Raw genomic sequence first — 56,895 nt, 5'->3', positions numbered from 1 at the left:
AGCCGGTTAAACGTGTCGGCGACGCTGGTTCCCAAAACCAGCACGCCGTGGTTGCCCATGATCATCACTTTGTCTTTCGGGTCCGAGAGCATTGCCGCGCACCGCTCGCCTTCGTCTTCAAAAGCAAGGCCGCCGAACTGGTTGTCGATGACCGTGCGGTTGAAAAACATGGCGGAGTTTTGATCAATGGGCGGCAGCGTGCTGTCAGCCAGCGACGCCAGTACCGTTGCAAAGATAGAATGGGCATGCATCACGCAGCGGGCGTGGGGGCAGTGACGATGAACCGATCCGTGCAATCCCCACGCGGTTGGGTCAGGTGCATCTGGCCGGTCCATCGCGGCGGGATCATTCGCGTCCAGCAGCAGTTCAGAGGCACGCACCCGCGAGAAATGCACCTGATTGGCGTTCATCAGAAACTGCGTCCCGTCTTCGTTGACAGCAAGGCTGAAGTGGTTGGCCACAGCCTCGTGCATGTTCAAACGTGCGGTCCAACGAAACGCTGCGGCCAATTCGGTGCGTTCATGCCAGTGGGCCATATTGGGCCGAGTTTCATCCAAGGTCACGGTGCTTTCCTTTCGCTATGTCATCGGGCTGCGACCGGGCGCGTGGTCCCGGTTGGAACAACTTCATAACCGGGCTCTTCTGGCTCTTCGTCAAGCATTTCAGGTGGAAAGCCAGGCGCTCGCACCGTCAGGCCTGTGGCGTCTTCAAGGCGGCGAATAATATTCGGTGATAGCTCGCGGGGGCCATAGCGGTCCTGACCGTCGCGAAAGATCTCGTTCAGCAATGGCGATACTTCAAGCGGCACACCTGTCCTGTCTGCGATGCCTTGAAATAGACCGATGTCTTTGGACACAAGATCCATCGTAAATGAAATATCGCGCGAGCCGTTCAGGATCACCTGGCTTTCCGTTTCGTGCACAAACGATGTGCCAGAGGAAATTCTGATAGCCTCATAAGCGGTGTTCAGGTCCATACCGGCGGCTTTGGCGGTCACCAGCGCTTCGCAGATCGAAACGAGGTTCGCGGTGGCAAGGTAGTTGGTGATCACCTTCAGGATCGATGCGGACCCGGCCGGGCCGGTATGAAGTACCCGGCGCCCCAGGGTCTTCAGCAGCGGTAGAACGCGGTCAAAGGTCGCGCGATCACATCCAGCGAAAATGGAAATGTTGCCGGTGTCAGCGCGGTGGCAGCCGCCCGAAACGGGGCAATCGACCGCCGCACCGCCCTGCGCGCCGACCAAGGTGGCAAGTCGGCGGATTTCTTCGTCGTTTGTGGTGGACATTTCCAGCCATATCTTGCCCTGCGTAACCTCGGGCAACATCTCTTCCACAACAGCGGCGGACGCGGCGGGCGAGGGCAGGCAGGTAATCACCACATCACAGGCGCACATCAACTCTGCTGCCGATGTGCCGCCTTTTGCGCCGCGGCGAATGAAGTCGGTTACCAAGTCGACTTTCTGGTCGAAAACCGTGACATCAAAGCCGTTGCGCAGCAGGCTTCCCCCCAATTTGCCGCCGACGTTTCCAAGGCCGATAAACCCGACTTTCATGACAATGCTCCGACGCTTTGTTTCGTTGTCATGGATGCTCGCAGAAACCGGCGAATGCGAGAAACGATGCTATTTAACGCTTAGGGGCAACTGGGATTGAAGCACGCTCGATTGGGGTTGTCTGTGTGGGGCGGTTGCCGGGAACGAAGGCACACGAAAACACCGCCCGAAGGCGGTGCCAGATCTTTCAAAACTGGGGCACGTGCAGCACACGAAGCCTGCACAAACTCAGGAAGACGCGTTGACTCTTTGGGTCTGAACGCCAAGGCCATCGATCCCGAGCCGGATCACTTCGCCGCCCGCCAGATACCGCTGCGGGTTTTGACCCATCCCAACACCCGGCGGAGTCCCGGTGGAAATCACGTCGCCTGGTTGCAGGCTCATGAACTGCGAACAGTACGAGATCAGGTGCGGAACCTTGTAGACCATCGTTGACGTGTTGCCGTCCTGATAACGTGTGCCGTCGACTTCGAGCCAAATACCCAAGGCGTCATGGTTGGCGATTTCATCGGGGGTGACCAGCCAAGGACCTGTTGGCCCGAACGTGTCACAGCCTTTGCCTTTGTCCCATGTGCCGGCGCGCTCAAGTTGGTATTCACGTTCAGACACGTCGTTGATGACGCAAAAACCTGCGACATGGTCCAACGCGTCAGCTTCGTCGATATATGATCCGCCAGCGCCGATCACGACGCCCAGTTCAACTTCCCAATCGGTTTTCTTCGAACCACGTGGAATGACGATGTCGTCATCAGGGCCGATAACCGCCGATGTCCATTTGTTGAAGATTACGGGCTCTGGTGGCACGTCCAACCCGCTTTCGGCAGCATGGTCCGCATAGTTCAGACCAATGCAGATGAATTTGCCAATTTGGCCCACGCAGGCGCCAAGGCGCAGATCGTCTTGTGGCGTCCCGTCAACAACGGGCAGGCTGCTCGGATCGAGCGTCTTGAGACGTGCAATGGTGGCGGGCAAAAGTGCGTCGCCTGCAATGTCGCTGACATGTTCAGAAAGATCGCGCACGCGCCCATCTTGATCTAAACAACCGGGCTTTTCGTGCCCAACAGGGCCGTAACGCAAAAGTTTCATGTCGTCCTCAAAGGTCAGGGATGGGTTGCAGCCCGACAAGTCTGTGGGCTGCAACGTGTTGCGGATCAGTCGTACAGTACGGCCTGAATTTCTGGGTTGTCGATATTGGACTGATCGTAAAAGTAAAAGCCCGTGTCGATAATCGGCGGAAGCTCTGTGCCCTCCATCGCGGCGACCGCAGCCTTGACGGTTTCATAGCCGATACCAACAGGGTTTTGCGTGATGGCACCGGTCATCAAGCCGTTACGGATCGCATCTGTTTGGGCCTTGCCGCTATCGTAGCCAATAATGGTCACCCCTTCGGAGCCCATTTCACGCACCGCGTTCACGACCCCGATTGCGGATCCTTCGTTGGTTCCGAACAACCCGTTAAGATCAGGATTGGCGGTCAAGATTGCCTTGGCAACTTCGGTCGATTGAAGCTGGTCGCCCGCGCCATACTGAACGCTGACAACTTCGATGTTTGGGTATTCGCTGGCAATGCGATCCAGAAAGCCATCGCGCCGGTCAATACCGGTGCGGCTGGTCTGGTCATGGGCAACAACGGCAACTTTGCCTGCGCCGCCAATAGCCTCGGCCATTTTGTCCGCTGCAAGAGCTGCGGCTGCAACGTTGTCTGTGGTTGCGGTGGTCACGGGAATGTCGCTGTCGACGCCGCTGTCAAAGGCAACAATGGGGATGCCCGCCTCAGCCGCTTCGCGCAGAAGCGGGATCGCCGCTTGACTGTCCAGCGCGGCAAATCCGATTGCACCCGGCTTATTCGCCAGAGCCGCAGCAAGCATATCGATCTGGCGGTCGACCATCGTTTCGTTGTCGGGACCTTCAAAAGTGATGCGCACCCCGAACTCTTCGGCGGCCTGATCTGCGCCAGCCTTCACGGCTTGCCAGAACTGGTGTTGAAATCCTTTGGAGACCAGCGGGATGTAAACTTCATCGGCGGCAAATGCGGCCGGAGTTGTAGCGAGAGCCATGGAAACGCCTAGGGCGCCCATGAGAGTGCGACGTGACAACATTTTAAGTTCCTCCTCAGTTGTCGGTGAACCCGATTTCTAGTGATCAGGCCGTTTGGTAATGCCTCAGCTGCCCTTTTTGCGGCGCATCATGTCCGCATAGACAGCCAGAATAATGATCGCGCCGGTGACGACAGTTTGCCATTCTTGTGCCACTGACAAAACGCGCAACCCGTTGGTCAGGACCGCCATGATCAGCGCGCCGATCAGCGATCCGAGGATAGACCCCCGGCCACCTGATAGGGATGTTCCGCCAATCACCACCGCTGCGATCGCTTCAAGCTCGTACCCAAGACCAAGCGCTGGTTGAGCGGAATTCAGGCGGGATGCTATCAGCAAACCCGCGATGCCGACGATGGCCCCGGACAGGGCGTATATCGCGATTTTCCAACGGTCTGTGTTCACGCCGGACAGGCGCACAGATTCTTCGTTCGACCCAAGTGCAAAACAGTACCGGCCCAACACAGTGCGGTTCAGGATATAGGCGGCCACCCCGGCCACCAGGAACAGGATCAGAACGCCATTTGGAATTGGAAGGGCAGGAAACACCTCGCCAATCAACGAGCCACGAGAGATCTCGCTAAACCCCGGTGTGTCATTGAAATAGATCGGGCGCGTCCCTGAGATGACAAGGCTCAAACCTTTCAGGATCAGCATCATCCCCAACGTTGCGATAAAGGGGGGGATGGCCATTTTTGCCACGAAACTGCCCGAGCAAAGCCCGCACAGTGCCCCGGTCAGGACCGCTGCAATCACGCCCAGGAACAGTGGAAGCCCGGCATAGGTCAGCACGACGCCGGTGATGACCGCGCAAAATGTCATCATTGTCCCCACGGACAGATCGATCCCGCCTGTGATTATGACCAACGTGACAGCGATAGCGAGCACCCCGTTGACCGAGGTCGCTTGCAAGATTGCGATCATGTTTGATGTTTGCATGAAGTTCGGCGAGGCGATCGAGAAGCCGATCAGCAAAACCACGAGGCTGGCAAACGCCAGGACGCGTTGATGCGCAACCGCTGCAATGATCCGTGAGACCACGGGTTGCGAGGCATCCAAGGGTGAAGTGGTCATGCAGCGTCCTCCGGGATACGCAACGCGTCGTCGCGTTGGGTCGCAAGTTCCATGATGTCTTCTTGGGTCGTCGCCGCCCCACCGGGAAGAATGCCGGTCAGGCGGCCCTCGCACATCACCGCGATGCGATGCGACAAACGCATGACTTCAGGCAGTTCTGACGAGATGACGATGATCGCCTTGCCCTGTGCAGCAAGGTCTTCGAGCAGAGCGTAAATTTCCGACTTTGCGCCAATGTCGATGCCCCGTGTCGGTTCATCGAAGATCAGCACGTCGCAATCGCGCAGCAGCCATTTCGCAATGACGACCTTTTGCTGATTGCCACCGGATAGAAGCCGAACATCCTGCAAGTCCGATGGGGTGCGTATGCCAAGCTGCTTGATGTAGTCCTGTGCGGTGACCTTCATTGCACGCTCATCGAGCACCCAAAATTGATTTGAAAACTTGGTCAGGTTTGTCATCGCGATATTGGCCCGCACATTCATGTCGACAGCAAGGCCGAAGTGTTTGCGATCCTCAGACAGGTATCCGATCCCGGCGGCGACAGCGTCTGCAGGGCTTCGGATGTCAGTTTGCTCGCCATGCACCGCAATCTCGCCGGTCTCGCGCCGGTCCGCGCCAAATATGATCCGGGCTACTTCTGTACGCCCGGCCCCCATCAGGCCGGCAAATCCAAGGATTTCGCCTTTGCGCAGATTGAAGCTGACATTCTGAACGTCTTTGCCGCGCGAAAGATTACGCACATCAAGGGCTATGGGATTGTGCGAGGTGTCGGGTATGGCGAGGGCTTCCTGGGTGACTTCGCGGCCAACCATAAGCTGAATGATCTTCGCAAGCGGCGTGCCGTGGGCGTCAACTGTATCGATATACGCACCATCGCGCAGCACCGTCACACGGTCCGCGATGCGTTTGATCTCGTCCATGCGGTGCGAGATATAGACGATCCCGACGCCGGTTGCCTTGAGCTTTCGAACGACGCCAAACAGTTCGGAAATTTCCGCATCATTCAGGGCTGCGGTCGGCTCATCCATGATCAGAACGCGAGGGTTGTACGACAGCGCCTTTGCAATCTCGATCAGTTGCTGACGGGCGATCGTTTGCGTGCCAACCGGCGTCCTTGGATCCATGTCGAGGTTGAGAGAGGCAAAGATCTCGGCAGTTTGCTTGTTAAGCGCGGGCTCATCAAGGCGGCCAAAACTCTTGCGCGGTTCCCTTCCGATAAGAACATTTTGGGCGGCGGTCAGATCGCGCATGAGGCTGAGTTCTTGGTGGATGATCCCGATGCCAAGATCCTGTGCGGCTCTCGGGCTGCCAGGAGCAACGGGTTTGCCGTCAACGAACATGTCGCCGCCGTCGCGTGCATAAATGCCTGACATGATTTTCATCAAAGTCGATTTGCCGGCCCCGTTTTCGCCCATCAAGGCGTGAACTTCACCGGGGCGCAGATCGAATTGAACGCCTTTGAGGGCGTGAACGCCCGGAAAGCGTTTTTCGATCCCCTTCATTTCGACCAGAAAATTCATGCTATAGGTCCTCCCAAACCCAGGCGTTGCATCAAATTGTGACACCGCCATCCACAAGCATGGTTTGCCCCGTGATGAACCTGCTTCCATCGGAAAGCAGATGTACGATCGTCGGGGTGAGATCGTCAACAGTGGCCAGACGGCCCATCGGTTGACGCGCGATAAAGTCTTTTTCGGCCTGAACCGGGTCCGGCGCAGAGGCAATCCGCCCCTGAAGCGATGGGGTGTTCACTGTGCCGGGGCAAAGCGCATTGCAGCGCACATTGCGGACCACGAAATCGGCAGCGATGGCCTTGGTCAGGCCGATCACAGCGGCCTTCGTGGCGCCGTAAGCCGTTCTGTTCACAAAGCCCTTTTCGGATGATGCCATGGACGACATGTTCAGGATGGATGAACTCCCCACACTGTCCGCTTGCCGCAAGAGGCCGGGCAGAAAGGCGCGGCACATGCGTACCATCGAGGTGATGTTGATGTTCAGCGCGACGTCCCAATCTTCATCGGTAAGATCAAGAACGGTTCCGTGGTGAACCACACCTGCGCAGTTAAACAGACCGTCAAGATCTGGCAGTTCCGTGGCCAGCGATTTGATTGCCTCTGCGTCCGTTACGTCCAGCTGACGGGTTTCTATCCCGGCGACGCCTTTGAATGCGGCCAACAGGTCGGCGTTAACATCTGTCGCGATCACCTTTGCACCCGCGTTGGCGCAGGCCAGCGCACTTGCAGCCCCCATGCCTTGGCCGGCCGCGGTGATCAGAATTGTCTTGTTCTTCAGCAATAGAACATCTCCCACAGTCACATCACCGCGCCGATTTGCCATGGAACGAATTCGACACCGCCAAAGCCCAACTCTTCGCTTTTTGTTTTCTCGCCGGATGCGATGCGGATAAACAATTCGAAGATGTCTCTACCTTTGCTTTCAAGGCTGATGTCGTCGCTGATAATGTCGCCGCAATTGACATCCATGTCTTCGGACATTCGGTTGTACATTTCAGAATTGGTTGCAACCTTGATGCACGGCGTGGGCATGTACCCCGACACGGACCCGCGCCCGGTTGTGAACACGATAAGGTTTGATCCGGATGCGATTTGGCCTGTGACAGAGCAGGGGTCAAAGCCCGGACTGTCCATGAAAACAAAGCCCTTGGTGTCAACTTTTTCACCGAAAAGATAGACTTCGGTCAGCGGGGCAGAGCCGCTTTTTGCAACGGCCCCAAGCGACTTTTCAAGGATCGTGGTCAAGCCGCCGCGCTTGTTGCCGGGGCTTGGATTGTTGTCCATCTCACCCTTGTTGCGTGCAGTGTAATCTTCCCACCAACGGACCCGCTCGATCAGCTTTTCGCCCACGCGCTCTGACACGGCGCGGCGCGTCAGCAAATGTTCGGCGCCGTAAATTTCAGATGTCTCGGACAAGATCGTTGTGCCGCCGTGACGGACCAAAAGATCCGAGGCTGCGCCAAGTGCGGGATTGGCGGTAATTCCGGAATAGCCGTCAGAGCCGCCGCATTGCATGCCGACCATCAATTCCGACACGGGCGCAGGCTTGCGTGTCGCTGTGTTCGCCAATTCGGCGATGCCACGCAGTTCCGACAACCCCTTTTCGATTGTCTTTCGTGTGCCGCCTTCGTGTTGGATGGTCATGTACCGCAAAGCGCCATCGGCGCGGATCGGGTGATCACCTACCAGCGCGGAAACCTGCATCACTTCGCAGCCCAGACCGATCAGCAGAATACCCCCGAAATTCGGGTGCTGCGCATAACCTGCAAGGGTGCGCATGAGCGTTGCATAGCCTTCGTTTTCCCCCGACATCCCGCAGCCTGTGCCGTGGGTGATCGGTACAATGCCGTCAATGTTGGGAAACTCATCCAGAAAGCCATTCTTTTCGGCGGCTTCGGCGATGAATTTGGCCACCGAACCGGAGCAGTTCACAGAGGTCAGGATGCCAAGGTAATTGCGCGTGCCGACGCGCCCGTCAGCCCGGTGAAAGCCATCGAAGGTGCGACCTTCGGTAATCGGGTCGAGGTTCTTTGCTTCGCTGGCGAAGGCGTAGTCTTGAGAATGATCGCCCATGCCAAGGTTGTGCACGTGAACATGTTCGCCGGGTGCGATGTCGGATTTGGCCTGACCGATGATTTGGCCATAGCGCAAAACGTTCTGTCCGGCGGCGATAGGTGCGATGGCGATCTTGTGCCCTTGCTTTACCGATTGCAGGGCGTTCGGGCCATCTGCGGTGCATTCACTGCCTGCCGCTAAATCCGCCAAAGCAATCACAATATTGTCTTTTGGGTGCAATTTCAGTGTGCGGGACTTTGGGGGCACGTGTCTCTCTCCTGTCACCCAGGCGGTGGCCTGCTATGTGAAGCAACGACTAGCTTGACTCGCGGCAGGTGTCAACTAACATGTCAGCTGAGAGGACGAAGAATGACCCCCTATGCCCTAACCCTTGATATTGACGGTCTTGAAGGCCCATTGGCGCAGCGGGTCTATACCGTTCTGCGCAACAGAATACTGGACATGTCGTTTGAACCCGGCATGGTCTTGAGAAAGGGCGCCCTGTGTGAGCAGTTGAACGTGTCCAGATCCCCAGTGGCAGAGGCGTTGGGAAAGCTGTCATCTGAAGGGTTGGTTGATATCGTGCCGCAATCAGCCACGCGCGTATCCCAGCTGTCGCTAAGTGAACTGCGCGAAGAAAGCTTCCTACGCGAAGCGATCGAAGTTGCCGCGGTCGCCAAGGTCGCGGCAGAGCGAACCGATGACCAGCTTACCCGTTTGGTGCGGAACCTAAGGATGCAAACCCTTTTGGTAGAAGATCAGGATTTTCTGGGATTTTTCGAGGTGGATATGAATTTTCATGACCTCATTCTTGGCTTCACCGGATATCCGACTGTTGTTTCGACGACGACGAAACTCTCGCTTCAGATACAGAGGGCGCGGGTGCTCTTGCTTCCTGAAGAGGGGCGGCCAGCGCAGGCCGTTTCCGAACACAGTGCGGTTCTTGATGCGATAAAAGCCCAAGATGTCGAGGCGGCGAAGGCAGCTATGTCGCGTCACCTGCGCCGCCTGCTGGAACGGATCGACCCGCTTGAACGTCAGTATCCGCGATTTTTCAGATCAACGTAATGAAAGTGATCCCATGGACCTTACGCAACGGCGGGCGTTGAACCAACGAACGGGCAGAAATGTGTCCCTGACGCAGATGGGCTTTGGCACGGCCCCTCTTGGCAATCTGTACCGAAAGGTGACCGAACAGGATGCTCAGTCAACGCTGCGGGCGGCATGGGATGCTGGAATTCGGTACTTCGACACGGCCCCTCAATACGGCTTGGGCCGGGCAGAACACCGCGTGGGTGTGGCTTTGCCCGGGTTTGACGTGACTGCATTGACCCTTTCGACAAAAGTGGGGCGTCTCTTGCTGGATTGCGAACCCGGCGAGGTCACGCCCGAAGCATTTGTGGATGTCCCGCAAAAGCGTATCGTTTTTGACTACACCTATGACGGGATCATGCGCAGTTTTGAGGAAAGCCTCGCGCGTCTTGGGACGGATCAGGTGGACATACTGATGTTGCATGACATTGATGCGGGCACCCACGGCGAGGCGGGAGAAGCAGAAAAGCTGCGCGAATTGTTTGCCGAAGGCGGGTATCGCGCCCTGACCGAATTGCGCGAGGATGGGCGCGTTTCAGCGATCGGTGCTGGGGTCAACACATGGCAAATTTGCGAGCGACTGCTGACGGAGGCGGATTTTGACGGGTTCCTGCTCGCAGGGCGTTACACTCTTCTGGAGCAAGATCCGCTAGAGACGTTTCTCCCAATGTGCATTGAACGGGACGTTGGAATAATTCTGGGTGGTCCGTACAATTCTGGCATCCTTGCCACAGGGCCGGTGGACGGCGCGCGGTATAACTATTCTCCAGCCCCGCCAGAGGTTCTTGAGCGGGTTCGACGGATCGAACAGGTTTGCGCCGACCATGACACGGCTCTGATCGCAGCCGCGTTGCAGTTTCCGCTTGGCCATCCGGCAGTCAAAACGGTGATACCGGGTGCAGCCACACCGGTTGAGGTTCGTCAAAACGTTGCAACCTTTGAAGTGACTGTGCCGACAGCCCTATGGTCTGATCTCAAAAGCGCCGGACTGCTTCGGTCAGATGCCCCTGTTCCAGAGGAGACCGAAAATGCTTCGTAGTATCCCGCCTATCTTGTCGCCGGATCTTCTGTGGACCTTGCGTGCGATGGGGCATGGCGATGACATCGTCATTGCCGACGCGAATTTTCCTGCCACCAGCATGGGGGCGCGGTGCCATCGTCTGGACGGCATCACTGCAACGGATGTTCTGTCAGCAATCCTTACGGTCTTGCCATTGGATAGCTTTGTGCCGGATCCAGCGATCGTGATGCAGGTGGTGGGCGATCCCGATGTCGTGCCGCCGGTGGTTGCTGCGTTCCAGACGATTGTAAACACCACGGCCGACACCCCAGTTAAACTGGCCAGTCTTGAACGGTTCGACTTCTATGACCGGGCGAAGTCAGCCTTTGCCGTTGTGCAAACCGGAGAGTCGCGCCTTTATGGCAATATTATCCTGAAAAAGGGTGTGATCGGAGCATGATCATCGATGCGCACCAGCACTTCTGGCAACCCGCACGCGGGGATTACGGTTGGCTAACCCCATCGCTTACGGCGCTTTATCGTGATTTCATGCCGTCGGATCTTGCGCCGCTATTGGACCAAAACGGCGTTTCCGGCACGATTTTGGTGCAGGCCGCGCCAACAGTTGCAGAGACACAGTTCATGCTGCGGATTGCGGACGAAACGCCCTTTGTTTTTGGTGTCGTGGGCTGGGTGGATTTTGCTGACCCGGCTGCGCCGCAAACAATCGCGGCGCTGGCTACGCACCCCAAGCTGGTTGGATTGCGGCCGATGATTCAAGACATCGCTTGTGACGACTGGATGCTCAGGGATGACCTGACACCAGCCTTTGAGGCAATGATAGAGCACGGGCTCGTCTTTGATGCGCTCGTGCTCCCGCGCCACTTGCCCAGGCTCGCGCGGCTTTTGGAAAGGCACCTGACGTTGAAGGTCGTCATTGATCACGCGGCAAAGCCTGAGATCGCCGCGCGCCAGTTCGATGCTTGGGCGCGAGATATGGCAGTGCTGGCCGAGCTCCCTCATGTGTTTTGCAAGCTTTCGGGATTATTGACGGAAGCAGGCGAAAGCTGGTCGGTGTCTGACCTTGATCCATACGTCGATCATCTGTTTGCGATTTTCGGGAGCGAACGGCTCATTTGGGGTAGCGATTGGCCAGTTTTGACGCTTGCGGCGAGCTATGATCGTTGGATGCAGATTGCGCAGTCGTGTGTTGCCGAAACAGCGGCGCGGGTCGATATTTTCGGTCAGAACGCCGTGCGTGCATACGGGTTGAAACCGGTGCCTGCACTGGCCTAGCTGGCGGCTGGCCCAAGTGACTGGCGTAGTCGTATGTCGGTGGGCAGTTCCACGCTTTGAACCGGCTCTGTGTGCTTGACCATCTGAATCAACATCCCTGCTGCACGGCGGCCCATTTCGTGGTGCGGAACATGGACCGTGGTCAGCGCAGGTTCCGCAAGCATCGCGATTTCGATGTCGTCGAAGCCAGTAATGGAAATGTCCTGCGGAACCCGCAGCCCAAGTTCTTTGGCGGCTCTCAACGCGCCAATGGCAAGCACGTCATTCACGCACATCACCGCTGTTGTTTCGGGGGCTTCGGCGAGCGTTTTGCGAAGCGCTGTTTCGCCATTCTCAATTCCGTAGGGGGTTTGGGTCAGGTGCAAGTCCTTTGGGTTCAGCCCTGCAGCCTTCATCGCCCTTTGAACGCCGAGCACACGATCACGCGCCCGGTCATTGGACGCGATTGGCGCGGTAATACAAGCAACATGCCGATGCCCTTGTTGAAAGACAAGTTTGGCCAACGCTGCCATCGCGCCTGCGTTGTCGAAGCCGATGGCTGTTTGTTTAAGCTGTTCGTCATAGGACCATGCAATCAGACAGGGGACTGAACGCGACTTGAGAAACTCATAGAGTTTCGGGTCTCGGTGAAAGCCAATCAGAAGCAAGGCATCCGCGCCCCTTGCAACCAACGCGCGCACCTGTTCTTCTTCCAGCGCTTCCTGATAGGCCGAGGACGCAATCAGGAGGGTCTTTCCATGACGGCCGAGTTCTTCTTGAAAGGCTTGAATTCCCCGTGCGAAAACAGAGTTTTCCATTGTCGGAATGATCGCGCCGAACGTGTTTGTGTGTTTGGCCGCCAAAGCACGCGCACCGAAATTCGGGGCATATCCAAGATCGGCCACCGCCTGCATTACCCTCTCGCGGGTTTTCTTTCCGACCTGGTCGGGAGAGTTCAGGCAGCGTGACACAGTCGCTGTGGACACTGCTGCACGCCGAGCGACATCCGCAAGCGTCGGGATGGATATTTCACGCGGCGGCTGGTCCATCATGTGTGTTCTCTTTCTGCGCCGCGGCATCCTCAGGTGTGGCCGCGTCCTTCGTTTGTGAAGTTTAGGGCCAAGCGACGGGTGTCGCAATGCTTGGGCTTTGTCGGCAATGTAAGCGCTTGCATAGAGTAATGTAAGCGCTTACATTTCTAACGAATCGCACATCAAGGTGCGACGGGAGGAGATCAGATGGCTTTTATCTTGGCGCTGCTCTTGTTGGCGGCGTTCACCGCGAATGTCGTTATTGGGGCAATCGGAGATGCCCCATTCGTTAGCAACGTTACCGAGATGATCGTGCTCTTATCAGCTGCGATCGCCTTCTCAGTGGGCATTCTTCAACGCGAAGCCCGCGAACAACAAGACGTCGAAAACCAAAAATAGACTGAGTTTCATGGGAGGAAACGCAATGACCAAGATGGATAAGGACCGTGTCTCGACCGAGCGCCGGAACTTTCTTAAGCTTGCCGGCTCTGGCGGCTTTACAGCAGCAGTGATTGCCGGGGCAGGCGGGATGCTCTGGTCTGACGCCGCCGTCGCGCAAACAGCCGCCGAAGAGCGCGAACGCGAAGCTGCCGCAGACCACATCATGACGCTTGCAACAGCCTATGTTCTTGGTGCCTCGCGCAGCTATCCGATCATGCAACTGGATCTTAAAGAGAACATTCAGAACCTGACAAACGGTAAGGTGTATGTTCGTCTGGCACCGGGCGGGCAGCTTGGTGCCGGCGGCGCGCTTGCGCAGGCAGTGCAGTCCGGCACAATTCAGTGTGCGCAGCACTCGCTCGCCAACTTTGCCCCCTTCGCGTCTGTGGTCGACCTGATCAACCTGCCCTATTTCTGTGGCTCCAACCAGCGCTTTACCAATCTGACCAGTTCTGATGCGTGGAAGGCCGAGGTTGATCCGAAAATTGCGGCGTCCGGGTTCAAGTCCTTGTTCTATATTGTGATCGATCCCCGCGTCGTCGCTGTCCGTCAGGGCGGGACTGCGATCATCACACCAGAAGATATGGCTGGCGTGAAATTCCGCGTCCCGGGCTCGGCAATGTTGCAGCAGTACTACCGCATGGTCGGCGCGAACCCCACTCCCGTCGCTTGGGGTGAAACGCCGTCGGCGATCCGCCAGGGCGTGGCTGATGCGCTTGATCCGTCGGTTGGCGCGCTTCACGTGTTCGGATTCGGTGAAATCCTGAGTCACGTGACCTTCACCCAAGCGGTTCCTGACAGCCAAGTTTATTCTGTCAACCTTGAGTGGTTCAACGGACTGCCCGCTGACGTGCAGGCTGCGATTGAATTCGCGGGCGAGATCACGCAGGCGCAAAACCTGTCCAAGGTTCCGGCGGCGCGCGCCTATGCGATGTCGCAACTGGTGGCCAATGGGGTCGAATTTCACTCGCTCAGCGACGATCAACTTGCCGAATGGCAGTCGGTCGGCGGTTACCAGCGCAGTGAATGGGACGCGTTCAAGATCGAACTGGCCGGGTCAATGGAAACCTTTGATCGCCTTGCGGAAGCGGCTGGTACTATGGGCCGCCATTACGTCCACGACGCCTGATCGCACTCGGGAGCTGGCGCGGCGAGTTCCGCGCCGGTTCGACCCGCTTTTCACCAATTGCGAACAATCGAGACGACGGGCGCAGGGTTCTCTGTGTCCGAACGGGGGACCTGTATGTCTGAGTTGTACAAGGCAATAGACAAGAACGGCGAGCGATGGCTCTTGCTCGTTTTCTACGTGATGCTTGTCGGAACGATGTTCATCGAAGTCGTGCGGCGCGAAGTGTTCGCCTATTCGTCTATCTGGGGCGAAGAGATCGTGCGCTATTCCTTCATCTACCTCGCTTGGATCGGGGCAGCTGCGGCGGTCAAGGAACGTGGGCATATCCGCATCGATGTGCTTATGAATTATGTTCCCCGGACAGTAAAATCGCTGCTCTACATCTTTGGCGATATTGTGATGTTCGTTGTGGCGATCATCGCTCTCTACTGGTCGTGGGAAGCGGTGCACGTGTCGTGGAAGTTCGGGTCTGTGACCCATGGGCTTCGCATAAGCCAGGTATGGTTCCTGTTCGCCGTGCCGTTCGGCTTTGCGCTGATCTTGCTGCGACTGACCCAATCCCTCCTTCGTGACATCTCCGACCTTCGTAACGGCCGTGCCGTGTACGAAGGCGACAAGCTCTTTGACTGAGAGGGCCGGCAATGCTTTGGCAACAACTCCAGAACCAACCAGTCATACTGGGCGCGGATTTCTACATCCCAATCATCGTTTTCGTCATCCTGATTGCACTGGCGGTGCCGGTATGGGCGGCAATTGGGTCTGCAGCGATCCTGATGTTGATGATCTCTGGCGCGCTGCCGCTTTCGCTGGTTGGCGAGAGCCTTTTTCATGGCATTGACCACTTTGCCCTGACTGCGGTGCCCCTATTCATTCTGACCGGCGATGTCCTTGTTCGAACGGGCCTGTCCAAGAAATTCCTCGACGTGGCCGAAGCGATCACCTGTTGGGCCAAGGGTGGCTTCGGATCGGCAACCGTTCTTGTGTGCGGTATGTTCGCGGCCATCTCAGGGTCAGATGCTGCCGGCGCTGCCGCTGTTGGGCGCATGACAATCGACCGTTTGGTCGAAAGCGGATATCCCCGCCCCTATGCCTGTGCGCTTGTTGCGGCCGGGGCGTGTACCGGAATTCTCATTCCCCCCTCGATCGCCTACATCATCATTGGTCTGGTTCTCGGGGTGAATGTGTCCATCCTGTTCCTGGCCGCCGTGATCCCTGGTCTTCTGGTCCTTCTGGCAATCTTGTTGACCAACACGCTGGTCAACCGGCGCCATGCCTATGAAGGCGGCGGATTGATGACCTTTGGCGAATGGGCCACAAATCTGTGGGCGGCTCTGAGGTCAGGTTGGTACGCGTTCACAGTTCCGGGCATTATCTTTTACGGGATATTTTCGGGCAAACTTACCCCGACCGAAGCAGGCGCGGTCGCCGTTGTCGTGACCATCTTGATCGGCTTCACCATTGGCACGCTGAAGTTCGCTGACTTTCCGGCGATGTTGGTGAGTTCGGCCAAAGTGAACGGGGTCATTCTGCCCATTATCGCCTTCTCGCTACCTTTGGCACAGGCGCTTGCGATCCTTGGGGTGCCGCAGGGCTTTGTGGCTGCTGCAACAAGCGTCAGCGAAGAGCCGTGGGTGCTGATCCTTATGATGATCCTGATCTTGATCGCTGCGGGCTGCGTTATGGAAACGACGCCAAACATCGTGATCCTTGCGCCGATCCTCTTCCCGCTCGCCCAGCAGATCGAAATGAACGAGATCCAGTTCTGCATCATGATGATTACCGCCCTGGGGGTTGGATTCATCACGCCGCCGCTTGGGCTCAACCTGTTCGTGGTTTCTGGAATAACCGGCGAGTCGATCCTCAAGATTGCGGCGCGTGCCATCCCGTTTGTGGGTTTCATGCTGATCGTGACGCTGATGATCGCGTACATCCCGGCGCTTTCCACAATCCTCCTTCCCGAAGTTTACCGATAGGACGAAGATTCAATGACAAGAGAGTACCTGAAAAAAGCTGACCTGACGCCGAGCAGCGGCGCGTCAGATGTGCACAAACTTGTTCAAGGCATCCTTGATGACATCGAGGCTGGCGGCGACGCAAAGGCCATCGAATATGCGGCAAAGTTCGATGACTACGACGGAAGCATTCTTCTGTCTGACGAAGAAATTCAGGCTGCAATCGCCCTCGTTCCGGAAAAGATCAAGGCGGATATCCGGTTCAGCCACGACAACGTACGTCGGTTTGCAGAGGCGCAAAAAGCGACACTGACCAATATCGAGGTCGAAGTCGTGCCGGGCATGATTGCCGGACAAAAGACAATACCGGTTGATGCGGCAGGGTGTTATGTGCCCGGCGGACGGTACTCGCATATTGCATCGGCGATCATGACCGTCACAACGGCGAAAGTTGCTGGCTGCAATCACATTGTGGCGTGCTCGCCGCCTCGTCCGGGCGTCGGGATTGCGCCAGCCATCGTCTATGCGGCACATATCTGTGGGGCCAACAAGATCATGGCCATGGGCGGAGTGCAGGGCGTCGCGGCAATGACCTTTGGCTTGTTTGGTCTGCCTCCGGCCAATATCCTTGTGGGACCGGGCAACCAATTCGTGGCTGAGGCGAAGCGCATTTTGTTTGGCCGTGTGGGTATCGACATGATCGCCGGCCCGACAGACAGCCTTATCCTTGCAGACAAGGATGCGGATGCAATGGTCGTGGCAACGGATCTCGTGGGTCAGGCCGAGCATGGGTACAACTCCCCGGTCTGGCTTGTGACGGATGATCGTTCCTTGGCGGTAAAGGTCATGGAACTTGTACCGCAACTGATTGCCACCTTGCCTGAAGTGAACCGCGACAATGCTACAGCGGCTTGGCGCGACTATGCTGAAGTGATTGTCTGTGCTGACCGTGAAGAAATGGCAGCCACATCAGACGAATACGCCCCAGAGCACCTGACAGTGCAAGCTGCTGATCTGGATTGGTGGCTGGATCGACTCAACTGCTACGGCTCTTTGTTTCTGGGGGAAGAAACGACGGTTGCGTTCGGGGACAAAGCATCGGGGACCAACCACGTGCTGCCGACCAGCCGCGCTGCGACCTATACCGGCGGTCTGTCCGTCCACAAATATATGAAGATCGTGACTTGGCAGCGGTCCACCCGCGAAGGGGCAAAGCCGATTGCCGAGGCAACTGCCCGCATTGCACGACTGGAAGGGATGGAAGGGCACGCACGCACCGCTGACATCCGACTGGCGAAGTTCTTCCCGAACGAAGTCTTCGATCTGACCGCTGAAGAGTCAGTAGATGCCGAGTAACATTGGCCCTGACCTCACAGGGCACATTGCCTGTGTGACGGGGGCCAGTTCTGGCCTTGGGCGGCGCGCAGCCTTGGTCTTGTCGCAGGCCGGGGCCAAGGTCGTGACTGTTGCGCGCCGGGCCGATGCGCTGGCCGAACTGGCGGCGGAGGCGAATGGCCCTGTTGCTGAGGTCGCGCATGATCTGGCTGATCGCAATGGGTTGAATGAGTTGGCCGAGCGCGTGACGGCGCCCTTTGGGTCCCCTGATATTCTGGTCCATGCGGCCGGTATCAATACGCGCGAAACTGCGGATGACGTGACCCCTGAAGGCTGGGATGTCACGCTCAATCTGAACCTCGCGGTGCCGTTTTTCCTATCGCAAAAACTGGTGCCCGGGATGCGGGCAAACGGATGGGGGCGGATTGTCAATTTTACGTCGCTGCAATCTCATCGCGCTTTCCCGGGTGGTCTGAGCTATGGCGCGTCTAAAGGGGGCGTGTCGCAAATGACGCGCGCCATGGCCGAAGCGTGGTCTCGCGATGGGATCATGGTCAACGCCATTGGGCCCGGCTTTTTTCGCACGGAATTGACAGCGGCGGTTTTTAACGACCCGGAACGAGCGGCGCGCAACGCTGAGCAAACATGTATCGGGCGCAACGGCGAACTGGGCGATCTTGATGGCCCGCTTTTGTTCTTCTGTTCGGATGCGTGCCAGTACGTGACGGGCCAGATCTTGATGGTTGATGGAGGATTTACAGCGAAATGAAGGCACTTGTTTACACGGCTCCCGAGCAGTTGGAGTATCGCGACGTCGCGAACCCAGCGCCAGCGCCGGGTCATCATCTTGTCCGGATAGAAAGCGTTGGAATTTGCGGGTCAGACATGCACGCCTTTCTGGGGCATGATGATCGCCGTCCCGCGCCGCTTATCCTTGGCCACGAAGCGGCCGGCACCGTGACCGGCGGACCCATGGATGGCACCCGCGTGACGATCAACCCGCTTGTGAACTGCGGCACCTGCCGCGCGTGCCGAGCCGGGCGTGAAAACCTGTGCAGCAAGCGGCAGATCATTTCCCTGCCGCCGCGCGAAGGGGCGTTTGCGCAGTTCGTGGCGATGCCGGAGCGGAACCTTGTGCAAGTGCCCGATCATGTCAGCCTTGACGTGGCATGTCTGGCCGAACCCGTTGCCGTTGGGTGGCATGCGATCCGACTTGGGATTGACGCAATGGCGCATGACAAGGTGCAGACCGCATTGGTCGTTGGGGGGGGCGCCATCGGCGTTGCCGCAGCCATCAGCCTGATTGCGCAGGGCGTGACGGATGTGACCCTGATTGACCCCAATTCATTGCGCCGCGATTATCTGAACCTTGGTCCGTATGTCGATGTGCAAGCCCCGGCCGAGATCAACGGGCGCATGTTTGACCTGACAGTGGATTGCGTTGGCTACGACGCAACCCGGGCCAGTTGTTGCGCCGCGACGCGGCCTGGCGGTGTGATCTTGCACGTGGGTTTGGGGGGTGGCTCTGCCGGTCTCGATATCCGTCACATGACGCTGCAAGAGATCACGTTCATTGGCACCTATACCTATACTGCGCAAGATTTCCGCGACACTTGCGCTGCGATGTTCGACGGACGTCTTGGTCCGCTTGACTGGACGGACACCCGCCCCCTTGGCGATGGCGCCGCCGCCTTTGGCGACATCCGCGAGGGCCGGATTGCCGCGCCAAAAATTATTCTCAAACCTGCATAACCGGAGATGTCTATGACTGAAACGAAACCCATCCCGAATGAAATCCCGCACCTGCTCGTTCACGAGCAGGCCGACAATGTCGGGGTTGTCGTGGTCGAGGGCCTGACCGCCGGAACTGAAATGCTGTGTTGTATCACGCACGACAATTCGACCTTTCGTCTGACCGCCAAACACGATGTGCCGATTGGCCACAAGATCGCACTGGCGGATCTGAAGGCTGGCGATACAGCCACGAAATACGGCGAAGATATCGGCAAGATCATCGCCGATATCGGGCAGGGCGAACACGTCCATACCCACAATTGCAAAACGAAACGCTGGTAAGGAACCCTGAGCATGGCATCGAAATATTCCAATATCACTGTCCATGGCTACCGGCGCGAAAACGGCCGGGTCGGCGTGCGTAACCACGTCATCATCTTGCCGGTGGATGACATTTCCAACGCCGCCTGCGAAGCTGTCGCGAACAACGTCAAAGGCACCATGGCGATCCCGCACGCTTATGGCCGTCTTCAATTTGGCGAAGACCTTGACGTGCACTTCCGGACGATCATCGGGACCGGTGCAAACCCGAATGTCGCCGCTGTTGTGGTGATCGGGATTGAACCGGGTTGGACCAAAAAGATCGCCGACGGCATACGCCTGACCGGCAAGCCCGTCGCGGAATTTTCCATTGAGCAAAAGGGCGATTTCGAAACGATCCGCGCGGCGTCCTGGGCTGCCAAGGACTTTGTCCACCACGCGACCGAAATTCAGCGTGAAGAAGTGTCGATCAACGAGTTGTGGGTGTCCACCAAGTGCGGTGAAAGCGACACGACGACCGGTCTTGGCTCTTGCCCGACAGTCGGCAACATGTACGACAAACTGCTCCCCGAAGGTATCACCGGGTTCTTTGGCGAGACATCCGAAATCACAGGGGCCGAGCACATCTGTAAAGAGCGCGCGATCGACGAAGAGGTCGGCGAGCGTTGGTACAAGATGTGGAAGGCCTATCAGGATGACGTGATCTTCGCCCACCAGACCGATGACCTGTCCGACAGCCAACCAACCAAAGGCAACATCGAGGGCGGTTTGACCACCATCGAAGAAAAGGCCTTGGGCAACCTTGAAAAAATCGGCCGGACGTCCCGCTATATCGACATTCTTGAACCTGCCGAAGCTCCGGGCAAGGGCAATGGTTTGTACTTCATGGATTCGTCTTCGGCAGCGGCAGAGTGCGTCACGCTTATGGCTGCCGGGGGTGCGGTGATCCACACCTTCCCAACAGGACAGGGCAATGTCGTTGGCAACCCGATCGTTCCTGTGATCAAGATCACCGCGAACCCGCGCACTGTGCGCACCATGGGCGAGCACGTGGATTTGGACGTGTCGGGGATCCTGCGCCGCGAGCAAACGATCGACGAGGCGGGCGACGCGCTGATCGAAATGATCCGGCGTACTGCAAACGGTCGCAACACAGCGGCCGAAGCGCTTGGACACCGGGAATTTTCCATGACCAAACTGTATCGCAGCGCGTAAGCTAAGAACTGGCGGCAGGGGTTTCCCTGCCGCTGGTATAAGAGTTTTAACATAGGTTTCACAGTGGCAGACAAAACCCGAATTTCCATTCCGGACGCGAAACAATTGATCACGGCGGCAATGTCGGCAACGGGCGTTCAGATCGACATTGCGGCGAGTGTGGCCGAAGGGCTTGTAGCGGCCGAAGCTGAAGGACAGGTCGGTCACGGGTTTTCGCGGGTTGGCGATTATGCGGCCCAAGTCCGTTCGGGAAAAGTAAATCGAGCAGCCAAAATTACGACCGTGGCGCGCGGCCCTTCTTCACTTTTTATTCATGCCGATGAAGGCTTTGCCTTTCCCGCGCTTGAGGCTGCTCTGTCATCGGGCATACCGTTGGCCAAGGACACGGGTATCGCAATCATGGCGATCGGCAATTCGCACCATTGCGGGGCATTGTCGGTTCAGGTCGATAAAATTGCACAGGCTGGGCTGATTGGTATCATGCTGGCAAATGCACCAAAGGCGATTGCGCCGTGGGGGGGGAATGAACCGCTTTTCGGGACAAACCCCATTGCGTTTGCGACCCCTCAGGCGCACGGGCTGCCATTGGTGATTGATCTCTCTCTGTCTCGCGTTGCTCGGGGCAAGGTAATGAATGCCCATAAGTCGGGCCAGCAGATCCCGCTTGGTTGGGCGCTTGACCCGGATGGTCAGCCGACGACAGACCCGAAAGCCGCGTTGGCGGGAACCATGCTTCCAATTGGCGGAGCAAAGGGCACGGCGCTTGCGCTGATGGTCGAAATCCTCTCCGCTGCCTTCACCGGCAGTGCCTTTAGCCATCAAGCCGGATCATTTTTTGATGCAGAAGGGCCTGCCCCGCGCGTTGGGCAGACCTTGATTGCCATTCGCCCGGATGCGAGCTCGGGCTTTCTTGAGCGGGTCAGCGAGTTGCTCAATACGATCAAGGCGATGGATGGCGTGCGCCTGCCCGGTGATCGGCGGCGCAATGCAATTCAAGCCGCGCAGGATGAAGGGCTTTGGGTATCAACAGCGTATCTGAACCTAACACGGGAGTTGGCCAATGCTGCCTGATGCGATGAGCCCCAAAGCCGACAGGCGGCGGACGTCATGACGGCGTGGTTCTCACCTGAGCGTTGGAAGTCCCGGATTCAATCGCATGTGCCGGGCGTTCTGGTGGCGATCATCATTGCGTTGGCCAGTCGTTTTGTTTCTGAACATTATGGCGCACCGTCGATGTTGCTGGCGCTGTTGTTCGGGATCAGCCTGAATTTTCTGGCGGATGACCCGCGCTGCGGCGCGGGCATAGCCCTGAGTGCGCGGTCCTTTCTGCGCATCGGTGTGGCCTTGCTGGGGCTTCGTATCAGTTTCGAAATGGTCGGCCTTCTTGGATTTCCAATCGTGGCGTTGGTGGTCCTGATGGTGCCGGCCACGATTGGCTTTGGCTTTGTCATTTCCCATTTTTTCGGCTTCCGGGCGCGCTTTGCGTTCCTGTCTGCAGGTGCGGTTGCGATCTGCGGCGCGTCGGCGGCCCTCGCTATTGCGGCGATCCTGCCAAGGGACAAGGACTCGGATGATCGTCTGGTGTTTACGGTTGTCGGTGTGACGATCCTGTCGACAATCGCAATGATCTTGTACCCGATCATCAGCCATGCGCTTGGCTTCAATGATGTGACGGCGGGCATTTACCTGGGGGCGACGATCCACGATGTGGCGCAGGTGGTCGGGGCAGGGTTCTCGATCTCGAATGAGGCGGGAGAGACGGCGACGCTTGTGAAACTGCTGAGGGTCGCGATGTTGGCTCCGGTGGTAATCATCGCGTCCGTAGTTGTCCGGCGATCGTCTGTGAAAGATGAAACGATGGGCCCAAGGCCCCCGTTGATTCCGGGTTTCGTCGTGGCGTTTATCGTGCTCGCAACGTTAAATTCGATGGTCACCTTGCCGACCGGAGCACTAGCTTTGGCCGTCGAAGCGTCGGGGTGGCTTTTGCTGACCGCTATCGCCGCTGTGGGGCTGAAAACGCGCCCAGCTGAAATTCTGAAGGTGGGCAAACCGGCCGCTGCAATGCTTGTGGCTGAAACAGTGTTTCTAGCGGTGATGGTGACGCTTGCGCTGACCCTGCTGCCCATAACACCAACGTGACCCCGGACAAGGACCCAAAAGCCATGATGACTTCTATCCTGATTGCCGTCGCGCTTGATCATGAGCCCATTCTGGATCGGAAAATTGCGCACGCCCGACACAATCTTGCTCCGGGCGGCAAGATCACCTTGATCACCGTCTTGGAACAAGTGAGCGGCTTCACAGCCGAGTTCGTGACGGTGAAATCAGAGAACCACTTGACCGACCGGATCATGTCGCACCTCAAAAGTTTGGCGGGGAATGCGCCTGACATTGACTGTAGGGTGGCATCTGGAAAGGCCGGGGTCCAGATAGCCGCAGTTGCCACCGAAATCGGCGCTGATCTGATCATTGTTGGCGCGCATAATCCGCTTGGTGCCTTGGACTATTTCCTTGGCTCCACGGCGGCGCGGGTTGTGAGGCGCGCCCCGTGTTCCGTGTGCGTTTTGCGATAGTTTTCAGCTGGACCCAGCGATCATCAAGCGCCCCCTGACTTGCAAGGAGAGCCCGGTTTGGCAAAGCGACCGCGAAAGGCACGCGCATCAGGATCCAACGACATGACGCAATTGGCGGGGCATGACGTATCAGCCCCCGGTCAGTGGGACGGTGTAAGCCTTGAAGACCAGCCCTATGACCAGCGGCGCTTGTCTTACGCGTCAACGTTCACCAATCCGGTTCAGCAAGCTATCATTCAGGCAATGGAGTTGCTCACCGCCAAGCCCAAGCTGCTGCAACTGATCCGCCGTTTTGAAACGGCGGGTGTGCCACACGGGCAAGCCTTTTGGGCGCAAGCGTTGCATATTATGGGGATCGATGTTCAGACACCGGCCGATGAGATCGCAAAGATCCCGCCGCACGGCCCGCTGGTCGTGACGGCAAATCATCCCCATGGTCTGGTCGATGGGATGGTTCTTGCGGATCTGATTGGGCGCGTGCGAACCGACTACAAGATCCTCACACGATCGCTGCTGACAGGTCTGGTTGAGATTGATCAGTTCATGTTGCCGGTGCCGTTCGCCCATGATCCTGATGCGCTGCCCAAGAATGTCGAAATGCGTCGACAGGCCATGGCGCATTTGGCGCAAGGTGGCGCGATTGCGCTGTTTCCGGCCGGTGTGGTGGCGTCGGCAGACAATTGGTTTGGCCCTGCGGTTGAACGGGACTGGAATGCCTTTACCGCAAAAATGATACGCCGCTCGAATGCGCGTGTGCTGCCCATCCGGTTTCCGGGTCAGAATAGCCGTGCCTATCAGATTGCGAACTGCCTCTCGCCCACACTGCGGCAGGGGCTACTGCTTTACGAAGTGCGCCACGCGTTGAACAAACCTCAGCGTCCGTTCATCGGCGCGCCGTTGTCGCCAAGTGATTTGGCAGCATGGGCGGATGACCCGATGGGTCTTATGCGGTGGCTGCGCGCGCAAACGCTGGATCTGGGTTAGGCCAACGTATCTTCGCGGCGGGCCTGTGCTGTTTTACGTAACGCTCTGTCCCCCCAGATACCGAAATCATCAAACTGAGAAAGATAAGTCAGGCGCTCAAGCTGCCCCAAATCTGGGCGATTTTTTCGTCTCAGGAAAGAAACCATGCGCCACGGAAAAGAAATCCTTGCGGCACCCCAGCGACTTGGCCAAGCTTCTGGAAAAACCGCACTTCGGAAAGGTTAACATGCCTTTGTTACATTTCGTTGATAGCGGCAAGACTTCAACAAGGAGACGTTCATGACTATCCGACATCTTATGCTGACCAGTGCCCTGACGCTGGTCGCGGCCCCAGCCTTTGCCGCTTGCCCACTTGCCACAGTCGCAGACCCGATGGGACTAACCTCGGCATATCCCCAGCAGTTCGAACTCGAAGAATTCCAGACCGGCGCGGCCTGCGAACTGGAGTTTTCAGAAAACCCGGCAATCGGGGACCTGAACGGTCGCATCCTTGGCAACGACGCGTTGCCCGCAGTCGCAGAGCGCTTGCCAGCAGAGGCGCTGGTGGTGATGCCTTACGATACAATTGGTCAATACGGCGGCGTCATCACCGGTCTGTCCAAGGCAACGGAATCAGGAACCTCTGATCTGCTGTCAGTACGTCACGTCAACTTTGTGCGCTACACGGACGACTTGCAGACGGTTGTGCCGAACATCGCGAAGGCGTGGTCATGGAACGACGACTTTACAGAACTGACCATTTCTTTGCGCGCGGGGCACAAATGGTCTGATGGTGCACCGTTCACTGCGGCAGATGTTGAATTCTGGATGAACGACATCATCCTCAACCCGGATGTGTATGAAAAGACCCCGGATCGTTGGTTGTTCGCCGGTGAGCCAGTCAAGGTTGAGGCTGTCGACGATGTAACGGTCAAAATGACGTTCCCGGTGCCGACACCCGGCATTCTGAATCGCTTTGCCGTTGATTTCGGTCAACCCTTCCAGCCAAAGCACTTCCTTGGACAATTCATGCCCAAGTACAATGAAGGTGCCGAAGCGCTTGCGCAGGAATACGGGTTTGAAAACGCAGCCGCAGCAGTTGATTTCTATTACGGTGGGTCGGACTGGAAAGATGTTCCCAGCCCGCTGTTGAAAGACGCAGACAAGGCCGCCGCCATCGGCCGTGCCGTGGTGCCGACGCTGGAAAGCTACATCGTGGTTGATGAAACCTCTGAGGGCCGCAAGCTTGTCGCCAACCCCTATTTCCACATGGTCGACACTGCCGGCAACCAGTTGCCGTATATTTCGGAAATTGTGGAAACCTATGTCGGGGACAAGGAAGTTCAGAACCTTAAGGTCATGAACGGTGAAGTTGTCTGGAAACAGCAGGCCGTCTTCTTGGAAGATTTCCCATTGCTCAAGGACAACGAAGCCAAGGGGAACTACACGATCCAGTTCGCACCGACCCTTGGCGAGAACGTGTTCTTCTCATTCAACCGCACTCATAAAGACGAAGTTCTGCGCGAGATTTTCAACGATATCCGCTTTAACCGCGCGATGTCGCTGGCAATGAACCGCGATGAAATCAACGAGATCGTTTACCTTGGCCAAGGTACGCCAATGCAAGGTGTGCCCGCCGAACCCAAGACAGTGTCTTTCATTGATGACGAAACACTGACCAAAGACATTGCTTATGATGTTGACGGTGCCAAAGCCTTGTTGGCTGAAATGGGCCTGACTGATGCAGATGGGGATGGCACGCTAGAACGCCCTGATGGCAAGCCTTTGGTCATTCGCCTCGTGTACTCGTCTCAGGGCGTGCCCGTGAAGATGATGGAACTGATCCGTGATTACTGGTCAGCGGTTGGTGTTCGCATCGACGTCAAAGAGGTCACATCCGACGAATATCGCGCGTCGGGCAACAATAACGATCTGGATCTGACCACCTGGAAATATGATGGCAACGCAGGCCCGACCATTTCCCAGGATGTGACCGTCTTTGTTCCGCCATTCGGCGATTTCTTCAACCCGGGCACCGGGTTTGAATGGGCGTCGTGGAAGAAGACCGATGGTGCAGAAGGCATTGAGCCGCCTGCCGATATCCTCAAGCTCTGGGACCTGTCCGAGCAGTTCCTTCAAGTCCAGTTCGGGTCCGAAGAAAGCGACGCGATCGGTGCGGAGATCGTGAAAATCCACACGGACAACATGCTGAAAATCGGCACGGTTGGTGATATCGTTGCGCCCTTCCTGTACCGCAACGATTTGCAGAACGTGAAGCCGATCACATCAAAGACCTATGACTTCTACTGGACTTATCCTTACCGCCCACAACAGTGGTGGCTGGCTCAGTAAACTTGTCATGCCCACCTGCGGCGGCTCGAAAATTTCGCGCTGCTTCAGGTGTGGCCATATCCTCCTTGTGTTGCATGCGGCGCGGGGGCTGGTCCGGGGGCGCGTTGTGCCCCTGGTCCAAACAAGGGACTTTCAATGCTCAGATTCACGGTTGAACGCCTCATAGGCATGGTCGTCACAATGGCGCTCGTGTCGCTGATGGTTTTCATCATCATGGAAATCCCGCCGGGCGACTATGCTGATCGGTACGCGTTTCGAAAGTATTCAGGCACCGGGATCAGTGTGACCGCAGCAGATGTGCAAGCGATCCGCGTCGATCTGGGGTTGGACCGGCCAATGCTGATCCGGTACTTCGATTGGATCGGCGGCATTGTTTTGCGCGGTGATTTCGGCCAGGCGTTCGCTTTTGAAACATCTGTCAACAAGGTGATCGGTGACAAAGTCTGGCTTACGTCGGGCATCTTGTTTGCCACGCTGATCCTGACCTATCTGATCTCTATTCCCATTGGGATTTACGCGGCGGTTCGGCGCGGGTCTGCTGTGGATTACGGTCTGACCGTGTTTTCCTATTTGGGGCTGGCGTTGCCTAATTTTCTGCTGGCGTTGGTCATGCTGTATTTTGCAAACCGCTGGTTCGGATCAGACATTGGGGGCCTCTTTTCTGCACCTTACCGCGACGCCCCGTGGAGCCTTCCGCGCGTGTGGGACATGCTCAAGCATTTGTGGTTGCCAGCCGTTGTGCTGGCTTGGTCTGCGGTTGCCTATCAAATTCAGACGGTGCGCGCGACCATGTCCGACGAATTGAACAAGCTGTCTGTGACTGCTGCCCGTGCGCGGGGCGTGCCCGAAGGACGGCTTTTGCTGAAATACCCTGCGCGCTTGGCGATCAACCCGATTGTGTCCACAATCGGATTTGACGTGAACCGTATTTTTTCAGAGCTGCCGATTGTGGCTGTTGTGCTGGGCCTGACGGAACTGGGCCAGTTGCTGCTGCGGGCCTACCTTGATCTCGATATGAATGTGGCCGGCGCAATCTTGCTGATCCTGACTTTTGCCATCGTGTTCATGAATTTCCTGTCCGATATTCTTCTTGCGTGGCTCGACCCGCGCATCAAGTTGGGAGCCTGATCCATGACCGACCTCCCAGAGCCCGGAAAACCCACGCACATTACCGCCGAAACCCGGCAAGCGGAAAAAGATCGTCAGCGGCGGCTGAAATTCTATTCCGCGTCGCAATGGACCCTTATCTGGTGGCGCTTTCGCCGTCACCGGGCGGCGATGGTGGCGGCTGTGATCCTTGCGACAATGGCTTTGGCTGGTATCTTTGCAGAATTTGTCGCGCCTTACGGAACGACCACCCGAAACACCGGCTATATCGAAGGCCCACCGCAAGTACCGCAATTCTGTGACGATAACGGGTGTTCGATCCGCCCGTTTGTGCATGGCAACAAAACCGAACGTGACCCGATTACATTGCGTGCGATCTCGGTGCCCGACCCGGACATCCGCCACTACGTGTCGCTTTTCGTGCCCGGTGAAACGGTCAAGGTGCTGGGCATCTTCGAGACGGATCGCCACCTGATCGGGTTGGCCGACCCCGAGCTTAAGATCCATTTCTGGGGCACGGATGATCTGGGCCGGGATGTGTTCAGCCGAACGATCTATGCCACGCGGACCTCGCTTTCCATCGGTGTTCTGGGTGTGATGATTTCGTTCGTGCTGGCGCTGATCATCGGCGGTGTGGCGGGCTATGCGGGCGGGTTTCTCGACAATGCCATTCAGCGCGTGACCGAAGTGGTGCGGGTGATCCCGATTATTCCACTTTACATGGGGCTGGCGGCAGCGATGCCAAAGGAATGGTCAACCACGCAGGTGTACTTTGCCATGACGCTTATTCTGGGGCTTTTTGGCTGGCCTACGCTTGCGCGGCGGATCAGGTCGCAACTGCTTTCGATCCGGAACGAGGATTACGTTGTCGCGGCGCGGCTTGCAGGGGCCCGTCCCGGCCGGATCATCGGCCAGCATATGCTGCCCAGTTTCACGAGTTTTATCATCGTCGATCTGGTGATCTCGTTTCCCTATATGATCCTGTCCGAAACCGCGCTTTCCTTTGTTGGGCTTGGGTTGCGTCCGCCGTCGGTGTCTTGGGGCGTTCTGTTGCAACAGGCGCAGTCGGTCCGGGCCATTGAGCAAACACCGTGGCTGTTCATCCCGGCCGGTTTCGTCGTTTTGGCGGTGCTTGCCTTCACGGTGATCGGCGACGGGTTGCGCGATGCGGCCGACCCTTATTCGGAGGCCAAGTAATGTCCCGATTGCTGAGTGTTGAGAACTTGACCATATCATTCCGCACGGATGAGGGCACCATCACACCCGTTCAGGATGTGACCTTTGCCGTGGACAAGGGGCGCACATTGGGGCTGGTCGGCGAATCCGGGTCAGGCAAATCCGTGTCGACCAAGGCGCTGATGCGCTTGCTGCCCCGCACCGCCAGCCTTGGGGCAGACACCAAGATGCATTACACCGCCAAGGACGGGCAGGTCATGCGAATTGAAACACTGTCTGACCGCAGCCGCGAAATCCGGGCGCTGCGCGGCGGTGAAATGGGCATGATCTTTCAAGAACCCATGGCCAGTTTTTCGCCTGTCTACACCATCGGAAACCAGATTATCGAAGCCATCCGGCTGCACCGCCCGATGTCCAAACGCGAGGCGCGTGCTTTCGCAATCGACATGTTGGACAAGGTTGGAATTTCCAACGCCGGGGCGCGGATCGATCAATACGCGCATGAATTGTCCGGCGGGATGCGGCAGCGGGCGATGATCGCGGTTGCCCTGTCTGCCGGTCCCGCGCTGTTGATCGCGGATGAACCGACGACCGCGCTTGATGTGACCATTCAAGCACAGGTTCTGGACCTGATGCGCGATTTGCAGCGCGAACTGGGCATGGGCATGATTTTTATCACCCATGATCTGGGCGTAATTGCGCAGGTCGCCGATGACGTGGCAGTGATGTATCTTGGATCTATCGTGGAACGCGGCCCGGCGCGTGATGTCATTCGCGCGCCCAAGCATCCCTACACCCAAGGCTTGTTGGCGGCGTTGCCAAGCCTCGACACACTGAGCAAGCGGCTGACGCCGATTCCGGGCGAGATCCCGTCGCCCAATGCTCGGCCATCGGGGTGCCCGTTTCACACCCGATGTGCGCAGAAGATTGCAGGCCTGTGCGACAGGAAAATCCCGCGCGAGGTGGTTCCCGAACCCGGTCGGGCAGTGCGCTGCTGGCTTTACGATGAAAACGGGCGGGCCGTTGCATGAGCGATGACCTTTCCGCGTCAAACACACTGCTTGAAGTCAATAACCTGTCGGTGCATTTCCCGGTGACCAAGCGGCGGCTCTTTGGCAGCGACACCCAGATGCTGCGCGCCGTGGACGATGTGAGCTTTGTGATCCATCGGGGCGAAACCGTCGGGCTTGTTGGCGAATCCGGGTCCGGAAAAACCACGGTTGGGCGGGCCATGCTGCGTGCCATTGATCCCACATCTGGCGAAGTGCTGTTTAACACGGCTGCCCCCGATGCGGCGCAAAGCCAGGTCGCTGTGCATACCCTGTCCGGCACCGCCTTGCGCCAGTTCCGGCCACGCATGAGCCTGGTGTTTCAAGACCCGTATTCCAGCCTGAATCCTAGAATGACCGTGCGCGACATCATTGCCGAACCGTTGGTGGCGTCTGGCCTGATGAAAGACCGGGCGCAGATTGACGCGCGCGTACGGGACATCGCGGCGCGCTGCAAACTCAACCTGGAACACCTGCGCCGGTTTCCTCATGCGTTCAGCGGCGGCCAACGGCAGCGCATCTGTATCGCTCGTGCGCTTGTGTCAAAGCCTGAATTTGTGGTCTGCGATGAAAGCGTTTCGGCGCTTGATGTGTCGATTCAAGCCGAAATCGTCAATTTGTTGCGCGACCTTCAAGACGAGATGGGGGTCAGTTTTCTGTTTATTGCCCATGACCTGAGCGTCGTGGCGCAAATCAGTCACCGTGTGGCCGTGATGTATGTGGGCAAGTTCGTTGAATATGCCCCCACAGAGAAGCTTTTTTTCTCACCGCGCCATCCTTATACGCACGCGTTGCTTTCAGCGATCCCGCTTGCGGACCCCGATGCAAACTTTGCGCCGATCCGGCTAAAGGGCGAAATACCGAACCCGCTGACGGCACCATCCGGCTGCCGGTTTCATACTCGATGCCCGTTTGCGAAAGACCGGTGCTCGACAGACGTGCCCGAATGGCGCGAAGTGGCGGCTGAGCATTTCACGGCCTGCCATTTTGCGGAAGAGTTTGACTTTTCCCGGCCCAACGGAAATGCGTCTGAAATCCCCGCATGACACCTGAAGGAAGGAGTGTCCGATGACCCTTGCAGCACTTCCCAAACCCAAGCTCGGCGAGCCGTATTTGCTGACACCGGGTCCGCTGACAACCTCTGCCGAGGTGAAAGAGGCGATGCTGCGCGATTGGGGCAGCTGGGATGGCGATTTTCGCGCCATGACGCGTGAATTGCGGTCCCGCATCTTGGCGATGCTTGGCGCTGGCGCAGACGGGTTTGATTGCGTGCCAATCCAAGGCAGTGGCACCTTCGCGGTCGAGGCGATGCTTGCGTCGTTTGTGCCAAAGACCGGCAAGGTTCTTGTTCTCTGCAATGGCGCTTACGGAAAACGCGCCGTCACAATTCTGGAATATCTCGGCCGAGCCCATGCCGTTCTGGATATGGGCGATTACCTTCCGCCGCGCGGTGCGGATGTGGCCCGCGTGTTGGCAGAGGATGCGGCGATCACCCATGTTCTGGCGGTCCATTGTGAAACCAGCTCGGGCATCCTGAACCCGCTTCAGGAAATCGCCGATGCAACGCAGGCCGCAGGCCGTGCGCTTCTGGTGGACAGCATGTCTGCCTTTGGCGCGGTGCCGTTGGACCCGTCAGTAACCCCGTTTGAGGCTGCGGTAAGTTCAGCCAACAAGTGCATTGAAGGTGTGCCCGGTTTTGGCTTTGTTGTTGCCCGAACCGCAGCGCTGGAAGCGGCAAAGGGCAACAGCCAATCGCTCAGCCTTGATTTGCATGCTCAATGGGCTGTGATGGAACAGACCGGGCAGTGGCGTTTCACGCCCCCGACCCATGTGGTCGCGGCGTTTCTGGTGGCATTACGCGCGCACGAAGCCGAAGGCGGGGTGGCCGCGCGCGGGGCACGATATGCCAACAATCGCGATGTGTTGGTTGCGGGGATGCGCAGGCTGGGGTTTGAAACGCTGTTGCTTGATGACTGGTTGTCACCAATCATCACGACCTTTTTCTGCCCGGCCGATCCGAATTTCGATTTCACGCAGTTCTATGACCGCATGAAGGCCCGTGGCTTCATTTTGTATCCCGGCAAGCTCACCCGCGCAGAGAGCTTTCGTATTGGGCATATCGGGCACGTCGACGGTGCCGTGATGCAAGCCGTTGTGGACGCAGCTTCAGATGTCCTGACAGAGATGAATGTGAGCAGTGCAGCGCCCTCGACGGCCAGCCTTGCGGAACGACAAGCGCACGGGGAATGATGCGCCACAAAAGGAACTTCCTATGACGAATTTCAAAGCCGCCGTTTTTGACTGGGCCGGAACCACGGTCGATTTCGGATCGTTTGCGCCCATGGGCGTGTTCGTGAAGGCCTTTGCCAAGTTTGGTGTCACGGCCACGATCGAGCAGGCGCGCGGGCCAATGGGATCGCCCAAATGGGACCACATTCGCGCGATGATGGACATGGCCGATATCGCCGCCCAATGGGAAGCGGCGCAGGGCGCTGCGCCAACTGATGCGGATGTGGACAAAGTGTACGAGATATTTGTGCCAATGAACGAAGAGGTCGCCGCGGATTATGCCGATCTGGTGCCCGGTTGCCTTGAGGCGATCAACGAATTGCGGGCAATGGGGCTTAAGATCGGGTCTACGACTGGCTACACCCGGTCTATCATGGAGCGGGTTTTGCCGGTTGCCGCCGCGCAAGGCTACGAGCCAGACAATCTTGTTTGTTCAGACGATCTGCCCGAAGGGCGGCCCGGTCCGCTTGGAATGTACAAGTGCTTTGTCGATCTTGTGGCGTATCCGCCAAGTGCGGTCATAAAGGTGGATGATACCGAACCGGGTATCCGCGAAGGTGTTGCGGCGGGCTGTGTCACCGTCGGCGTCGCGCTTTCCGGAAACGCCGTTGGCAAGACACCTGATGAGCTTGCAGCCATGTCACCCGATGCCGTGAACGCCCTTCGGGACGCGGCGACGGCTATCCTCAAGGCCGCGGGGGCGGATCATGTCATCGACACGGTGGCTGATCTTCCGGCTTTGGTGCGCGAACTCAGCGCCTGACCAAACACGGAAAGTGCCAATGCCCCGCAACTTGCTGTTCATCGTGCTGGACCAATTTCGGGCCGATTTGCTGACGGGTCCGATGGCGGACTGTGTGCCACTGCCGAACCTGCGGCGGTTTGCGCAGCAGTCGCTGAGCTTCACCAATCACCATACGGTCATGGTGCCCTGCGGTCCGTCTCGTGCCAGCCTGTTGACGGGGCAATATGCGATGACCCATCGGTCGGTGCATAACGGAACCCCGCTGCCCGATCACATCCCCAACATCGCCACCGGATTGCGCAGCGTGGGGCGCGAGTTGCTTTTGTTCGGCTACACCGACACACAGCCCGACCCGACACATCTGCACCCCAATGACCCGGCACGGCGATCTTATACCGGTCCGATAAAGGGGATCACAGAGGTCGTCGAGATGCGTGAGGAGGGCTGGGCATGGCTCGCGCATTTGCGGGGGCAGGGCTATGATGTGCCTGATGCGGATGCCTCGGATTTTGATCGGCTGTATCGCCCAAAAGATGGGGTATTGGGCGGCCCTGCTCTTTACGAGGCAAAGGACAGTGACACCGCTTATCTGACAGACCAAACCATCCGGCATCTTGACGTGCGAAAGGCGCGCCCGTGGTCGGCGATGGTGACGTATATCCGCCCCCATCCGCCGTTCGTGGCACCAAGCCCTTGGCATAGTTTGGTTGACCCCAAATCAGTGCCGACACCGGCACAAGGATCCACGGCGCACCCATTTTTTGCGGCCTATCACGCGGCGCCAAGTTCCAGCGGGATGTTCTGGGGCTTTGACGGGGATCATTCCACGCTGACCCCGGCGCAGATTGCTATCATCCGGGCGACCTATCTCGGCCTCGCGGCAGAAGTCGATTATCACATCGGGCGGTTGCTGGACTGGTTGGAGGCCATAGGCCAAGCGGATGATACCATGGTTGTACTGACCGCTGATCACGGCGAGATGCTGGGCGATCTGGGACTTTGGGGCAAGCGGACACCATTTCGCGCGGCATCACATGTGCCGTTGATGATCCGGGCGCCGGGCCTCGGTGCTGGTACGGTCGACGCGCCGTCGCGGTCCGTTGATCTTGCGCCAACCTTGCTGGATGCATTTGGGGCGCGGGTGCCATGTCAGATGCAAGGGCAAAAGCTTACGTCCGCAGGGTTGCCGGCCGACACCCCCGTCATGGTCGAAATGGACTTGGGCGAAATGTCTGGCGGCGGCCGGTTCGAGCGCGCTTGGAACGCAGGGGCTTCAGCGTGTCGCGCAGTGGCATTCGAAACCGGCGGCAGGCGGCTTGTGCACTTCGCAGGCCATCAGCCATCGATGTTGTTTGACATCGCTGCTGACCCTGATTGCGCGGAAGACCTTGCCGCGAATGATCCGCAGACCGTCGCGCGACTGACTTCGGAACTGCTGAGTTTTCGAATGCGACACGCGGGTTCCTATTTCTGAGTTTGTCGGCGGATAGAAAATTCAATTGTAGAATGTCAGACCAATCTGACCTTGCCGTCGCAAACGGACCCAGACCGCGGTTTATTCTGGTTTTTTCCGTGCGACATGATCGGGCGCTGAGTTTCTGGTCTGGCTTGGTTGCACCGGTCCGTAGCAGGTTGAGGCCACACATCATGGCCCAGCCAAACACTCCTGCCAAGAAGCCCAAACGCGGACGTCTCAGGTTTTACGTCGGGGGTCGCACAAGGGTGTTTGGACCCACGGTTTGATGCTGTGATGCTCTCGAAGGAATGGCAGGAAGCATTATGGGACAAGTTCGTCACAGGAGCGCCTTGATCACGTATGCCGTCAGAGCGAATACAGCGATTGCAAGCTTCGCTTGCGGAAGTCTGCCAAGAGTTCGACAGCACCGACGTCATGACCGCACACAACTTCGCACGCAGGTTAAAGGCTCTCAACCGTCTCACGCCCTACGAACACGTCCGCAACGTCTGATCTGGCTTACCCGTTGAACGGGTCCCGTCAGGCTAAGCGCGGGGCCGACCTTGCAAGCATCTGGACGACATCCGCGCTTTATTGTGTCCTCAACTTTTGCCGAATCGACACCTGCATTATCGCGAAATGACGGGTTCGCAGGTGAGATCGCCGCGTCGTCGGTCCAGGCCTTGGGGCAGTGCGCTGATGTCACGTTGTGGCCCACTCAAGCAGATGGTTGGTCCAGATTTGGCCAGCATCGCCTTTACGCAGACCAACAAGAGCCCGGGCGGCGATTGCGTTGAACATGTAACCGAGGCGAGTGTTAAGCGTGCCCTCGGCCAAGTCTGGAACGCGATCACCGCGGTAGGCGGGCAAAAGTCCTGCAAAGCGAAAACCGTCAACCGGATCTCAACAAAACCCAACCGTCCCGGGTGCTGTCAGAACGCGGACGTGTTTTTCGTAGCATTCGTGTGGCGCGGACACATTGACCTGATTGCAGCATGGTCACGGAAGAAAGATCGCTTTGACGTTGACGAATTCTTTCATCCCGAAACCGCCATGTTCGCGCCCGTACCCAGAGTCTTTAATACCACCAAACGGCATGTTTGGATCAGCAGCCCCGAAGGAATTGATGCGGATCATCCCGGTGTCGAAATGGTCGCGCGCCAGCTTGAGTGCGCGCTCTTCGTCTTTGCAGAAGATGCCGCCGCCGAGGCCATACCTGCTGTCGTTGGCGATGCGCATGGCGTCTTCGTCGTCCTTGGCGCGGATCACCGCAGCCACCGGACCGAAGATTTCGTCGTCATACGCAGGCATCCCCGGCACAACGTCGGCGAGCACCGTTGCGGGGTAATACGCTCCCGTACGGTCAGGGGCAGTGCCACCGCATAGCGCTTTTGCACCCTTGGCCACGCTTTGATCCACCTGCTTTTTGACCGTGGCGAACTGATCTTCGCTCGACAGTGGGCCAAGTTTGGTGTCGTCCATTGTCGGATCGCCCATTTTGATCGCGGTCATCTGATCCACGAACGCCGAAATGAAGGCGTCATAGACCTTGTCGGTCACGACGAACCGCTTGGCCGACACACAGGTTTCGCCGTTGTTGTATAGCCGTCCCATGACAGAAAACTTGACCGCCGTTTCGATGTCGGCGTCTTCAAGTACCAAATAGGCATCGTTGGAACCCAGCTCCAAAACCGTCTTTTTCAGCGCCTTGGAAGCGACGCTGCCTATGTGCCGTCCCGCGTCATCGCTGCCTGTCATCGTTACGCCGCTCACCAATCGATGTTCAATCAGCCGGTCACTGGTGTCGTGGTCGATTAGGATGACTTGAAACAGGTCCTCCGGCAGGCCCGCCTCAATGCACAGATCGCGCAGGCGAAGACCCGATCCAGTGCAGATGCTGGCATGTTTCAGCACGCATGCATTGCCAGCCATCAAGTTTGCGGCCAGGACGCGAACCGGTTGATAAAGGGGAAAGTTCCACGGCTGGATGGAGTAAATCACGCCAATCGGTTGATAAGTGACGACACCGCGCGCGCCGTCAGCCCCGTGGGTACGCTCTTCATCTGCCAAAGTGTCAGGACCGTGTTCGGCAGTGTAGTCAAAGATCGCGGCGCAGATTTCCACCTCTGTCAGGCCATCCTTCAACAACTTTCCGGTCTCGCGCGTCATCAGGGCCGCAAGTTCGTCTGCATTGTCGCGAAGCACTTTCGCGATCCGGGTCAAGTATGGCGCGCGCTCGGTATGGGGCAGCTTTCGCCACTCCAGAAAAGCAGCGTGCGCGGCCTTCAACTTTTGCAGGGCCTCTTGCTCTGTCATGAGTGGATAGGTTTCGATCATCTCGCCCGTCGCCGGATTTGTTGTCGTGATCGTTGACATGTTGGCTCCTTTATTCACTGAAGAAGCAACCACGGCGGAGGCAATGAGTTCCGAGCTTAGGGGCGGCAGTCTGGCGGTATTGGTGGGGGAATGCATCGCATGAACGGCGACCAGTGAGCATCACGCAGGCCACGACATGCCACGAATATCTCGGAAAGTCAGCGCAGTAGACCCCTTTTCCCGTGATCAACAGCTTTCATCAATCGGGCCTTGCGGATCATGGGCCGACGCCATCCGAGATCACCGAGACGTTATCGCAAGCCTCGCAGAAAGCGCCCCAATCCTATGGGTCTCGGCGGACACAGGTGTTATGTGCGATCTTCGGCGCAGCGTGCCGATGCTCGGGGTATCTGCCCTATGAAGACGTACTGTTCGGCTTTGGAGAATGCGGTGCTCGCCGAGTACCCAATAGCGATTGATGCTCAGGGGGCGGCGGTTTGCGTCGCTGAAGCCACAATCGCCCGTAACCGCGACACCAAACCTTGGAGATTTCGAAATGGCGACCACCGGTAAGCAACTGTTCACAACACTGGAAGCGGATGGCACGCTGACCGTTGCGATCGAGGACGTGACCTTTCCCGATCCGTCTGGCAACCAAGTGCTCGTGAGAATGGAGGCGGCACCGATCAACCCGTCTGACCTCGCCATTCTCGTCGGTGGGGCCGATGTTGAAAATGCCAGCTATTCGTCTGGCAAATTCGTTGCGACCGTGCCCGAACCGGCAAACGCGGGCTCACGAGCGCGGCATGGCCTGAAACTGCCTGCTGGAAACGAAGGTGCCGGTACGGTTGTCGCCGCGGGCGATGGTGACGCAGCGAAAGCGCTGGTCGGGCAGCGCGTCTCTTGCGTTCCGGGAAATGCCTACAGCCAGTACTGCATCGCAGATGCAGCCATGTGCCTGCCGCTGGGCGACCATTCCGCCGAAGAAGGCGCGAGCGCTTTCGTAAATCCCATGACGGCTTTGGGGTTTGTCGAAAATGCCAAGGCCGACGGGCAGGATGCGATCCTTCACACGGTCGGGGCGTCCAACCTTGGCCAGATGCTGACCCGTATTTGCAAAGAGGATGGCATTGGTCTGGTCAATATCGTGCGTAAGGACAGCCAGGTTGATCTGCTTGAAAAGCTTGGGTCCACCCATGTCGTCAACTCGTCGGATGACGACTTCATGAAGCACTTGCGCGCGGCAATTGAGGACACAGGTGCCTTCTATGGTTTCGATCCGGTGGGCGGCGGCCAGACGGTCGACACGGCCTTCAGGGCGATGGAGCAGGTTGCGGTAAAACAGATGACAGAGTTCTCGCGCTATGGCTCGACCCAGCCGAAGCGCATGTTCATCTATGGCCGTTTGGATACTGGTTCGACGGTGCTGACACCAAGCTACGGCTTTGGCTGGACCCTCTCGGGTTGGCTGCTGTTTCCCTTCCTCCAGTCGGCCGGACAGGACATCGTCACCCGCATGCGCAAGCGGGTGCGCGACAATCTCACAACCACCTTTGCCAGCCATTATAAAATGCGCGTCAATCTCGACGAGATGCTTACGAAAGAGGCCGTGATGGACTATCGCACAATGAAGACAGGTGAGAAATATCTCGTTACACCTTGGTCGTGATGATGACGCCGAAGTGGCCCCGTCGCATCGGGGCTCCTTCGGCTTCGGATAGAGGTTGAATGCTAGGAGCGGACCACAAAATAACGGGGCCTGCATACTTAACTGGCCGAAATTGACTTGACGGTCCCACGTGTTTTGGCTGGCTTAATACCAGGAGCAGGGATTAGGCGCATGTCAGATACGCTTAGGACATTTGAGTACTTCCAGAAATTCCCAAATGAAGAAGCCGCGCGCAATTTCTTTGAGAAACGTCGCTGGAATGATGAGCCTGTTTGTGACCACTCCGGTGCGGTTTCTGTTACTGAGTGCAAAGACCATAAGCCAATGGCTTTTCGCTGCAAAGATTGCCGCAAGCATTTCAGCGTTCGCATAGGCACGGGTCTTGCTGAAAGCCGCCTTCCTCTACTTAAGTCGTTGTTGGCAATCTACATGCTGACCAACGCCCGCAAGGGCATCCCAAGCACTCAGATGGCCCGCGAATTGGGTGTCACTCAGAAAACAGCATGTTTCCTTGCGCAGCGCATCCGCGAACATGGATGAACGGCAACAACGACAAGATGGACGGTCAAGTCCAAGTGGACGAAACCTGCGTGGGCGGCAAAGAAAAGAACAAACACGCTGATAAGAAGCTTCACGCGGGTCGCGGTGCTGTTAGCAAAACCGCAGTCATGGGTATGCGTGACGAGAATGGCGTAGTTCGCGCCAGACCGATCAAGCGCACCAATGCGGCCACTCTGGTTGGTTTCGTGCAAGACAACGCCCCAGAAGGCGGCACAGTGGTTACAGACGAGTTCCGCTTCTACAATGTCCTTGGCGCATTGGGCTACACTCACAAGACAATGCGCCACTCTGCTGGCGAGTATGTCCGCGACATGGCTCACACCAACGGGATCGAAAGCTTCTGGTCACTGCTCAAGCGCGGTTACATCGGCGTCTACCACTACATGAGCGAACAGCACTTGCACCGTACGTGAACGCGTATTCGTTCCGCCACAACACTTCAAAAGTTGGCACAATTAACATCACCAACTTTCAGACCTATCTCCGCTGTCCTGACGTTGCTGCACTGGGCAGCGCTGCATGACTGGGGCGGCCTTGGTCCCGCGTTGGTCCATTTCGTCCCGCTTGGCCTGCTGGAGGCCTACCGCGTTTGGTACTGGTACGTGCGCCCAAGAGCGCAGGTGGCGTGAAAACCTTCTGCCTTCTGCCGTTGCAGGCTGCAGGGTCGTAAGCCGGGTCATCCTGCGTGCAAACCCTTGCGCCTTCAGGCAAATGCGCTGTGCCGTGTGCCACACTCCGTTGATGGGAGTCCATTTTCAGCGTTGCATCGTCGAAGATGCTCGGGCCACGCACTTTGACCTTACATATTTACAAAACTAGAAATATAGTTGTTTATGAGGTATGTCTACTACAAGCCCCCATGCACGCGCCCTTGCAGCCCTTGGCCATGATGCACGCCTTTCCATTTTTCGACTGCTCGTAAAGGCAGGTGAAGACGGGCTGCGTGTTGGCGATATCGGCGAACATCTGGGGTTGGCCCCGTCCACCTTGGCCCATCACTTGTCGTCCCTCGTGGACGCGGAACTGGTTATTCAGGAAAAAAGGGGACGCGAAGTATTCAACAGAGTCGATTATCCCGCGATGCACCGGGTCCTCAACTTCCTAATGTCGGAATGTTGTGAGGGTGTTCTTGCGCCGAAGGAGGCCGAGTGATGCCAGTAGGTATTTTTGGAAACCAAAAACACCGCCAATACCGGAGATATAGTAATGTCTGAGCTTGTGACCTCTCAGCCGGCGATAGGGCCTGCCGTGCGCCGTGTGTGGAAGCAGCAAGGCGTTTGGCTCGCCTCTGTGTTGATCTTGGCCATCCTTGCGATCTTGGATTTCACTCAGGCCGTGGAAAGTGCCCGGTTCGTGGCTGCCGCGCTGCTTCAAACGGCGCCCTATCTTCTGCTGTCGATCGGGATCGCGGCTTGGGCTGGGGCAACCGGCGCAGACAACCTGATTGCCAAGGCGTTTACCGGATCGCCCGTGCTGATGATCGGGCTGGGTGCGCTGGCCGGTGGTTTGTCGCCGTTCTGTTCTTGCGGTGTCATCCCGCTTATCGCGGCGCTGTTGGCAATGGGCGTGCCATTGTCTGCGGTCATGGCATTCTGGCTGGCGTCGCCAATCATGGACCCGTCCATGTTTATCTTGACCATGGGCGTTCTGAATCTGGAGTTTGCGTTTGCAAAAACGGTGGCGGCCATAGGGCTTGGTGTCTTTGGCGGAACAATCGTTCATCTTTTAGCAAAAAGCGGGGCGCTTGCGCATCCATTGCGGGATGGCATCGGCAACGGGGGGTGTGGCGGTGCAAAGGTGCGTGGGCCAAAGCCGGTCGTCTGGCAATTCTGGAATGATCCGGCGCGGCGTGCAACTTTTGGGAAAACAGCCTGGTCCACTACCCTTTTTCTGGCAAAGTGGCTGACGCTTGCTTTTGTGATTGAAAGCCTGATGTTGGCTTGGATTCCCGCTGAAACGGTAACGTCTGTTCTTGGTGGTCAGGGCGTTGGTCCCATTGCAGTGGCCACGCTGGTGGGTGTGCCTGCCTATTTGAATGGCTATGCCGCATTGCCGCTTGTGGGCGGTTTGATCGACCAGGGGATGGCACCGGGCGCAGGTCTTGCGTTTCTTGTGGCGGGCGGTGTGACATCGATCCCTGCGGCGATGGCGGTTTGGGCGCTGGCGCGTCCGCCTGTATTTGCCCTCTACATTTCGCTGTCATTGTCAGGGGCTTTTGCTGCGGGGCTACTGTTCCAGCTTTGGCATTTGCTTTGAACCAAAAGGCCGTGGCGGGCGCTTTACCTTCCCACGGCCTTTTGAGGGTTACACGTCAGGCCCGCCGAAGCACTCTGAGCCGACTATCCCATTCGCCCCGATCCACGTAGCAGCCATGCAGGTGCCGAAAGCCCGTAGACGGGTCAAAAGCTTCGCGTCCGTGCAAAACCCTGCGATTGTCGAACACAACCATTTCGCCTGCGGAAAGTCTGAGGGCGATGCGATAGGCAGGGTCGCGGGTCATTTCCATGAAGCGGCGATAGGCGCGGTAAAAGGCGTTCATGGTGCCGGGCGCAAGATCGAGTATATCGGCCAGATGTGCGTTGAAGCAAATCTCGGACACATCACCGCGCGCGTCCAAGGTGATCACGGATTTGCGGCCTCGAATGTCGGTGTCTGAATCCTGAAACCGGAACGGGATCGTCACCGTTGACAAGATCTCGAATGCCTCTGGGTCTTGGGCCTTCAGGTCGTTCCCGACCGCCACGCCATCGCAGAAGGTTGACCCGCCGCCCTCAGCCTCGTTGCTAAGGAAGTGCAAGAACTGGTAGCCAGGGGGCAATTCCTGGTTGGTCAGGTCGGTATGGAGCGGCAGCGCATCCGACGTATAGGCCAAATTGTTCGGGTTTGGCTTGGACATCACCTCAAACGTCAGGCCGAAATTCGTTTCTCGCAAATGGCCAATTCGACGGGCGATGGCGATCCCCGCATCCTTGTTGTCGGCCAGACCTTCGACGATGGACAAGCCATACCGTTTTGTCACATCAAGCCAGTCGGCCAGTTCACGGCCCCCGGACATGATACCATTCGCGGTGCGGCGCGGAACACCCCCTGCGCCAAGATCGCCGCGCCATGGCGTCGGCGTCAGGTCGGCGGGGTCCGGGCGTGTCTGGCCGGGACGATTTGCCTTGATCCAGTCCAGATCGAAACGACTTTGGGTATCAAGATCGGTCCAGGTTAACAGCAAATTATCTGCATCGATCTTGACGCTTTGGGGTGTGATATCGAGTGGTATGCTGGTCAGGTCAAAAGCGCGTTCGCCGGTTTGCGGATGAAATCCGGCAGGGTCCGTGTCGCGCAGCCAGATATAGGGAAAGGTGCCGACAATGCCGTCAGGCCAACGGATTTCAAGGCCCTCGGCCCCGCGTGTCAGGAGAGGTTGCATGCGTGTTTCCTTGCAGAAGTGTCAGATCAAATGCTTTAGGACGGCGGCCTGCGGGCGGCGGCCACCATCCTTGGACCTTCGCATGAGGATGGCCCGGGAAGCGCCCCAACACTGTAATCATTTTGTCCACAAGGTTCTCATGATGCGCAACGAAAGCACACAAGAGCCTTGCGCCGCAAGCGGTGATGGCCTTGGGCACCGGCAAGGGGCGTTCTTTGCGATCAGTTGCCCGAGGGCGATGCAGGTATGCCCATTCAATCAGTGCAAAACGCGGGGCGATGTGTCGGCTGGCATCGGGAATTCCAGTCACGGAACAAAGCAACCTGCCCAAAAGTCCCGGTTGCCATTCGGGGCTATTTTGCATCGGGTGCTGCATAGCGCGGGTGCTTGTTTGTCCGGCGAAACGAGCAACAGCCAAGCGGTGGGGGCGTTGCCCAACGACTTTGAAAATCGGGCGTCAGTACCGCGTTTTGTTCGCGCATGCAGCACTAAAAGGGAGAGAAAGAAAATGAAAATTCTGACCGCAGCCACACTGGCTTGTTGCCTTGGAGCGCCTGCCATAGCTGCTCCACTTTGCGACGATTTCGGGTTTGCCGGGCTTCTGGCCGGATGTAACCGGGGTGAGCCGATCGAAATCACGCTGTCGTCGGGCGTGCCGCTGGGCGAGGATGTGACCCTTCAATCGGGGGCTTATTACACGTTGGAAATTACAGCAGACGGGTCTGCGGAGCTGGCTCTTACCGGGCCAGAGTTCTTTCGGGCCATCTGGATGAACGAGATCGTCATCAATGACATAGAAATCCGTCCCATGGCCATAGACTCGCTTGAATTTGACGATGCGGGAACGGCAGAGCTTTCGTTTATTGCGATTGTTCCGGGCACACATATCCTGCGGATACCGGGGTCATCCGGCGACACGCAGCAGATCAAGATTTCAATTCAGTAACTTTTTGAGATTCTACAAATGAAATACCTGATATCTGCTCTCGCTTTTTTTGTACTTTCGACACCAGCCGTCGCGTCAAACCAGCCAGACGATATTCCTTCGGAAACAGTCGCGCAAATCATGGAAAAGCTGGACGGCATGAAATGCCAGATGGTCGCTGACGACATAGAATTGGAAGATGGGGTATACGAACTTGACGACGTCATTTGCGAAGGTGGCAACCAATACGACATCAAGCTTGACACTGATCTGAACGAAATTAGCCGCCGCGCCGAATAGCGCGCGTCCCAACAGGAGCAGCCTTTGAAAGCCTTTGCCAGTCTCAACAATCCGCCGCTCGTGCGGAACCTGTTGCGAAGTAGACCGCGGACCAAGCGAGCTAAAGGATGACAAGCGGGCTTTCTGTCAGCACTCTGGCCTATAGCTATGGCAGCAAGGACGCTCTGAAAGGGGTGTCCTTCGATTTGCCAAAGGGCCAGTTTTGCGCGCTGCTTGGGCCGAACGGGGCGGGGAAATCGACCCTTGTTTCCCTGTTGACCCGACTTCTGGTCTCACCGGGGGGAACAATTCAGGTCGCGGGGCATGATTTGCGGCGCACGCCGGGTCCCGCCTTGGGGCGCCTTGGGGTCGTATTTCAGCAACCCACGCTGGACCTGGATCTGACGGTGCGCCAAAATCTGGCTTATTTCGCGGCTCTTCATGGGTTGCCGCGCAAGGGGCTTGCATCGCGGATCGACGCTGCGCTGGCCCGGCTCAACATGGCCGAGCGTGCAGGCGAAAAGGTCCGTGCGCTAAACGGCGGGCACCGCCGCCGTACGGAATTGGCCCGCTCTTTGCTGCATGAACCCGAAGTGCTGCTGCTGGACGAACCGACGGTGGGTTTGGATGCCGCGTCCCGCGCCGGGATCGTCGGCCATGTGCATGATCTGGCCGATCAAGGGCTGTGTGTTCTGTGGACGACCCACTTGACCGACGAGGTGCGCGATACGGATCGGCTTTTGGTGCTGCACGAAGGCAACATCCTTGCAGATGGCATCACAGGCGATATTCGCGGCGTGAGTAACCTGTCCGAATGGTTTCTCGACAAGACGGAGACCGCGTTGTGACTGCGTGGCTCAACGTGCTGCGCGCGATTGTCGGGCGCGAGTTCCTGCGTTTTGTCCATCAGAGGGAACGGTTCTTGTCGGCGTTGGTACGGCCCTTGGTTTGGTTGCTGATCTTTGCGGCGGGTTTTCGGGCTGCGCTGGGTGTATCGATCATCCCGCCCTATCAGACGTATATCACCTATGAGACGTATATCGTGCCGGGCTTGTGCGCGATGATCTTGCTGTTCAACGGGATGCAAAGCTCTCTCAGCTTGGTTTACGATCGCGAAATGGGGTCAATGCGGCTGTTGCTGACCAGCCCCTTGCCGCGCTGGTGGTTATTGCTGTGTCGGCTTCTGGGCTCCAGCGCGATTTCTGTCTTACAGGTTTATGCGTTTCTCGCGATTGCGGCGCTGTTCGGCATCACCATGCCGACATTGGGGTATCTGGCGGCGGTGCCGGGTGTCTTTCTGGGAGGACTTATGCTGGGGGCGCTTGGGCTTGTCTTGTCCAGCTTCATCAAGCAACTGGAAAACTTCGCGGGCGTCATGAACTTTGTGATCTTCCCGATGTTTTTCTTGTCATCCGCGCTGTATCCGCTTTGGAAAATGGCAGAGAGTTCGGAACTGCTGCATGATATCTGCGCTCTGAACCCGTTCACCTATGTGGTCGAACTGATCCGGTTCTTGCTGTATCTGCAATTTAACCTGACCGCTTTATTGGTCGTGATCGGCGCCACGTTGGTCTTTGGAGCTGCGGCTGTTTGGGGGTATGATCCCTCTCGCGGATTGATGAAACGCAAGTCATGACCGAGTCTTCACTCCGGTGCTGAGCCAAGGACGCCAGATGCACATTGCCCTGATAGGAAGCGGCGCAATTTCAGGCTTTGTCCAGAATGGTCTGCGCGGCGGTAATGTTAAGTTGGGCGCGTTCGTGGTCCGCCCCGGCAGGGTGGCAGACATGCGGCGGCGCACACCCCCGCAGGTCGATGTTGTTTCGTCTGTCGATGAGCTGTCCAGTCATATCGGTCACGTGGTCGACTGTGCCGGTCACGCGGCGCTTGCGGAACATGGGCCAACTGCATTGCGCGCCGGGAAATGCCTGACGACTGTTTCGCTGGGGGCGCTTGCCAACCCTGACGTCTATGCAGACCTGCGCAATGCGGCCCTTGACGGTGGAAGTCGGCTTTACTTGGCCAGTGGTGCAATTGGCGCTTTGGACGCTTTGCGCGCCGCGCGGCGTGGTCAGCTTAGAAGGGTCACCTATACCGGGCGGAAACCTTTGGCTGGGTGGCGGGGCTCGCCGGCTGAAGAGGTTATTGATTTTGGCAATCCCCCTGCGACAGCCGTTACGCATTTTTCCGGAACGGCCCGCGATGCGGCTTTGCGCTATCCCAAGAATGCGAATGTGGCGGCGGCTGTTGCCCTGTCCGGGCTGGGGTTTGACCGCACCGAAGTTCAGCTTGTGGCCGACCCGGATGCGACGTCCAACATTCACGAAATCCATGCCCAAGGCGATTTCGGCACCCTTGAGTTTCGTGTCTCGGGGGCTGGCCTGCCAGACAATCCCCGGACCTCTGCCCTGGCTGCGCTAAGCGTACTTGCCGCAATTGTTGATGGACAAGAGCCGATTGCCTTTTGACCGGCGCGCGATTGCTGTCTTGCCCTTTTCTGCCATCGGTTGCATGTCTCGCCCATGCAAAAGGGAAAACCAATGGATCCGATCCACGCCATCGGCGATATTCACGGTCAGCTAGGTCAACTTGAAACGGCCCTTGAAGCCATTGAACGTTTCGGGGAACCGGCTGCGCCGATTGTTTTCCTGGGCGACTATGTAGATCGCGGCCCGTCGTCCCGCGCCGTGATCGAAATGCTGATGCAAGGCCAGAAAGACGGCAAACCTTGGACTTGTCTGATGGGCAATCATGACCGCTACATCGGACGCTTCCTTGGTAACCCGAAATACGACGATCCAAATACCTCGCGCCCGCTTCTTTGGACCGATACGCCGCTTGGCGGGCGCAAAACGCTGGCGTCTTATGGCGTGGACGTGTCCGAAGATCGCCCGCTGAAGGATATTCACCAAGATGCGCTGGAGGCGGTTCCAGCAGACCATCTGGCTTGGATTGCCGCATTGCCAAGGTATCACGAGACGGACAGTCAGATTTTTGTGCATGCAGGTCTGAGGCCCGGTGTCCCGCTGACAAAGCAAAAAGAGGATGATCTGATCTGGATTCGTGATCCTTTTCTTGGCAGCGACCACGACTGGGGGCGGCTTGTTGTACACGGTCACACGGCGCTGGATCGTCCGCAGTTATATTTCAACCGTCTCAACCTTGATGGCGGGGCCGGGTATGGCCGTCCTTTGTTGCCCGCTTTGATCGAAGGGCGCACCGTATCGTTATTGGATGACGGTGGCCGAAATAGGCTGGTTGTCGACCTGGCTTCGGGTTCCTGACGGCAGCAGATCGCATCGGTTTACCACGAAGTTGCGCAAGGCGGTTGCTCGCCGCGCTGGATACCCGCATGCTTTGCACGGGCAAGGGAACAGGAGCACGGCATGGACAAGTCCGGGATTTTCATTGGCGGCGGCGGAGCTGAGCAGGACACAGCGCAAGTTCTGCACCTCGATCTGGCGAACCGGCACGGGCTGGTAACCGGGGCAACCGGAACCGGCAAGACAGTCACCATGCAGATCCTTGCCGAAGGGTTTTCGGCTGCAGGCGTCCCGGTGTTCATGGCCGATGTGAAGGGGGACGTTTCGGGTCTCTCACAGGCGGGGACACCAAAAGACTTTCTGTTTTCCCGCGCTGAAAAAATCGCCCTGACTGACTATGAGTTGAAGGCATTTCCCGTCGTGCTTTGGGATCTCTTTGGCGCGGATGGGCACCCTGTGCGCACGACGATTACGGATATTGGCCCGCTTTTGCTATCCCAGATGCTTGACCTGACAGAGGTCCAGGAAGGGGTTCTGACAATCGCCTTTGCCGTTGCCGATGACGAAGATCTCGCGCTTCTGGATTTGGAAGATCTGCGTGCCATGCTGGTCTGGCTGGACGAAAACGCGCCCGACATCAAGGCGCGGTACGGCAACGTATCTTCTGCCTCTATTGGCGCGATCCAACGGGCGCTTTTGGTGCTGGAAAACGAAGGCGCCGCAGGGTTTCTGGGCGAGCCGGCGCTTGATCTTGCAGACATGATGGCCACCGATGGCGGTTTGGGCCGCATCAACGTGTTAATGGCGAACAAGCTGATGTCGTCGCCTCGGCTTTACGCCATGTTCTTGTTGTGGCTGTTGTCCGAACTCTTCGAAACGCTGCCCGAAATTGGAAACCCGGACAAACCAGTGTTGGTGTTCTTCTTCGACGAGGCACATTTGCTGTTCGATACCGCCCCAAAGGCTTTGATAGATAGGATCGAACAGGTTGTTCGGCTCATCCGGTCCAAGGGTGTCGGGGTCTATTTCGTCACACAAAATCCAGACGACGTTCCGCCCGATGTGCTGAGCCAGTTGGGCAATCGCATCCAGCATGCGCTTCGGGCATTTACGCCCCGCGATGCCAAGGCGCTTAGGCTGGCGTCCGAAACCTTCCGCCCCAATCCTGATTTTGACACGGAAGAGGCCATTCGCAGCGTTGGCACTGGCGAAGCGGTCACGTCAATGCTGGAAAAGAAAGCTGTGCCGGGGATCGCACAGCGCACCTTGATCCGGCCGCCCTGTTCGCGAATGGGACCGTTGACCAAACCAGAGCGCGCGGCGGTGATCGCGGCCTCGCCGTTGGCCGGCAAATATGAGGCGGCAATCAACCGCGAGAGTGCCCAAGAGAAATTGGCGGCCCGCGCCGAAGCCGCAGCCGTCGAAACGCGCCGCGCAGAGGAAGCCGCACAAGAGACGAAAGATGCCTTTGCAGAGTTTAACAAAGCGCGTCGGTACAAACCCCCGATGCCGAAGCGTACCCAGTCAAAACGGCGCGGCCCAAGTTTGACCGATGCGCTGGCCAAGACCGTGGTCAAGCAACTCAACTCCCGAGAAGGGCAGAAACTGGTGCGCGGTATCTTGGGCAGTCTGTTTCGAAGCCGATAGGTCAGATCGCAAGTGGCAGTGGCCGTTTTTTTGCCCGCAGCGGCCCGCGCCAGACTTTGTGCGTCCAGCTTAACCCGTTGCGGAGGATACGGCCGTCGATCTGAGTTGGAATGCGTTCCAGTCCGGTATCGCGAAGATGAAAGTTCATCCCATCCTTGCCGGGCTGTGCCATGCCTTCAAACATCGCATCGCCATTGGGGCGGAGCAAGACCATGCGCAGGCCGTCGGCCACCGGCTGAGTAAGCACTAACCACCGCAGGGTCCAGTGCGCTGCGTTTCCGGCCTGTGTCACCATGCTTGCAGCGATCCATTCGCGTGCCATGACGGCCTTCGGGATGTCGTTTTGATCCAAACTGTCGTTCAAGAGCAGAGTGAAGCGTGTTTTCCCACATGTGTACCCAAGGCCAAGCTTTGCACTGGGTGCCATGGAAAACAGCGGCCCTGATAGCCCGGCATGCACCGCTGCAAGCGACTTTCGATCCAGTGGTTCTGCTTTTGCCTCGGCCCACTCCAATCCAAAGGCTTTGCCATAATCCGGGCTGACCAGACCCGGTTCGCGTGCGGCGATTGCGGCGGTTGCAAGGGCAAGCTGTCGTGCCTCTGCGGCGTTTTCCGGTTCCAGATCACGCAATAGCCGAAACGCGCTGGCTGAGCCGACTTGCGCCAGGGATTTCAAAACACGGCTCCGAAAGGGGCCGCGCGCTTGCCGCAGGGCTGCGATCAGCGGTCGCTCTGCCATGTCGGTCGATAGCGCGCCGAGATAGCTCGCTGCAGCCAACCTTTCCGATGGATCTGCGGTTTCATCAACCAAAAGCCGGCCCAGAATATCTGCTGTATCGCGTTGCAAAGGTGCAGAACGCGCAAGCGCGGCAAGGGCGCGTTTGCGGTCGATCAGCGCATCCGGTCCCTTTGATTGCTTCTGTCCCAAAAGTGCGGCCAGCCGCGCGGCATCTGCTTTCTTCAGAACGGCTGTTTTGCGCAACACGATATGGTCAGCCCCGACGACGCGCTTGAGATCGGCGGATAGCGCGGATTTAGCTGTCTCTCTTTGTACCATCGCTCTGGCCTCCTTAGCAGGGGTTTCGCACAAAGCAGCTGTCTTTCATCCGGTCGCCCTGATCGGATGTCAGATCGGTGCTGGTGCTGTTCAGTTCGCCGATGCCGTCATTGTTTGAATCGACGCCCATCAAGTTGGTGATGGTCGTGAAATGGCGCAGCCTGAGATAGTGCCCGACCTCATGCGCCAAAAGAATGCCGGTAAAGTCGTCGCTGTTCGAGATTTCCAACACTGCGCCGGTGCGGACCTTGTCCTGGTCCTTGTTGCAAGGTCCGTCGCTATTGCTCCAGCCGCCGGCATCGGTGACGTTCGACACCCAGAACACATCAATTCCGTCATTATCGCCCGACCAATCATTGGTCAGGTCCGTGGCTTCGCTGCCATCAACCGTGGAATACCCGCCCGCTTGCGCAACAGGAATGTAACTCCAATAGATACGTCGCACACCAAGCCCGACTTGGGCATAGATTTCGCGCATTCGGTCGATCCCGGCTTGAATGCGTTGGCAATTGGCTTGTGTGAACTGCCCGCCATACCCCGGCTCGTGTGCTACAAGTATGACCGATAAATTGATTGCTTGCCCGCGTATGTTCGAGATGTGGGAAAGCAATCGTAACTCACGGTTTATGGCCCCGTGCGGATACCCGTAAATGCCAGCGCGCACGGAAAAATCACCAGTAACATCAAGGCAAGAGGCTGCAAGACTTCGAAGGCTGACCGACATGGGATGGCTCCGATCTGTTTTGAGGAATAAGTCAGGTTAGGCAGACGATCATGTCCACCAGGCCAGTTCCGTCCGGCAGCCCGGTCATGGCCTTGCCGATGATTGCGCCAGCGGCATCGGGTCCTGTGCGCATTGCGCAGCCTGTCGTCGCCGATGTGGTCAAAAGATCACCCGCCCTGATTGCGCCTTTGCGCGCGTCAACACGGCACGAGACCTTTCCAACCATAGCGATCGGAACACGGCGCCCGTCATCGACTTCGCGGTGATCCATGATGATGCCGGGCTTGTAGTTTCCGCCGCCTGCAACAACGCCGATCACCCGCGTATCCTGTTCTGTACAGCAGGGTTGAAGCGTCCCATTCGGGCCAAGAACCATAACCGTTCCGGCATCGGCAAGAACGGCCGCGTCCACGTCGAACTGCTCGGCCAAGTCGGCGTTGCGCAGAATGATGTCGCCGCTGCCGCCGTTCAGGTGAATGGATTCATTGCCAGCATCGTCGCGGCAAATGATGTCCCCCTCATTGCCCGCGGCCCCGACACGCAAGACCGCGTAATTTGCGTCGAATTGCATCACCTCACGATCCGCCGCATCACGGACGCTGATGTCGCCTTCGTTTCCGGCAGTGCCAATACGAAGCACCGCGTTCTCGGCGTTGAAGTGAAAGACCTCGCGGTTTGATGCGTCGCGGATCGCAAGATCACCTTCGTTTCCCGTGCTCCCGATGCGGACCCATGCGTTGTTTCCATCAACGTGGAACACCTCCCGGTTGGCCCCATCGCGTACGATTAGATCGCCTTCGTTGCCGGTGGAGCCGATCCTCATCACAGCGTAATTAGCATCGAATTGCAGAACCTCGCGGTTCGCAGAGTCGCGAATGCTCAGGTCCCCCTCATTGCCGGTGCTTCCGATCCTGAGGGATGCGTTTGCTGCGTTGAAATGCAGAACGTCGCGGTTTGAGCCGTCGCGCACCACCAGATCACCTTCGTTTCCGGTTGTTCCAACAGTCAAAGTCGCTGAATGGCCCCGAAATTCAAGCGCTGGTTGCCCCGCGCCGTCGCGCACGGTGACATCGCCGGCATTGCCGGATGCCCCGACCTGAAGCGTGGCATTGCTGCTTTGCATGTTCATGACCGTGCGGCCGGCACTGTCGCGCACCTCAAGATCGCCGCCATTGCCATTGGTTCCAAGCCGCAGAACTGCCGTAGCACCTGCAAGACTGATCGTGTCGCGATCTGAAGCGTCATGCAGGCTCAGATCGCCTGCATTGCCATTGTTCCCGATGCGTTGGATCGCGCCCAGACCGTCAAGGCGCAAGGCTTCTGTTCCGTCTGGAGCAAGGATGATCAAACTGCCCGGCAGACCCGCACCGCCAGCCGTCACCCCGGCTGATGTGCCGGAAATAGAAACGGTTGTGTCGGATGCGTCGTTCTGGGCTTGAAAGCCGTCGGACGAAATCGGGGCCATGGTGGTTCTCCCTCTGGTGTCAAAAACACGAAATTACGGAGCGATCCCACAGGGCCGATGCTTTTGGGCCTCATGGGGATTACGCAACGTTAACGTGTTTTCGTGTACAGACTTAGTCGGGAAAACCGGACTGGAAATTCACCCTGAGGGTGAGTCGCCGAGTTGCTCAGTTCGGCGTATTGACCCCCATGGATTGAAGATACTTCTTAACGCCGCGCGCGGCCTGTCGGATGCGGTGTTCGTTTTCAACCATTGCGATGCGCACGAACCCTTCGCCGTTTTCGCCATACCCGACACCTGCGGCTACAGCGACTTTTGCGTGGGTCAGCAACTGCTTTGAAAACTCAAGGCTGCCCATATGTGCCAAGGCTGGCGGAATTGGGGCCCATGCAAACATCGACGCAGGTGGGGCAGGAATGTCCCATCCAGCCCGTCCGAAGCTTTCAATCAGAACGTCGCGGCGGGCGTGATACCGTTTTCGATTTTCTTCAACGACGTCCTGGGGGCCATTCAAAGCCGCGCAGGCGGCGGCCTGTATCGGTGTAAACGCCCCGTAGTCGAGATACGATTTCACACGGGTCATAGCGTCAACCAACGTGGGGTTGCCGACCGCGAAACCGATCCGCCATCCCGCCATGCTGTAGGTTTTGCTCAGGGATGTGAACTCGATCGCGACGTCCTTGGCGCCCTTTGCCTGAAGGATCGAAACCGTGGGTTTGCCATTATAGTAAAGTTCAGAATAGGCCAGATCGCTGATGATCCATAGTCCGTGGTCTTTGGCAAACGCGACGACACGTTCATAGAACGCCAAGTCAACCGTTTCAGCGGTCGGGTTGGACGGATAGTTCATCACAAGGATCTTTGGCCTTGGCACCGTATACGCCATAGCCCGATCCAGGCTTTCGAAATACGCCTCGTCCGGGGTCGTCGGCACCGATCGGATCGCAGCTCCGGCGATGATAAAGCCAAACGTGTGGATCGGATAAGACGGGTTTGGGGCCATAACCACATCACCGGGCTCGGTGATTGCTGTGGCCAAACTGGCAAGCCCTTCCTTTGAACCCAAGGTCACAACGACTTCGCGGTCTGGGTCCACCTCCACACCAAACCTGCGCGCATAGTAATCTGCTTGCGCCCGGCGAAGCCCGGGGATGCCGCGCGATTGGGAATAGCCGTGGGCATCGGGCTTGCGGGCCACCTCAACCAGTTTGTCGATGACGTGTTGGGGAGGGGGCATGTCAGGATTGCCCATACCAAGGTCGATCACGTCTTCGCCCGCGGTCCGCGCTGTCGCCCGCATCGCGTTGACCTCTGCGATGACGTAGGGTGGCAGGCGTCTCATGCGGTAAAATTCTTCGGACATGGCTCTCTCGGGGGTTTTAGGGCGGATCAGGATTCGTTTGCGCGCCACCTTCGTGCAAAAGGCAGGGTCAGCGCAACGGCGAAGGCGACCATCGCGGCTGATCGGGTGCTGGTCCATGTGGCAGGTTGCCGATTATTGCCCGAAATTGCAGTGCCAATCGCGTGGACTGGACAAACCTTATTTAATGTACCATACAGTATGCTAATTGTTCCATCACGGCAGTCCCATGCAACCAACTGTAAAACGAAGTCGCGGTCGTCCGCGAAAGGCCCCAGAGGATCAGCCGTCGCGTGCGGCCCTGATCCGGGCCGGGCTCGTGCACCTGACGGAACGCGGGTACAGTTCTGTCGGCGTTGACGAAATCGTCGCGGCGGCCGGTGTTACCAAGGGCAGCTTCTATCATCACTTCGCGTCCAAAGCGGATTTTGGGGCAGTCTTGATCGATGCCTATGGGGCGTATTTTCAGGATCGACTGACCAAATGCCTCGCGCGCGAAGGCCTTTCTGCCCCTGAACGTCTGCGTGCTTTTGCCGACGATGCCGAGGCGGGGATGGCCCGCCATCAGTTCACGCGCGGCTGCCTGGTCGGAAATTTGGGCCAAGAAATGGCGTCGCTGCCAGAGCCGTACCGCGCTCAATTGGTCGGGGTTCTTCGCAATTGGCAACGGATTACCGCCCAATGTCTGCGCGATGGCCAACAAAACGGTGAGATTGGCGCGCACCATGACCCCGATACCCTTGCAGCGGTCTTTTGGACCAGCTGGGAGGGGGCCGTTCTGCGCGCGCGCCTTGAAAGACAACCAGAGCCGCTCAGGCAGGTCGCGACTGCCTTTTTGCAGTTCGCATCACAGTAATATTGAAGGAGACAGGCATGACCAAAGCAATCCAGATCGACAAGACGGACGAAGGCCAAACCGTTACGGTTACAGATGTCACATTCGAACCACTGGCAGAGGGGGACGTGGCGGTCGACGTCGCGTATTCCACATTGAACTACAAAGACGCGCTGGCAATCACTGGCGCTGCGCCGGTTGTGCGTAAGTTCCCAATGGTGCCCGGTGTCGACTTTTCCGGCATCGTCCGCGAGAGCAAGCATCCTGAATTCAAGGCAGGCGACCGTGTCGTTCTGAATGGATGGGGCGTTGGCGAAAAGCACTGGGGCGGTTTGGCCGGATTGGCGCAGGTCAAAGCCGACTGGCTGGTGCACCTTCCCGATAGCATTTCGTTACGACAGGCAATGGCCATCGGGACTGCCGGATACACGGCCATGCTGTGCGTCATGGCGTTGCAGGCAAATGGCCTGACACCGGACAAGGGCGAGGTTGTCGTAACCGGTGCCACGGGCGGCGTGGGCAGCGTGGCCATCGCCCTGTTGGCGGCCAGTGGATTCACGGTTGCTGCCGTGACCGGCCGTGCCAGCGAAGAGCCCTATCTGCGAAGCCTCGGCGCATCATCCATCGTGGATCGTGAAGAATTGGCCGGAAAGGCGCGCCCGTTGAACAAGGAACGCTGGGCCGGCGCGATTGACGTCGTCGGTGGCGCGGTTTTGGCGAATGTCATTTCGATGATGCAATATCGCGGCATCGTTGCGGCCTGCGGGCTGGCTGGCGGAATGGATTTGCCCACGTCGGTCGCCCCTTTCATTTTGCGCGGGGTTACGTTGGCAGGTGTCGATAGCGTGATGTGCCCGCAGGCCGATCGCGTGGGCGCATGGAAGCGACTGGCAAGCGACCTTGATTTCACAAAGCTTGAAGAAATGGTGTCCGAAGTTGCCCTTGAAGACGTCGTCGCAACGGCACCGAAGTTTCTGGAAGGTCAGGTGAAAGGGCGCATTGTTGTGCCCGTTGCACCTGATCTGAACTGAAGCAGGGGCGGGGGTATGGCTGACACAGGTCTTCCCATTGTGGCGGAAACTTCCACGGCGTCTGAATTGCGGCTCAGTGATTGCCCCAATTGGGTGTATTTGCTGCAAGAGTTTCAGGAAATCTATAGCCGTGGGTCCGCTGGCGGCAGCAAGGCGATCCGGTCGCATCGCAAGAAGATACGCGAAGCGTTGTCGCAAGTCATGGATTGCAATCCTACGGTTCAGCCCCGACAGGCCGTGCTCAAACCTGTGGTTGCCCATTTGCCGCGCGCCTTCGATCTGTCGTCGCGCGGTACGATGTCGGGTATGGGCCGGGCGTTGGAACGCGCGTCCAATGAATTGAGTTGGGAATATGGCTATCAACGGGTTCCGGCGCATCTGGCCAAGAAATATGCCTATTGTGAAGTGCTGGGTCCACGCGGCCCAGTCGTTTCAGAGCGGCTCACCTTGGGGTTTGTCCTGTTTGCACCGCGCACCACGTATCCTCAACACAGTCACGTCGATATTGAAGAAAGCTATATCTCGGTTGCCGGTGCATGGTCAGAGAACGAGTTTGCCGTTTTCGCGCCAGGCTCGTTGATCTTGAACAAGCCTGGGCATGAACATCGGATCACGACCGGCGATAATGATCCTTGCCTTTTGGCCTATGCGTGGGTTGGTCCAAGCGGAAAACTGACAGAGCCAAGTATGAAATTCACAAAGACTCGCAAGCGTATGGAACAGGGCATCTAGGCCACTGCTGCATTGCGCCCGGGAAATGAAACAGGCGGCCGGGGGACCCGACCGCCTGTGTACTGAAGTTCAAACTCGTAAAAAACAGGGTCGGCTTAACACGCCACTTGGTAAGAACTTGCGTTTGGAACTAGGTAAAAAGTGTCACTCGTTAAAGACTGGGAAACCACACTTGGGGTATGGGGACTCGGTAATCTGGGGAACTCGTCAACTTGGCTTTTGGTCACTCGGAAACAACGCACACACTCGGGTAACTCAGTACGCAGCCTTGTCGGTCAGCAGCGCGAGCGGCGTCACGATCAGGATCTTCAGGTCCAGCGCCAGCGACCAATCACGGATGTAATCCAGGTCGAGCGAAGCGCGGCGGGCCATTTTGTTCAGGGTTTCGGTTTCGCCGCGGGCGTTGTTCACCTGGGCCCAACCGGTCATGCCGGGCTTCACGGCGTAGCGGGCCATGTAGTTGGTGATCTGCGGCGCATAGAATTCGTCATGTGCAACAGCGTGGGGGCGCGGGCCAACCAGGGACATGTGGCCAAGCAGAACGTTCAGCAGCTGCGGCAGCTCGTCGATGGATGTTTTGCGCAGGAAGGCGCCAACCCGTGTGATGCGTGCGTCGCCGCGGCGGGCCTGGGCCAGGCCTGCACCCACTGTCATCGAGCGGAACTTGAAGATGCGGAAGACTTTGCCGTTCAGGCCGGTGCGGTCTTGCAGGAACAGAACCGGGCCGCGGCTTTCAAGGCGGATCGCGATGGCGACGATGACGAGCACTGGCAGCAGCAGCAAAATGGCGACCAGAGCGATGGTGCGGTCCATTGCGTCTTTTGCAATGACCTGAAGGTTGGTCGACGCGGCGGCGAATGTTTGAGCTGTGTTTGTCATGTCGGCATCTCCAGATCGGCGTGTCAATTTATCTGCCACCAAATTGCCTGAAGCGGGTCTGGAACGCATCTGAGCGTAGGGTTAGGGAAAGCGAGATAAAGGTTAGGACGCGCCATTAACGATCTTCTATTGCGCCGAACGAAGCTCGAAAGGGAGGCCGAAATTGCGTTTCGAATACGGCACTACGCCTTTAGGATAGGGG

Annotated in this window: 54 protein-coding genes and 1 pseudogene (1 of these 55 only partly in view); 39 read left to right on the top strand and 16 right to left on the bottom strand. The window is 57.7% G+C overall.

The features are described 5' to 3' along the window. From E2L05_RS03440 to E2L05_RS03405, 8 genes are all read right to left on the bottom strand, one after another. Positions 1-563 carry the 5' portion of a class II aldolase and adducin N-terminal domain-containing protein gene (locus E2L05_RS03440; protein WP_133341498.1) on the bottom strand. 190 nt of this gene lie to the left of the window's left edge, so only the first 563 of its 753 coding nucleotides appear in the window; it begins with the start codon at positions 561-563; its stop codon lies beyond the left edge, outside the window. 20 nt (positions 564-583) lie between these two features. Beyond that, positions 584-1,552 carry an NAD(P)-dependent oxidoreductase gene (locus E2L05_RS03435; RefSeq protein ID WP_133341497.1) on the bottom strand — a complete coding sequence of 323 codons (969 nt, stop codon included), beginning with the start codon at positions 1,550-1,552 and terminating at the stop codon, positions 584-586. A 228-nt stretch (positions 1,553-1,780) separates the two neighbouring features. Beyond that, a complete protein-coding gene (locus tag E2L05_RS03430) occupies positions 1,781-2,638 on the bottom strand; it encodes a fumarylacetoacetate hydrolase family protein (RefSeq protein WP_133341496.1) in 858 nt (285 codons plus the stop codon). Positions 2,639-2,703: 65 nt separating this feature from the next. After that, complete coding sequence (locus E2L05_RS03425) at positions 2,704-3,609, bottom strand: ABC transporter substrate-binding protein (RefSeq protein WP_243721850.1); 906 nt, start codon at positions 3,607-3,609, stop codon at positions 2,704-2,706. A 105-nt stretch (positions 3,610-3,714) separates the two neighbouring features. After that, positions 3,715-4,722, bottom strand: coding sequence for an ABC transporter permease (locus E2L05_RS03420; protein ID WP_133341494.1), 1,008 nt, complete (start codon positions 4,720-4,722; stop codon positions 3,715-3,717). Further along, positions 4,719-6,245 (bottom strand): sugar ABC transporter ATP-binding protein, encoded by a 1,527-nt coding sequence (locus tag E2L05_RS03415; protein ID WP_133341493.1) that lies wholly within the window; start codon positions 6,243-6,245, stop codon positions 4,719-4,721. The genes E2L05_RS03420 and E2L05_RS03415 overlap by 4 nt, the downstream gene beginning before the upstream one ends. Positions 6,246-6,276: 31 nt before the next feature. Further along, the gene (locus E2L05_RS03410) at positions 6,277-7,062 is read right to left on the bottom strand and encodes an SDR family oxidoreductase (RefSeq protein ID WP_133341492.1); all 786 of its coding nucleotides are present in this window, start codon (positions 7,060-7,062) and stop codon (positions 6,277-6,279) included. Then, on the bottom strand, positions 7,038-8,561 hold the full coding sequence (locus tag E2L05_RS03405; RefSeq protein ID WP_133341491.1) for a UxaA family hydrolase: 1,524 nt from the start codon (positions 8,559-8,561) through the stop codon (positions 7,038-7,040). The genes E2L05_RS03410 and E2L05_RS03405 overlap by 25 nt, the downstream gene beginning before the upstream one ends. A 102-nt stretch (positions 8,562-8,663) precedes the next feature. Between E2L05_RS03405 and E2L05_RS03400 the strand changes: the two genes are divergently transcribed. The 4 genes from E2L05_RS03400 to E2L05_RS03385 are packed head-to-tail and all read left to right on the top strand — an operon-like array spanning position 8,664 to position 11,682. After that, complete coding sequence (locus E2L05_RS03400; RefSeq protein WP_133341490.1) at positions 8,664-9,362, top strand: GntR family transcriptional regulator; 699 nt, start codon at positions 8,664-8,666, stop codon at positions 9,360-9,362. A 13-nt stretch (positions 9,363-9,375) separates the two neighbouring features. Further along, positions 9,376-10,425: an aldo/keto reductase gene (locus E2L05_RS03395; RefSeq protein ID WP_133341489.1), complete on the top strand. Its 1,050-nt coding sequence runs from the start codon at positions 9,376-9,378 to the stop codon at positions 10,423-10,425. Further along, positions 10,415-10,846 carry an RbsD/FucU family protein gene (locus tag E2L05_RS03390; RefSeq protein ID WP_133341488.1) on the top strand — a complete coding sequence of 144 codons (432 nt, stop codon included), beginning with the start codon at positions 10,415-10,417 and terminating at the stop codon, positions 10,844-10,846. Before E2L05_RS03395 ends, E2L05_RS03390 begins: the two co-directional genes overlap by 11 nt. After that, a complete protein-coding gene (locus E2L05_RS03385) occupies positions 10,843-11,682 on the top strand; it encodes an amidohydrolase family protein (protein WP_133341487.1) in 840 nt (279 codons plus the stop codon). Before E2L05_RS03390 ends, E2L05_RS03385 begins: the two co-directional genes overlap by 4 nt. On the opposite strand, the gene E2L05_RS03380 is transcribed toward E2L05_RS03385, so the two are convergent. After that, positions 11,679-12,713 (bottom strand): LacI family DNA-binding transcriptional regulator, encoded by a 1,035-nt coding sequence (locus E2L05_RS03380; protein WP_394346532.1) that lies wholly within the window; start codon positions 12,711-12,713, stop codon positions 11,679-11,681. The genes E2L05_RS03385 and E2L05_RS03380 overlap by 4 nt on opposite strands. 186 nt (positions 12,714-12,899) lie before the next feature. Here E2L05_RS03380 and E2L05_RS03375 point away from each other — a divergent pair, with 186 nt between their 5' ends. From E2L05_RS03375 to E2L05_RS03275, 21 genes are all read left to right on the top strand, one after another. After that, positions 12,900-13,091: a hypothetical protein gene (locus E2L05_RS03375; RefSeq protein ID WP_133341486.1), complete on the top strand. Its 192-nt coding sequence runs from the start codon at positions 12,900-12,902 to the stop codon at positions 13,089-13,091. A gap of 25 nt (positions 13,092-13,116) precedes the next feature. Beyond that, on the top strand, positions 13,117-14,262 hold the full coding sequence (locus E2L05_RS03370; protein ID WP_133341485.1) for a TRAP transporter substrate-binding protein: 1,146 nt from the start codon (positions 13,117-13,119) through the stop codon (positions 14,260-14,262). A 114-nt stretch (positions 14,263-14,376) separates the two neighbouring features. Further along, positions 14,377-14,892 carry a TRAP transporter small permease gene (locus E2L05_RS03365; RefSeq protein WP_133341484.1) on the top strand — a complete coding sequence of 172 codons (516 nt, stop codon included), beginning with the start codon at positions 14,377-14,379 and terminating at the stop codon, positions 14,890-14,892. An 11-nt stretch (positions 14,893-14,903) separates the two neighbouring features. After that, a complete protein-coding gene (locus E2L05_RS03360; protein WP_133341483.1) occupies positions 14,904-16,235 on the top strand; it encodes a TRAP transporter large permease in 1,332 nt (443 codons plus the stop codon). A gap of 12 nt (positions 16,236-16,247) precedes the next feature. Then, positions 16,248-17,570, top strand: a complete 1,323-nt coding sequence (gene hisD / locus E2L05_RS03355) for a histidinol dehydrogenase (protein WP_133341482.1) — start codon at positions 16,248-16,250, stop codon at positions 17,568-17,570. Continuing rightward, positions 17,560-18,318, top strand: coding sequence for an SDR family NAD(P)-dependent oxidoreductase (locus tag E2L05_RS03350; protein WP_133341481.1), 759 nt, complete (start codon positions 17,560-17,562; stop codon positions 18,316-18,318). The genes hisD and E2L05_RS03350 overlap by 11 nt, the downstream gene beginning before the upstream one ends. Further along, positions 18,315-19,301 (top strand): zinc-dependent alcohol dehydrogenase, encoded by a 987-nt coding sequence (locus E2L05_RS03345; RefSeq protein WP_133341480.1) that lies wholly within the window; start codon positions 18,315-18,317, stop codon positions 19,299-19,301. Before E2L05_RS03350 ends, E2L05_RS03345 begins: the two co-directional genes overlap by 4 nt. A gap of 12 nt (positions 19,302-19,313) precedes the next feature. Continuing rightward, entirely contained in the window at positions 19,314-19,625 is a 312-nt protein-coding gene (locus E2L05_RS03340) for a UxaA family hydrolase (RefSeq protein ID WP_133341479.1), read from the top strand. A 12-nt stretch (positions 19,626-19,637) separates the two neighbouring features. Then, complete coding sequence (locus E2L05_RS03335; protein ID WP_133341478.1) at positions 19,638-20,819, top strand: UxaA family hydrolase; 1,182 nt, start codon at positions 19,638-19,640, stop codon at positions 20,817-20,819. 63 nt (positions 20,820-20,882) lie between these two features. Further along, complete coding sequence (locus E2L05_RS03330) at positions 20,883-21,890, top strand: Ldh family oxidoreductase (protein ID WP_243721849.1); 1,008 nt, start codon at positions 20,883-20,885, stop codon at positions 21,888-21,890. Between the two features lie 36 nt (positions 21,891-21,926). After that, positions 21,927-22,958 (top strand): YeiH family protein, encoded by a 1,032-nt coding sequence (locus E2L05_RS03325; RefSeq protein WP_133341477.1) that lies wholly within the window; start codon positions 21,927-21,929, stop codon positions 22,956-22,958. Between the two features lie 23 nt (positions 22,959-22,981). After that, positions 22,982-23,392, top strand: coding sequence for a universal stress protein (locus tag E2L05_RS03320; RefSeq protein ID WP_133341476.1), 411 nt, complete (start codon positions 22,982-22,984; stop codon positions 23,390-23,392). A gap of 102 nt (positions 23,393-23,494) precedes the next feature. Next, positions 23,495-24,376, top strand: coding sequence for a lysophospholipid acyltransferase family protein (locus E2L05_RS03315; RefSeq protein ID WP_133341475.1), 882 nt, complete (start codon positions 23,495-23,497; stop codon positions 24,374-24,376). Positions 24,377-24,655: 279 nt separating this feature from the next. Beyond that, positions 24,656-26,707, top strand: a complete 2,052-nt coding sequence (locus E2L05_RS03310) for an ABC transporter substrate-binding protein (RefSeq protein ID WP_133341474.1) — start codon at positions 24,656-24,658, stop codon at positions 26,705-26,707. Positions 26,708-26,842: 135 nt separating this feature from the next. Continuing rightward, the gene (locus tag E2L05_RS03305) at positions 26,843-27,835 is read left to right on the top strand and encodes an ABC transporter permease (protein ID WP_243721848.1); all 993 of its coding nucleotides are present in this window, start codon (positions 26,843-26,845) and stop codon (positions 27,833-27,835) included. 3 nt (positions 27,836-27,838) lie between these two features. After that, positions 27,839-29,011 carry an ABC transporter permease gene (locus tag E2L05_RS03300; protein WP_133341473.1) on the top strand — a complete coding sequence of 391 codons (1,173 nt, stop codon included), beginning with the start codon at positions 27,839-27,841 and terminating at the stop codon, positions 29,009-29,011. Continuing rightward, positions 29,011-30,021 (top strand): ABC transporter ATP-binding protein, encoded by a 1,011-nt coding sequence (locus E2L05_RS03295; protein ID WP_243721847.1) that lies wholly within the window; start codon positions 29,011-29,013, stop codon positions 30,019-30,021. The genes E2L05_RS03300 and E2L05_RS03295 overlap by 1 nt, the downstream gene beginning before the upstream one ends. Further along, the gene (locus E2L05_RS03290) at positions 30,018-31,085 is read left to right on the top strand and encodes an ABC transporter ATP-binding protein (RefSeq protein WP_133341472.1); all 1,068 of its coding nucleotides are present in this window, start codon (positions 30,018-30,020) and stop codon (positions 31,083-31,085) included. Before E2L05_RS03295 ends, E2L05_RS03290 begins: the two co-directional genes overlap by 4 nt. Before the next feature lie 22 nt (positions 31,086-31,107). Next, on the top strand, positions 31,108-32,289 hold the full coding sequence (locus tag E2L05_RS03285; protein ID WP_133341471.1) for a 2-aminoethylphosphonate--pyruvate transaminase: 1,182 nt from the start codon (positions 31,108-31,110) through the stop codon (positions 32,287-32,289). Positions 32,290-32,311: 22 nt separating this feature from the next. Beyond that, positions 32,312-33,091, top strand: a complete 780-nt coding sequence (gene phnX / locus E2L05_RS03280; protein WP_133341470.1) for a phosphonoacetaldehyde hydrolase — start codon at positions 32,312-32,314, stop codon at positions 33,089-33,091. A gap of 19 nt (positions 33,092-33,110) precedes the next feature. After that, on the top strand, positions 33,111-34,547 hold the full coding sequence (locus tag E2L05_RS03275; protein ID WP_165971677.1) for a sulfatase-like hydrolase/transferase: 1,437 nt from the start codon (positions 33,111-33,113) through the stop codon (positions 34,545-34,547). Between the two features lie 981 nt (positions 34,548-35,528). Here E2L05_RS03275 and E2L05_RS03270 read toward each other — a convergent pair. After that, a complete protein-coding gene (locus tag E2L05_RS03270) occupies positions 35,529-36,905 on the bottom strand; it encodes an NAD-dependent succinate-semialdehyde dehydrogenase (RefSeq protein WP_133341468.1) in 1,377 nt (458 codons plus the stop codon). A 496-nt stretch (positions 36,906-37,401) separates the two neighbouring features. Between E2L05_RS03270 and E2L05_RS03265 the strand changes: the two genes are divergently transcribed. The 4 genes and pseudogenes from E2L05_RS03265 (at position 37,402) to E2L05_RS03245 (ending at position 41,331) form a co-directional block, all read left to right on the top strand. Next, complete coding sequence (locus E2L05_RS03265) at positions 37,402-38,514, top strand: zinc-binding dehydrogenase (protein ID WP_133341467.1); 1,113 nt, start codon at positions 37,402-37,404, stop codon at positions 38,512-38,514. A 171-nt stretch (positions 38,515-38,685) separates the two neighbouring features. Then, positions 38,686-39,598: pseudogene (locus E2L05_RS03260) on the top strand (IS1595 family transposase). A gap of 317 nt (positions 39,599-39,915) precedes the next feature. Further along, positions 39,916-40,227 carry an ArsR/SmtB family transcription factor gene (locus E2L05_RS03250; RefSeq protein WP_133341466.1) on the top strand — a complete coding sequence of 104 codons (312 nt, stop codon included), beginning with the start codon at positions 39,916-39,918 and terminating at the stop codon, positions 40,225-40,227. Positions 40,228-40,281: 54 nt separating this feature from the next. After that, positions 40,282-41,331 (top strand): permease, encoded by a 1,050-nt coding sequence (locus tag E2L05_RS03245; RefSeq protein ID WP_133341465.1) that lies wholly within the window; start codon positions 40,282-40,284, stop codon positions 41,329-41,331. Positions 41,332-41,386: 55 nt separating this feature from the next. On the opposite strand, the gene E2L05_RS03240 is transcribed toward E2L05_RS03245, so the two are convergent. Next, on the bottom strand, positions 41,387-42,496 hold the full coding sequence (locus E2L05_RS03240; RefSeq protein ID WP_133341464.1) for a TauD/TfdA family dioxygenase: 1,110 nt from the start codon (positions 42,494-42,496) through the stop codon (positions 41,387-41,389). Positions 42,497-43,004: 508 nt separating this feature from the next. Between E2L05_RS03240 and E2L05_RS03235 the strand changes: the two genes are divergently transcribed. The 7 genes from E2L05_RS03235 (at position 43,005) to E2L05_RS03205 (ending at position 48,610) form a co-directional block, all read left to right on the top strand. Next, on the top strand, positions 43,005-43,442 hold the full coding sequence (locus E2L05_RS03235; RefSeq protein ID WP_133341463.1) for a hypothetical protein: 438 nt from the start codon (positions 43,005-43,007) through the stop codon (positions 43,440-43,442). An 18-nt stretch (positions 43,443-43,460) separates the two neighbouring features. Then, positions 43,461-43,721 carry a PepSY domain-containing protein gene (locus tag E2L05_RS03230; RefSeq protein ID WP_133341462.1) on the top strand — a complete coding sequence of 87 codons (261 nt, stop codon included), beginning with the start codon at positions 43,461-43,463 and terminating at the stop codon, positions 43,719-43,721. A gap of 107 nt (positions 43,722-43,828) precedes the next feature. Further along, a complete protein-coding gene (locus E2L05_RS03225; RefSeq protein ID WP_133341461.1) occupies positions 43,829-44,548 on the top strand; it encodes an ABC transporter ATP-binding protein in 720 nt (239 codons plus the stop codon). After that, positions 44,545-45,336, top strand: coding sequence for an ABC transporter permease (locus E2L05_RS03220; RefSeq protein WP_243721846.1), 792 nt, complete (start codon positions 44,545-44,547; stop codon positions 45,334-45,336). The genes E2L05_RS03225 and E2L05_RS03220 overlap by 4 nt, the downstream gene beginning before the upstream one ends. A 37-nt stretch (positions 45,337-45,373) precedes the next feature. Next, the gene (locus tag E2L05_RS03215; protein ID WP_133341459.1) at positions 45,374-46,168 is read left to right on the top strand and encodes an aspartate dehydrogenase; all 795 of its coding nucleotides are present in this window, start codon (positions 45,374-45,376) and stop codon (positions 46,166-46,168) included. A 72-nt stretch (positions 46,169-46,240) separates the two neighbouring features. Then, positions 46,241-46,984, top strand: coding sequence for a metallophosphoesterase family protein (locus E2L05_RS03210; protein WP_133341458.1), 744 nt, complete (start codon positions 46,241-46,243; stop codon positions 46,982-46,984). A gap of 102 nt (positions 46,985-47,086) precedes the next feature. Next, on the top strand, positions 47,087-48,610 hold the full coding sequence (locus E2L05_RS03205; RefSeq protein ID WP_133341457.1) for a helicase HerA-like domain-containing protein: 1,524 nt from the start codon (positions 47,087-47,089) through the stop codon (positions 48,608-48,610). A gap of 1 nt (position 48,611) precedes the next feature. Here E2L05_RS03205 and E2L05_RS03200 read toward each other — a convergent pair whose 3' ends face one another. The 4 genes from E2L05_RS03200 to E2L05_RS03185 form a co-directional block, all read right to left on the bottom strand. Continuing rightward, on the bottom strand, positions 48,612-49,667 hold the full coding sequence (locus E2L05_RS03200) for a HEAT repeat domain-containing protein (RefSeq protein WP_133341456.1): 1,056 nt from the start codon (positions 49,665-49,667) through the stop codon (positions 48,612-48,614). A 13-nt stretch (positions 49,668-49,680) separates the two neighbouring features. Beyond that, positions 49,681-50,391 (bottom strand): hypothetical protein, encoded by a 711-nt coding sequence (locus E2L05_RS03195; RefSeq protein ID WP_133341455.1) that lies wholly within the window; start codon positions 50,389-50,391, stop codon positions 49,681-49,683. A 31-nt stretch (positions 50,392-50,422) separates the two neighbouring features. Then, positions 50,423-51,856: a hypothetical protein gene (locus tag E2L05_RS03190; protein ID WP_133341454.1), complete on the bottom strand. Its 1,434-nt coding sequence runs from the start codon at positions 51,854-51,856 to the stop codon at positions 50,423-50,425. Positions 51,857-52,022: 166 nt separating this feature from the next. Further along, a complete protein-coding gene (locus E2L05_RS03185; protein ID WP_133341453.1) occupies positions 52,023-53,219 on the bottom strand; it encodes an LL-diaminopimelate aminotransferase in 1,197 nt (398 codons plus the stop codon). 226 nt (positions 53,220-53,445) lie between these two features. Between E2L05_RS03185 and acuR the strand changes: the two genes are divergently transcribed. Genes acuR through E2L05_RS03170 form a run of 3 tightly spaced genes read left to right on the top strand, consistent with a single transcriptional unit; the run spans position 53,446 to position 55,814 of the window. Next, positions 53,446-54,072, top strand: a complete 627-nt coding sequence (gene acuR, locus E2L05_RS03180; protein ID WP_133341452.1) for an acrylate utilization transcriptional regulator AcuR — start codon at positions 53,446-53,448, stop codon at positions 54,070-54,072. 17 nt (positions 54,073-54,089) lie between these two features. Continuing rightward, a complete protein-coding gene (gene acuI, locus E2L05_RS03175; RefSeq protein ID WP_133341451.1) occupies positions 54,090-55,082 on the top strand; it encodes an acrylyl-CoA reductase (NADPH) in 993 nt (330 codons plus the stop codon). 15 nt (positions 55,083-55,097) lie between these two features. Then, a complete protein-coding gene (locus E2L05_RS03170) occupies positions 55,098-55,814 on the top strand; it encodes a dimethylsulfonioproprionate lyase family protein (RefSeq protein ID WP_133341450.1) in 717 nt (238 codons plus the stop codon). 255 nt (positions 55,815-56,069) lie between these two features. On the opposite strand, the gene E2L05_RS03165 is transcribed toward E2L05_RS03170, so the two are convergent. Next, a complete protein-coding gene (locus tag E2L05_RS03165) occupies positions 56,070-56,693 on the bottom strand; it encodes an exopolysaccharide biosynthesis polyprenyl glycosylphosphotransferase (RefSeq protein ID WP_165971676.1) in 624 nt (207 codons plus the stop codon). Positions 56,694-56,895: the final 202 nt, after the last annotated feature.

The sequence above is a fragment of the Meridianimarinicoccus aquatilis genome, assembly GCF_004358675.1.
In the GTDB taxonomy this organism is placed as follows: domain Bacteria; phylum Pseudomonadota; class Alphaproteobacteria; order Rhodobacterales; family Rhodobacteraceae; genus Meridianimarinicoccus; species Meridianimarinicoccus aquatilis.
Note: the sequence above shows the minus strand (reverse complement) of the source record. Positions and strands in the feature narration are given on the sequence as shown.

What these genes read in the sequence shown, in the direction of transcription:
- E2L05_RS03435 (WP_133341497.1), bottom strand. Translation starts at nt 1,552, where the DNA reads ATGAAAGTCGGGTTTATCGGCCTTGGAAACGTCGGCGGCAAATTGGGG.
- E2L05_RS03430 (WP_133341496.1), bottom strand. Translation starts at nt 2,638, where the DNA reads ATGAAACTTTTGCGTTACGGCCCTGTTGGGCACGAAAAGCCCGGTTGT.
- E2L05_RS03425 (WP_243721850.1), bottom strand. Translation starts at nt 3,609, where the DNA reads ATGGCTCTCGCTACAACTCCGGCCGCATTTGCCGCCGATGAAGTTTAC.
- E2L05_RS03420 (WP_133341494.1), bottom strand. Translation starts at nt 4,722, where the DNA reads ATGACCACTTCACCCTTGGATGCCTCGCAACCCGTGGTCTCACGGATC.
- E2L05_RS03415 (WP_133341493.1), bottom strand. Translation starts at nt 6,245, where the DNA reads ATGAATTTTCTGGTCGAAATGAAGGGGATCGAAAAACGCTTTCCGGGC.
- E2L05_RS03410 (WP_133341492.1), bottom strand. Translation starts at nt 7,062, where the DNA reads ATGGCAAATCGGCGCGGTGATGTGACTGTGGGAGATGTTCTATTGCTG.
- E2L05_RS03400 (WP_133341490.1), top strand. Translation starts at nt 8,664, where the DNA reads ATGACCCCCTATGCCCTAACCCTTGATATTGACGGTCTTGAAGGCCCA.
- E2L05_RS03395 (WP_133341489.1), top strand. Translation starts at nt 9,376, where the DNA reads ATGGACCTTACGCAACGGCGGGCGTTGAACCAACGAACGGGCAGAAAT.
- E2L05_RS03390 (WP_133341488.1), top strand. Translation starts at nt 10,415, where the DNA reads ATGCTTCGTAGTATCCCGCCTATCTTGTCGCCGGATCTTCTGTGGACC.
- E2L05_RS03385 (WP_133341487.1), top strand. Translation starts at nt 10,843, where the DNA reads ATGATCATCGATGCGCACCAGCACTTCTGGCAACCCGCACGCGGGGAT.
- E2L05_RS03380 (WP_394346532.1), bottom strand. Translation starts at nt 12,713, where the DNA reads ATGATGGACCAGCCGCCGCGTGAAATATCCATCCCGACGCTTGCGGAT.
- E2L05_RS03375 (WP_133341486.1), top strand. Translation starts at nt 12,900, where the DNA reads ATGGCTTTTATCTTGGCGCTGCTCTTGTTGGCGGCGTTCACCGCGAAT.
- E2L05_RS03370 (WP_133341485.1), top strand. Translation starts at nt 13,117, where the DNA reads ATGACCAAGATGGATAAGGACCGTGTCTCGACCGAGCGCCGGAACTTT.
- E2L05_RS03365 (WP_133341484.1), top strand. Translation starts at nt 14,377, where the DNA reads ATGTCTGAGTTGTACAAGGCAATAGACAAGAACGGCGAGCGATGGCTC.
- E2L05_RS03360 (WP_133341483.1), top strand. Translation starts at nt 14,904, where the DNA reads ATGCTTTGGCAACAACTCCAGAACCAACCAGTCATACTGGGCGCGGAT.
- hisD (WP_133341482.1), top strand. Translation starts at nt 16,248, where the DNA reads ATGACAAGAGAGTACCTGAAAAAAGCTGACCTGACGCCGAGCAGCGGC.
- E2L05_RS03350 (WP_133341481.1), top strand. Translation starts at nt 17,560, where the DNA reads ATGCCGAGTAACATTGGCCCTGACCTCACAGGGCACATTGCCTGTGTG.
- E2L05_RS03345 (WP_133341480.1), top strand. Translation starts at nt 18,315, where the DNA reads ATGAAGGCACTTGTTTACACGGCTCCCGAGCAGTTGGAGTATCGCGAC.
- E2L05_RS03340 (WP_133341479.1), top strand. Translation starts at nt 19,314, where the DNA reads ATGACTGAAACGAAACCCATCCCGAATGAAATCCCGCACCTGCTCGTT.
- E2L05_RS03335 (WP_133341478.1), top strand. Translation starts at nt 19,638, where the DNA reads ATGGCATCGAAATATTCCAATATCACTGTCCATGGCTACCGGCGCGAA.
- E2L05_RS03325 (WP_133341477.1), top strand. Translation starts at nt 21,927, where the DNA reads ATGACGGCGTGGTTCTCACCTGAGCGTTGGAAGTCCCGGATTCAATCG.
- E2L05_RS03320 (WP_133341476.1), top strand. Translation starts at nt 22,982, where the DNA reads ATGATGACTTCTATCCTGATTGCCGTCGCGCTTGATCATGAGCCCATT.
- E2L05_RS03315 (WP_133341475.1), top strand. Translation starts at nt 23,495, where the DNA reads ATGACGCAATTGGCGGGGCATGACGTATCAGCCCCCGGTCAGTGGGAC.
- E2L05_RS03310 (WP_133341474.1), top strand. Translation starts at nt 24,656, where the DNA reads ATGACTATCCGACATCTTATGCTGACCAGTGCCCTGACGCTGGTCGCG.
- E2L05_RS03305 (WP_243721848.1), top strand. Translation starts at nt 26,843, where the DNA reads ATGCTCAGATTCACGGTTGAACGCCTCATAGGCATGGTCGTCACAATG.
- E2L05_RS03300 (WP_133341473.1), top strand. Translation starts at nt 27,839, where the DNA reads ATGACCGACCTCCCAGAGCCCGGAAAACCCACGCACATTACCGCCGAA.
- E2L05_RS03295 (WP_243721847.1), top strand. Translation starts at nt 29,011, where the DNA reads ATGTCCCGATTGCTGAGTGTTGAGAACTTGACCATATCATTCCGCACG.
- E2L05_RS03290 (WP_133341472.1), top strand. Translation starts at nt 30,018, where the DNA reads ATGAGCGATGACCTTTCCGCGTCAAACACACTGCTTGAAGTCAATAAC.
- E2L05_RS03285 (WP_133341471.1), top strand. Translation starts at nt 31,108, where the DNA reads ATGACCCTTGCAGCACTTCCCAAACCCAAGCTCGGCGAGCCGTATTTG.
- phnX (WP_133341470.1), top strand. Translation starts at nt 32,312, where the DNA reads ATGACGAATTTCAAAGCCGCCGTTTTTGACTGGGCCGGAACCACGGTC.
- E2L05_RS03275 (WP_165971677.1), top strand. Translation starts at nt 33,111, where the DNA reads ATGCCCCGCAACTTGCTGTTCATCGTGCTGGACCAATTTCGGGCCGAT.
- E2L05_RS03270 (WP_133341468.1), bottom strand. Translation starts at nt 36,905, where the DNA reads ATGTCAACGATCACGACAACAAATCCGGCGACGGGCGAGATGATCGAA.
- E2L05_RS03265 (WP_133341467.1), top strand. Translation starts at nt 37,402, where the DNA reads ATGGCGACCACCGGTAAGCAACTGTTCACAACACTGGAAGCGGATGGC.
- E2L05_RS03250 (WP_133341466.1), top strand. Translation starts at nt 39,916, where the DNA reads ATGTCTACTACAAGCCCCCATGCACGCGCCCTTGCAGCCCTTGGCCAT.
- E2L05_RS03245 (WP_133341465.1), top strand. Translation starts at nt 40,282, where the DNA reads ATGTCTGAGCTTGTGACCTCTCAGCCGGCGATAGGGCCTGCCGTGCGC.
- E2L05_RS03240 (WP_133341464.1), bottom strand. Translation starts at nt 42,496, where the DNA reads ATGCAACCTCTCCTGACACGCGGGGCCGAGGGCCTTGAAATCCGTTGG.
- E2L05_RS03235 (WP_133341463.1), top strand. Translation starts at nt 43,005, where the DNA reads ATGAAAATTCTGACCGCAGCCACACTGGCTTGTTGCCTTGGAGCGCCT.
- E2L05_RS03230 (WP_133341462.1), top strand. Translation starts at nt 43,461, where the DNA reads ATGAAATACCTGATATCTGCTCTCGCTTTTTTTGTACTTTCGACACCA.
- E2L05_RS03225 (WP_133341461.1), top strand. Translation starts at nt 43,829, where the DNA reads ATGACAAGCGGGCTTTCTGTCAGCACTCTGGCCTATAGCTATGGCAGC.
- E2L05_RS03215 (WP_133341459.1), top strand. Translation starts at nt 45,374, where the DNA reads ATGCACATTGCCCTGATAGGAAGCGGCGCAATTTCAGGCTTTGTCCAG.
- E2L05_RS03210 (WP_133341458.1), top strand. Translation starts at nt 46,241, where the DNA reads ATGGATCCGATCCACGCCATCGGCGATATTCACGGTCAGCTAGGTCAA.
- E2L05_RS03205 (WP_133341457.1), top strand. Translation starts at nt 47,087, where the DNA reads ATGGACAAGTCCGGGATTTTCATTGGCGGCGGCGGAGCTGAGCAGGAC.
- E2L05_RS03200 (WP_133341456.1), bottom strand. Translation starts at nt 49,667, where the DNA reads ATGGTACAAAGAGAGACAGCTAAATCCGCGCTATCCGCCGATCTCAAG.
- E2L05_RS03195 (WP_133341455.1), bottom strand. Translation starts at nt 50,391, where the DNA reads ATGTCGGTCAGCCTTCGAAGTCTTGCAGCCTCTTGCCTTGATGTTACT.
- E2L05_RS03190 (WP_133341454.1), bottom strand. Translation starts at nt 51,856, where the DNA reads ATGGCCCCGATTTCGTCCGACGGCTTTCAAGCCCAGAACGACGCATCC.
- E2L05_RS03185 (WP_133341453.1), bottom strand. Translation starts at nt 53,219, where the DNA reads ATGTCCGAAGAATTTTACCGCATGAGACGCCTGCCACCCTACGTCATC.
- acuR (WP_133341452.1), top strand. Translation starts at nt 53,446, where the DNA reads ATGCAACCAACTGTAAAACGAAGTCGCGGTCGTCCGCGAAAGGCCCCA.
- acuI (WP_133341451.1), top strand. Translation starts at nt 54,090, where the DNA reads ATGACCAAAGCAATCCAGATCGACAAGACGGACGAAGGCCAAACCGTT.
- E2L05_RS03170 (WP_133341450.1), top strand. Translation starts at nt 55,098, where the DNA reads ATGGCTGACACAGGTCTTCCCATTGTGGCGGAAACTTCCACGGCGTCT.
- E2L05_RS03165 (WP_165971676.1), bottom strand. Translation starts at nt 56,693, where the DNA reads ATGACAAACACAGCTCAAACATTCGCCGCCGCGTCGACCAACCTTCAG.